The sequence below is a fragment of the Lysobacter rhizosphaerae genome (assembly GCF_054779795.1).
Genome location: NZ_BAAGXO010000007.1, coordinates 852,343 through 908,692, shown reverse-complemented (window position 1 = coordinate 908,692; position 56,350 = coordinate 852,343). Strand labels below are relative to the sequence as shown.

Sequence of the window (56,350 nt, the reverse complement as noted above, 5' to 3'; positions counted from 1 at the left end):
ACTGCACCGGCGCGGCATACTGCGCCGATGCCGCCCCACTCTTCCGAACCGCAACTCTTCCTCGGCCTGATCTCGGGCACCAGCGCCGACGGCATCGATGCCGCGCTGGTGCGCCTGAGCTCCGACGACACCGACACCCGCTGCGAACTGGTCCATGGCCGCACCTATGCATGGCCGGACGATCTCCGCTCACGCCTGATTGCACTCGGCCAGGGCGCCGCGATCCATTCGCTCGACGAGGTCGGGACGCTCGACGTCCGCCTGGGAGAGCATTTTGCGAGCGCGGCCCTGAGCCTCGCGCGTGAGGCCGGGGTCGCGACAGGTGACATCCGCGCGATCGGCTCGCACGGGCAGACCGTGCGACATCGGCCGGCAGGCGCGGCCTTCGATGGCGTCCATCCCTTCACCCTGCAGCTGGGCGACGGCCACGTGATTGCCGAACGCACGGGCATCGCCACGGTCGCCGATTTTCGCCGTCGCGATGTCGCTGCCGGTGGCCACGGCGCGCCACTGTTGCCGGCACTGCACAACGCCCTGCTGCATTCGGCGGACGAAGACCGCGCCGTGTTGAATCTCGGCGGCATTGCCAATTTCACGCTGTTGCCACGGACGGGCGAGGTGCGCGGCTTCGACACGGGCCCGGCGAACGCCCTGATGGACGCGTGGTGCGCGCGGCATACCGGACAGGCATTCGATGCCGACGGCGCGTTTGCCGCGCAGGGAGCGAGCAATGCCCCGTTGCTGCAGCGGCTGCTGGACGAACCATGGTTCGCGTTGCCGCCGCCCAAGAGTACCGGGCGCGAAGTGTTCCATCTCGACTGGGTGCAGGCGCGGCTAAGCGGCGGCGAATCACCGGCCGACGTGCAGGCGACCCTGTTGGAACTCACGGCGGTGAGCGTTGCCGACGCATTGCGTGCGCAGCAACCGGAGACCCGGCGCGTGCTGGTGTGCGGTGGTGGCGTACACAACGCCCGCCTGCTGCAACGCCTTGCCGCCAACCTGCCGGAAGTGAGCGTGGAATCCAGCGCCGTGTACGGCGTGGACCCGGACTTCGTCGAAGCGATGGGGTTTGCCTGGCTGGCAAGGCAGGCCCTGGCCCAACGCCCAGGCAACCTGCCCAGCGTCACCGGCTCGCGCGGTCCGCGCGTGTTGGGCGTGGTCTACCCGGTGACGTCAGCCTAGGACAGGGCCGTCGAGGGCCGCGCTCCGGCTCAGACCGGATCCTTGCGCGCCGGTAATTCGGACCCCAGGAATTCGGACATGACGAAGTTCGAGTCGACGCTTGGGGACTCCGGATCTGGCGCCCGCTCCACCCGGCCGATCAGGGAAAACCCGGGGTCGTTTGGAACGCCTTCCAAGGCCGCGATGGCAGCGCGCAGGGCGTCGCTGTCGGTATCACTGAAACGCACGTTCATGTCGGCTTCGACCGCGTAAAGCCCCTGCTCCAGCACGTACAGCAGGGTCTGTGGCAGATCCCAGCGGCGCGCGTCGGCCACGCGGCGGAGACGATCCGCCAGCACGGGGTCGATGTCGCGGAGGACGATCTCGGTCATTGAGGGCGATGCTGGCACGCTTCTACGCCCAATGCTAACTCGCCGCCTCCGCTTGTCACACCTCCGGCACCTAACCCGCAGATGACGGTGCGGGTGCCGGCCGGTCCCGACGGATCAGCCACAGCACCAGAACCAGCGCGGGCAAGCCGATCACCGCGGTGTACACGAAGAACGGCGGATACCCCCAGGCGTCGACGATCTTGCCCCACTGACTGGCGATGCTTTTTGCCGGCAGGCTCCACAGCGTGCCGAACAGCGCGTACTGCGTCGCGGTGTAGGCGGTATTGGTCAATGACGACATGTACGCGATGAAGGCGGTGCCGGCGATGCCGTTGGCGATGTTGTCTGCGCTCACTACCGTGGCCAGCCAGCCCAGGCCCGGGTGGATGGTCGCGATATGCGCATACAGCAGGTTAGCCACCGTCAGCAGCACCCAACCGACCATCAGCGTTTTGGCAATGCCGACCCGTCGGATCAGCACGCCAGCCAGCAAGGCACCCGCCATCGTCATCAGTACGCCGTAGACCTTGGACACCAGTGCGATCTGGTCGAGGGTGAAGCCCATGTCCAGGTAGAAGGTGTTGGCCGCGACGCCCATCGTGGTGTAGTTGAGCCGATAAGTGATGATCAGCAGCAGGATCGGCACGCCGGTGCGCAGACCGTTGCGCGAGAAGAAGTCGACGAACGGACAGACCACCGCACCGATCAGCCAGGCGACCGCAGTCTGCAGCGGCGCTGGCCAGTGCGCGGAACGCTCCAGGAATGCCACCACCCGCGCCTCCTGGGCCAGCGTCGAGCGATCGATGGACGCGTCGGGCTCCGCGATGATCAGGGTGGTGGCCACGCCGACGAGTCCGCAGGCAGCCATCAGGAAGTAGGACATGGTCCAGCCATAACCGGCTGCCGCCACGAGCGCGCCGGCGCCGGCGCAGATCAGCGCCACCTGGTAACCCATCTGGTAGGCCGCCGCCATTGCGCCCTGCGACTCTTTGCCGGCCGCCTCGATGCGATAAGCGTCGACCGAGATGTCCTGTGTCGCTGATGCGAAAGCGGTGAACACCGCCAGCAGGGCGACATGCTCGGCATCCACCGCCGGATCCGCCAACGCCAACAGCACCAGGCCGACGATGACGCCGCACTGCGCCAGCAGCATCCAGCTGCGGCGACGCCCGAGTCGATGCAAGCCGGGGAGCGGCAGGCGATCGACGATCGGCGACCAGAAATACTTCAACGAGTAAGCGAGGCCGACCAGGCTGAAATAGCCGATCGTGGTCCGGTCGATGCCGGCCATGCGCAGGCGCGCCGACAGCGTCGTCAACACCAGCGGGAGCGGCAGCCCTGACGCGAAACCGAGGAACAGCATCGCGCGCACGCGCGGATTGGCATACACATCGAAGGATTTCCACCAATTGCGCAATGCTTGGGTCATAGGGCGTAATCCACGGCAAATGGAGCGTGATCGGAGAAGCGCGGCGACGCCTGGATGGCGCAGGCCGTCAGCTTGTCCCGCAGCGACGGAGTGACGAACTGGTAATCGATGCGCCATCCCACGTTGTTGGCGCGCGCCGCACCGCGATTGCTCCACCACGTGTAGTCCTGGCCTTCGGCGTGCAGTTGGCGATAGGTGTCGACCCAGCCACTGCCGTTGGCCGCCGCCGGGTCCATGCACAGCCCATTGAGCCAGTCGCGTTCCTGCGGCAGGCAGCCGGAGTTCTTCTGGTTACTGGTCCAGTTCTTGATGTCGAGCCGGCTACGGACGATGTTCCAGTCGCCGCACAACACATAGTCGCGGCCGGAGGCGAGCCACTGTTGCAGGATCGGCGCCAGCCACCGCATTACTTCGAACTTGAACTCCTGGCGCAGTTCACCCGATGAACCCGATGGAATGTAGAAGGACACGACGCTGAGGTTGCCGAAGCGCGCCTCGATGTAGCGGCCCTCGTCATCGAACGCGGGCCAGCCCAATGCGGTGAGCACCTCGTCCGGCTCGCGCCTGGTGTAGATCGCGACGCCGCTATAGCCCTTCTTGGTGCTCGCATCCTTGAAAAAGCTGCGATAGCCGGGCGGACGGAAGACGTTATCGACGGGCGCGTCCGGATCGCCGAGCTGGTGTTCCTGCGCCTTGGTTTCCTGCAGGCACAGCACATCGGCATCCTGGGTGCGGAACCAGTCGAAGAAACCCTTGTTTGCCGCGGATCGGATGCCGTTGGCGTTGAAGCTGATGATTCTCATGGCGTGCAGAGTGGGGTTCGCGAGGGCGCGCTGAGACTAACCGATGCGGTTGTTCCGGCGCTTGCGAGGCGCCTGCTGCCGGACGACAGGAGCACGTGTCCCGGGGCCAATCGCCAGCCGGACGATCCTGCCGCGACGGCAATGCGACAATCCGGATCCCGAACCCATCTCCAGACCCCGTGCCGCACGATCACCGCTCCCGCTTCCTCCAACTCGCCCTGCGCGCCGACGCGCTGCGTTTTGGTGACTTCACGCTCAAGTCCGGCCGCCACAGCCCCTATTTCTTCAACGCCGGTCTCTTCAACTCCGGCGCCTTGCTGGCTGAGCTCGCCGGCTGCTATGCCGATGCGATCGCGGCGCACGGCGTGGACTTCGACCTGCTGTTCGGACCCGCCTACAAGGGCATCCCGCTCGCCACCGCCGTGGCCTGCGAATACGCGCGCCGCGGCCGCGACCTGCCGCTGGCCTTCAACCGCAAGGAAGCCAAGGCACATGGGGAAGGCGGCACCCTGATCGGCGCGACGATGGCAGGAAAGCGCGTGCTGATCGTCGACGACGTGATCACCGCCGGTACCGCGATCCGCGAGGCCCTGACGATCATCCGTGACGCCGGCGGCATCGCCGCGGGCATCGTCATCGCCCTGGACCGGCAGGAAGCCGTCGCCCCCGACGTCTCGCGACGCTCTGCGGCACAAACTGTCGCGGACGAACACGGTTTGCCGGTGGTGTCCGTCGCCAGCCTCACCGACCTGCTGGAATTCGCCGGAGGCAATGCCGACCTGGTCGCACAACGCGAGCGGCTGCTGGCTTACCGTGCCGCTTACGGCAGCGAAACCACAAGCTGAGAAGCGGCCCTCGATGCAGGCAGTTGGCGTGATACTTGCGTGCCCGTTCAGCATCGGGCGAACCCTCAACAGGACTCCATGAACAAGCTGTATGCCCCCATCGCGCTGGCTCTGACGGCCGCCCTGCTGTCCGCTCCCGCAGGCGCGCAGGAAGCGGTCAAGAAAAAGCTGTATTGCTGGAACGAAGCTGGGCGCAAAGTCTGTGGCGATGCCTTGCCGGCCTCCGCAACCGACAGTGCGCGCACCGAATTCAGCGCCAAGAGCGGCATGACGACCAGCCAGGTCGGGCGTGCGCTGACGCCGGAAGAGCGCGCCGCCGCCGCCGCGCAGGCAACGATCGAGCAACAGACACAATTCCAGCTGGCGGCCCAGCGCATGCGCGAACACGCCATGGCCGAGTCCTATGCGACCGAAGCCGACCTGCGCCGCGCCTTCAACGGCCGCATCGCCCTGCTCGACGACACCATCAAGGCTACCCAGCTCAGCATCGGTAGCCTGCGCCAGAGTCTGATCAGCCTGCTGCGCCAGGCCGGCGAAGCCGAACTGGCAGGCAAGCGGGTACCGGCCAACCTCGCGGGCACCATCACCACCCAGCACAACGAGCTCATTCGCCAGCAGGCGATGCTCGTGACGCATCGCCAGGACCGCGGCGAGATCGACGCCGAGTTGGCGCACGCGCTGCAGACTTATCGCGCGCTCAAGGGGCCGAAGGCCGCTGCCGGCCCGGGTGACGGCAGCGCCTGACTTCCTGCCCAGCAACCATGAAAAAGCCGGTCGATTGACCGGCTTTTTTGTGCCGTAGCGAGCGACTACGGGCCGCTCGCCGGGATCAGAACGGCAACACCAGGTCCGGCTTCAGCGCCAGCAGTTGCTCGCGGAACGCCGTTTGGATTCGCTGGAGCGCATCCGCACTGTCGGCATCGAAACGCATCACCAGGATAGGTGTAGTGTTCGACGCGCGGACCAGGCCCCAGCCATCGGGGAAATCCACCCGCAGCCCGTCGATGGTCGACAGGCGTGCGCCCTCGAACCTGGCGGCGTTGCGGAAGCGCTCGACGAAGCTGTGCGGGTCGCCGTCGGGCGCATCGACCTTGATCTCGGCCGTGGACACGCCATCGGGCAATGCAGCCAGCGTCGCCGACGGCGTGTCGGGTTGTACCGACAGGATCTCGAGCAGGCGCGCGGCGGCATAGATGCCGTCATCGAAGCCGTACCAGCGTTCCTTGAAGAAGAAGTGGCCGCTCATCTCGCCGGCCAACTCCGCGCCGGTCTCGCGCATCTTGGCCTTGATCAGGGAGTGGCCGGTCTTCCACATCAGCGGGCTGCCGCCGTGGCGCAGGATGTGGCCCGGCAGGCGGCCGGTGCACTTCACGTCGTAGATGATCATCGCGCCAGGGTTGCGCTCGAGCACGTCCTGCGCGAACAGCATCAGCAGGCGGTCGGGGAAGATGTTCTGACCATCCCGCGTGACCACGCCGAGGCGGTCGCCATCGCCGTCGAAGGCGATGCCGAGATCCGCGTCGAGACGCTCGACCATGCGGATCAGGTCCGCGAGGTTGTGCGGCTCGCTCGGATCCGGGTGGTGGTTCGGGAAGGTGCCGTCGATCTCGCAATACAGCGGGGTGACCTCGGCGCCGATCGCGGCCAGCACGCGCGGGCCGAGGTCGCCGGCCACGCCGTTGCCGGCGTCGACCACTACCTTGAGCGGGCGGTCGATCTGCACGTCGTTGGCGATGCGCTGGACGTACTCGTCGCCGATATCCAGCGAGCGGACCTCGCCGGGGTTGTCCGCACTGAACAAGCGGCCATCGGCGATGCGGTCGTAGAGGTCGGTGATCGCGTCGCCGGACAGCGTCTCACCACCGACCACGATCTTGAAGCCGTTGTAGTCCGGCGGATTGTGGCTGCCGGTAACCGACACACAGGAACCGGCGCGCAAGTGATAGGCGCCGAAATACACCACCGGCGTCGGCGCCATGCCGATGTCGATGACATTGCGGCCAGCCTTGCGCAGGCCATTGATCAGGCCCTCGGTCAGTTCCGGCCCGGACAGGCGGCCGTCACGGCCGACGACGATGTCGAGCAGGCCCTGCTGTTGCATCAGCGAGCCGATCGACTGGCCCAGCAGGTCGGCGATGCTGGCATCGAGCGTCTTGCCGACCACGCCGCGCACGTCATAGGCGCGGAAGATGCCGCGATCGATGGCAACGCTGGCCTTGGGCGCCGCGTCCTGCGCCGCCGGCTTCGCCGCCGCGACGGGTTGCGGCGCGAGCAGGTCCGGCGCCAGCTGACCCAGCGTCTGTTCGCTCGCATCGTCAGCGGCGCCGGCGGCGGCGCCACGGCCATGGGTCAGGCGCGGATAGAGCCACGCCACCACGGCGCCCAGCGCCAGCAGCGCCGTAGCGATTGCACAGGCCAGCCAGCCCAGGCCGAAGGGACCGCCCGCGACATCCGGCACCGCGGCGGCGACGCGCAGGTCGCTGCCCGGCACCTTGGCCGCCATCGCCTCCGCCCCATTGGCCAGCGTCTTGTCGCCGCGTTCGACCAGACTGGACGCGCCCTGGCGCAGGGCCAGATAAGTTTCCTCGGGAACGTTCGCGACCTCGACGCCGGTGCCCAGCTTGTCCATACGCAGGCTCGCGCTCGCGACGCCGATGGTTTCCTTGCCACGCATCACCGGTGCGGCCAGCGCCAGCTTCTGCTTGCCCAGGCCGTCGGTGACGATCCAGGCCACCGGCTTGTGGTCGGCGAGCGCCTGCTCCATCGCCGCGAGACGGCCATAGCCGGTCTTGGGCAGGCCCGCATACGCGGGGTCGAGGTCGGTCGACAGGACCTCTCCGTCGGTCGCCGAACCCCAGCCCTGGGTCAATGCCTCGCCGGCCAGGCGCAGGTCGTTCGCCGCCAGCGCCGCCTGCACCGGCGCACTCTGCAGCTGCTTCGCGAACTGTTTCTGCTCGGCCGCCAGCACGCCCTGCACGGCCTGCACCGCGGCGTCGCGCGCCTGCTCCACCGACTCTCGGCGATTGCTGTCGCGCAACTGCTGCCATGCGCTCCAGCCGAACCACGCCGCCAGCAGTACCAGCGTCAGGGCGCCGAGCTGGCGCAGCAGCTGCGCCTGCGCGGGAGCAAGGGTCTTCTTCTCGGTCATCATCATTTCCTGTTGTAGCCAGCGCGGTCAGCGCACGCCGGTGTGGCCGAAGCCACCGGCTCCACGCGTACTCGCTTCGAATTCGTCCACCACCTGCAGCGTCGCCCGCACGATCGGCAGCACGACGAGCTGGGCGATGCGGTCCCCGGGTTGAATCGTAAAAGCCTCGCGACCGCGATTCCACACGCTGATCATCAACGGCCCCTGGTAGTCCGCGTCGATCAGACCTGTGCCGTTGCCCAGCACGATGCCATGTTTGTGGCCCAGGCCGGAGCGCGGCAGGATCACCGCGCACATGGTCGGATCGCCGACGTGGATGGCGAGGCCCGACGGCACCAGGGCCGCATCGCCCGGCTGCAGGGTGAGGGCATCGTCCAGCGCGGCGCGCAGGTCGAGCCCGGCACTGGCCGGCGTGGCGTATGCCGGCAATGGCCATTCGCCGCCGAAGCGAGCGTCAAGGATCTTCAGTTCGAGCGTGTGGTGCATGCGGTTCCTTACTGCAGTCAAATTGCTGTGCAAGCGGGTTGCCATCGCCGGCCGCCGGCGCGGCAGCAACCATGGCACGCCATGAAACCGTCGCGGGCCGCTTCAACCCAGCCGGGTGGAAATCAATTCAAGCAAGTTGTCTGCCAACTGGATTTTCGGCGCTGGCCCCAGCGCGCGCTCGAAGCCGTCGCGCCCGTACACCACCAGCGCATTCTCGTCGCTTTCGAAGCCACTGCCGGCGACGCCGACGCGGTTGGCGGCGATCAGGTCGAGCTGTTTCTTTTCCAGCTTGCCGCGCGCGTATTGCTCGACATGGTCGGTTTCTGCCGCGAATCCGACCACCAGCCGCGGCCGCCGCGGATGCACCGCGACTTCGGCCAGGATGTCGGGCGTGCGCACCAGTTCCAGCACCAGCGTGTCCATGCCGGCCTGCTTCTTGATCTTGCCCGGGGCAATGGCTCGCGGGGTGAAGTCGGCGACGGCGGCGGCGCCGATGTAGACATCCGCGGGCAACGCGGCCAGGACGGCCGCATGCATCTGCGCGGCGCTGCGCACGTCGATGCGGGTGACGTCGGCGGGCGTGGGCAGCGCGACCGGACCGGCCACCAGCACCACCTCCGCGCCCTGGCGCGCCGCCGCATCGGCGACGGCGAAACCCATCTTGCCGCTGCTGCGGTTGCCGATGAAGCGGACCGGATCGAGGTCTTCGAAGGTCGGGCCCGCACTGACGATGACGCGGCGTCCGCGCAGGCTCATCGCCTCGCCTCGGCGAGCGCGGCGACGATCGCCTCCGGCTCGCTGAGGCGACCCGGTCCGGACTCGCCCTCGGCCAGCGGACCGTCTTCGGGCCCGACCACCTGCACGCCGCGTTCGCGCAGTGTGGCGATGTTGGCCTGGGTTGCCGGGTGCAACCACATGCGGTGGTTCATCGCCGGCGCCACCATGATCGGCGCGGTCGTGGCGAGGCACAGCGTGGTGACGAGGTCGTCGGCGAAGCCATGGGTGAGCTTTGCCAGGGTGTTCGCGGTGGCGGGCGCGACGACGACATGGTCGGCCCAGCGCGCCAGTTCGATGTGCCCCATCGCGGCCTCGGCCGCCTCGTCCCACAGCGAGGTCCGCACCGGCATCCCCGACAGCGCCTGGAATGTCGGCGTGCCGACGAAGCGCGTGGCTTCCTGCGTCATCGCCACCTGCACCTGCGCACCGGCGTCGCGCAACCGGCGCACCAGTTCGGCGGCCTTGTACGCGGCGATGCCGCCGCACACGCACAACAGGATGCGCCGGTCTTGCAGGCGGGCGCGGGCGTCGGCCATCGGCTCGGAATTCCTACCGCGAAACGGGCGGTTAGCTTACCCGAACGCGTGGAGCTGCCTGATCCAAGGGACCGCGCGTTGCGGCGAAGCTGCATTCCTCCCGGATGCGGCGAGATTGCACCCGCCTGCCGTCCCGGCTCGTCCAGGCCTGCGGGCAGGCGCTTGCTGGCCGCATCCGGGAACCTCTTCTTCCAACCCTGAGCCGCATGCATATCCGCGACTGGCCCGCCGCCGAACGTCCCCGCGAGAAGCTGCTCGCCCGCGGTGCCGGCGTCCTGTCCGATGCGGAACTGCTGGCAATCTTCCTCGGCTCCGGCCTGCGCGGCCGCGATGCGGTCGCCACCGCGCGCGAGCTGCTGGCCGAACACGGTCCACTGCGCACGCTGCTCCAGCGCCCGCCGAAGGAACTGCAGCGCCTGCGCGGGCTCGGCCCGGCCCGCGCCTGCGCGCTGACGGCGGCGCTCGAGCTCGGCCAGCGCCTGCTGCAGGCGGAACTCGAACGTGGCGCCGCCCTGAGCGATCCGCAATCGGCCGGCCGCTACTTCGCCCAGCGCCTGCGCGGCTTGCCGCAGGAAGTATTCGCGGCGTTGTTCCTCGATACCCGCCATCGCGTCATCGCCTTCGAGGAGTTGTTCCAGGGCTCGCTGGACGGTGCCGAGGTGCACCCGCGCGAAGTCGTGCGCCGCGCGCTGGGCCACAACGCCGCTGCCGTGATCGTGGCCCACAACCACCCCAGCGGGAACCCGGAACCATCCGCCGCCGACCGGGCGGTGACGGCGCGCCTGAAGCAGGCCCTGGCGCTGGTCGACCTGCGCCTGCTGGACCACTTCGTGATCGGCGACGGCGAGCCGGTGTCGCTGGCCGCGCGCGGCTGGATCTGAAGGCAGGGGCGGGGCGGCTCGCGAGCCCGAAGCGCAGAACCTCGGCCGGCCCGCGTGGCCGGCCGCTGGCGCGGCTCCGGCTTCTGGTCTGTGGAAGTGGATCGGGGGCCCGTACAATGCCCGGCCCGCTACATCAGCCGAAAATTCCCGTGAAATCGACTCTCCGCGGCCTCGTCGCGGCCGCCATCGACTCCCTGCGCGCCGCCGGCACGATCCCCGCCGACCTGGCCACGCCCGACTTCGTGATCGAGCGCCCCAAGACCCGCGCCCAGGGCGACTTCTCCAGCAATGCCGCGATGCTGCTGGCCAAGCCGGCCAAGTCGAACCCGCGCGCGATCGCGCAGGCCCTGGTCGATGCGCTGCCGGCCAACGACGCGATCGCCAAGGTCGAGATCGCCGGACCGGGCTTCATCAATTTCTTCGTCCACGAAGCGGCGTGGCGCGCCCAGGTCGGCGACGTGCTGGCGCAGGGCGCGCGCTACGGTCGCAACGAATCCGGCAAGGGCCACCGCGCCGGCGTCGAATACGTGTCGGCCAATCCCACCGGACCGCTGCATGTCGGCCACGGCCGCGCCGCGGTGATCGGCGACTGCATCGCGCGCGTGCTCGACGCCAATGGCTGGTCGGTGATGCGCGAGTTCTATTACAACGACGCCGGCGCGCAGATCAACAACCTCGCCATCTCGGTGCAGGCGCGCGCGCAGGGCAAGGGTCCCGACGACGCGGGCTGGCCGGAAGACGGCTACCGTGGCGACTACATCAACGACGTCGCGCAGGCCTACCTGCGCGGGGACACGGTCGAGGTCGAGGGCCATACGGTGGTCGGCGCGAAGGATGCGAACGACCTCGACGCGATCCGCCAGTTCGCCGTGGCGTACCTGCGCCGCGAACAGAACCTCGATCTCGCCGCCTACGGCGTCGGCTTCGATGTCTACTTCCTCGAGAGCTCGCTGTACCGCGACGACAAAGTCGAGGAGACCGTGCGCGAGCTGGTCAAGCACGGCCACACCTACGAGGAAGGCGGCGCGCTGTGGCTGCGCACCACCGATTTCGGTGACGACAAGGACCGCGTGATGCGCAAGTCCGACGGCACCTACACCTATTTCGTCCCGGACGTGGCCTACCACCTGTCGAAGTGGCAGCGCGGCTACGAGCGCGCGATCACCGAGCTGGGCGCCGACCACCACGGCTCGCTGGCGCGCGTGCTCGCCGGCCTGCAGGCGCTCGATTGCGGTATTCCGCAGCGCTGGCCGGAATACGTGCTGCACCAGATGGTCACGGTGATGCGCGGCGGCGAGGAAGTGAAGCTGTCCAAGCGCGCCGGCAGCTACCTGACCCTGCGCGACCTGATCGAGGAAGCCGGGCGCGATGCCGTGCGCTGGTTCCTGATCGCCCGCAAGCCCGATTCGCAGCTCACCTTCGATATCGACCTCGCGCGCTCGCAGTCGCTCGACAACCCGGTGTACTACGTGCAGGTCTCGCACGCGCGCATGTACGGCCTGACCCGCCAGCTCAAGGAGCGCGGCCTGTCGTTCGACCAGGCCAATGGCCTGGCCCAACCGCTCGACCTCGACGACGACAGCGCGCGCGAACTGGTGACGACGCTGCTGCGCTATCCCGACGTGATCGAGGTGGCCGGGCGCGACCTGGAGCCGCACCAGATCGCCGCCTACCTGCTGGAACTCGCGCAGACGTTCCAGACGTATTACAACGATCACCAGTTCCTGGTCGACGACGCCAACCTGCGCGATGCTCGCCTCGTGCTCGCGCTGGCGACGCGGCAGGTGCTGGCCAACGGCCTCGAGCTCTTGGGCGTGGGGGCACCGGAAGTGATGTGACCGCGCCTTCGGGCGCGGCGGAATGAACGATTCATGGCAATCAGGCGGGCGACATCGCCCCAAGGCAGAACGAAGTGGCAGCAAAGCGTGGCAAGTCGCAGGCGCGACGCAGTGGCGGCAACGGCAACACCATTCCCGGCTGGGCCTGGCTCGTGCTCGGCGTCCTGCTGACGATGGTGGTGGTCATCGTCGCGCCGAAGTACCTGAAGTCCGATGGCGACGGCTTCTTCCGCCCGCGGCCCAATCCTGACGCGCATCCCGTGGCGGTTGCGGAGGACGAAGACGCGGTGGCACCCGAGGGCGATTTGCCGGCCCCGAAGTCCGCGAAGGACAAGGACGCGAAGAAGGACGGCGAGGACTACGACTTCTACACCCTGCTCCCCGGCAAGGAAGTGCCCCTGAGCGACGCCGAAATCGCCGCCACCGAACGCGCCGAGGCCCGGCGCGAAGCCGAACGCCAGAAACAGGCACAAGCCACCCCGGACACTGCCGCCCAGAACCCGCTGCCGCAGCCGGTCGACGATGGCGAGGCCCCGTCGGCTCCGGTGCAACCGCCGAAGCAGGTGGCTGCCGCCACGCCGGCGACGGGCGCGCAGGCCACGGCCGCGACGCCGGCAACGACGCCGGCGCGGGCTTCAGGGATCCCCGTCGATGACAACACCCGCTACCTGCTGCAGGCCGGCGCGTTCCAGGCATCGGGCCAGGCAGAGGAACTCAAAGCGAAGATTGCCCTGCTCGGCCTCGGCGCCCGCGTCGAATCCGCCGACATCAAGGGCAATACGGTCTTTCGCGTGCGCATGGGGCCGTACGGCACCGCCGGCGACCTCGCCGAGGCCAAGCGCAAGCTGACCGCGGGTGGATTGCAGGCGCTGGCGATCAAGGTCAAGTAATCACGGTGAAGTAATCACGCGCGCCGGATCTCACACACAAACATCGGCGCGCACGACGACTGGGGAACAGCAATGACGCGGACCGCATTGATCACCGGCGCCACGTCGGGCTTCGGCGCCGCCGCCGCCCGCCGCTTTGTCGCCGCAGGCTGGCGCGTGATCGCCACCGGTCGCCGCGCCGACCGCCTGCAGGCACTGGTCGACGAACTGGGCGCCGGCCGGGTCCATGGCGCGGCCTTCGACATCTGCGATGCGAATGCGATGAATGCCGCGCTGGACGCGCTGCCCGAGGATTTCCGCGGCATCGACCTGCTGGTCAACAACGCGGGCCTCGCCCAAGGCACCTCGCCGGCGCAGGGCGCGCGCCTCGACGACTGGCAGCGCATGATCGACACCAACATCACCGCGCTGGTGACCCTGACCCGGCGCGTGCTGCCGACGCTGATCGAACGCCGCGGCGCGATCGTCAACATCAGCTCGACGGCGGCGACGTACCCCTACACCGGCGGCAACGTGTATGGCGGCACCAAGGCCTTCGTCAGCCAGTTCTCGCTCGGCCTGCGTTCCGACCTGCACGGCACCGGCGTGCGCGTGACCGCGCTGGAGCCGGGCATGGCAGAAACCGAATTCACCCTGGTGCGCACGCATGGCGACCAGTCCGCCTCGGATGCGCTGTACAAGGGAGCGCACCCGATGACTGCACAGGACATCGCCGACACGATCTTCTGGATCGCGACGCTGCCGCCGCACCTCAACATCAACCGGCTGGAGATGATGCCGGTGAGTCAGTCGTTCGCCGGCTTCCAGGTCGCCCGCGACGCCTGATCGGCCGCAGGATCCAGGTCCTGCGCCACGTTCCATTCGTACACCATCACTCGCGACGATCCGGTCACATGCACCGGATCGCTGAAGGCGATCGCCTGCGCCTCGTCGAGGCTGGCGGCACGGACGAGGTACGCGCCGCCGCTGCGGTCAGCGAATGGCCCCGACAGTTCCAACTGTCCGCGCGCGCGCAACTGGTCCAGGTGCAGGCAGTGCGGCACCAGGACGGAGGGGTCGAACTGCGGCGTGCGCAGCGTCAGCACCAGATAGCGTTTCATGGCCACGCTTTCCGTCACGCGAGCGGTTCGTCGCTGAGGTAGGTGTAGGCGGTCAAACCCGCCTCCAGCGCGGCATTCATGCGCTCGGCCTCGTCCGCCGCCAGGTGCGCGTCGGCGACCTTGCCGCGATACGCCGCGCGCAGGTCGGCCAGCTTGTAACCGACGTAATCGAGCATCACGTCCGCGGTATCGCCGCGGCGCTGCTGGCTCATCGCATAGCCGTTGCCGTCGATGTGCACCTCGATCGCGTCGGTGTCGCCGAACAGGTTGTGGATGTCGCCGAGGATCTCCTGGTACGCGCCCACCAGGAAGAAGCCGAGCCGGTACGACTCGCCATGCCTCATCTCGTGCAGCGGCAGCGAGCTGTCGAGGCCCTCGGTCTCGACGTAGGTATCGATCATGCCGTCGGAGTCGCAGGTCATGTCGGCGATCACGCCGCGGCGCGTCGGCGCTTCGTCCAGGCGTTCGATCGGCGCGATCGGGAACACCTGGTCGATTGCCCACACGTCCGGCATCGACTCGAACACGCTGAAGTTGACGAAGTACTTGTCGACCAGGCGGTCGTTGAGTTCGTCGAGCAGGTCGCGGTGGCTCTTCTCGTCGTAGCTCAGGCGCGCGCGCACGGCATGCGCGATCGCGTAGAACAGGTCGTCGATGCGGGCGCGATGGGTGAGGTCGATCTGGCCCAGCGCGTACAGCGACTGGCCTTCGCTGTGGTGGTGCTGCGCCTCGTGGAACAGCTCGATCGCCGGGCGCTGGTCGATTTCGCCGTGGATCTCGCGCAGGTGGCGGATCACCGCCGGTTCGTCGTCGTGCTGGTCGGGCACGCGGCCTTCCGGCGCCTGCTCGACCTCGCTGACATTCGCCACCAGCACCGCGTGGTGCGCGGTCATCGCGCGGCCGCACTCGGTGATGATGCGCGGCGGCGGCAGCGCGTATTCCTCGCAGGCTTCCGCCAGCGGCTGGACGATGCTGGAGGCGTACTGGTTCACGCCGTAGTTGATCGAGCAGTAGCTGCGCGAACGCGTGCCTTCGTAATCGATGCCGAGGCCGCCGCCGACGTCCATGTAGCGCACCTTGGCGCCGAGCACGGACAGTTCGACGAAGTAGCGCGTCGCCTCGCGCATGCCGTTGGCGATGTCGCGCACGTTGGAGATCTGCGAGCCCATGTGGAAATGCAGCAGGCCCAGGCAATCCTCGAGGCCCGCGTCGCGGAGCTGCTTCCACAGGTCGAGCACCTGGCGCGGCGAGAGCCCGAACTTGGCCTTGTCGCCGCCGCTGTTCTGCCATTTGCCGGCGCCGAGCGAGGCCAGGCGCATGCGCACGCCCAGGCCCGGCTTGACCCCGAGCGCGCGCGCTTCCTCGATGATCAGCGGCAGCTCGGAGGGCTTCTCGACCACGATGAAGGTCTCGAGCCCGAGCTTGCGGCCGATCAGGGCGAGGCGAATGTATTCACGGTCCTTGTAACCATTGCACACGATCAGGCCGCCCGGCCGCGACAGCGCCAGCACCGCCATCAGCTCGGGCTTGCTGCCGGCCTCCAGGCCAAAGCCCTCGCCATGGTGCGAAGCCAGCGTGCCGGCCACGCCCGCGTGCTGGTTGACCTTGATCGGGTACACCGCGGTATAGCCGCCGGCGTAGTCCCAGTCGCCCATGGCCTGCGAGAACGCAGCCTGCAGCTTGCGCAGGCGGTCGCCGAGGATGTCGGGGAAACGCACCAGCAGCGGCAGCTTGGCGCCCTGCGCCTTGGCCTTGTCGATCACGTCCGGCAGCGGAATCGACGGCCCCTGCGGTCCACGCGGCGCCACCGTGATGCGGCCCTGCGCGTCGACATCGAAGTAACCCTCCGACCAGTGCGGAATCGAATAGGTCTTGCGGGCGTGGTCGAGCGACCAGGCGGTCATCGGCGTGCTTCCTTCGGCGAAAAGTGGGGGCGAACAGGTGTGGATCGGGGGCGAACAGGCGCGCATTCTAACGCGCGCCGCCACTGGCCCTCAGACGCCGCTTCGCAGTGCCGCCGCCGGCCCGCGACTCGCCCGAATGCCCCGACTTCGCCAGCGCCGCGCCCGCGGATGGGGAACGCCAAGCCGCAAGGCGGTTCGTCCAGGCTGGCGCGGCTTGGGCCGTAACCAGACCCTTGGTCGGCGTCCGTTACAATCCGCGCCCCCACTGATTTGCCCTGATCTGGAGCCGACGATGACCGACACCACCTGGCACTACGAGAACTTCGAGCGCGCCGGCTCGGCCATCGGTTACCGGATCACCAGGAAGCTGGACGAGGTGCAGTCGCCGTTCCAGTTCATCGAGATCTACGAGAGCACCGACTGGGGCAACCTGATGCTCATCGACGGCGCGATGATGCTGACCACGCGCGACAACTTCCTCTACCACGAGATGATGTCGCACCCGGCGCTGTTCACCCACGCCAGCCCGAAGCACGTCGTCATCATCGGTGGCGGCGACTGCGGCACGCTGCGCGAGGTGCTCAAGCACAAGGGCGTCGAGAAGGCCGTGCAATGCGACATCGACGAGCAGGTCACGCGCATGGCCGAGAAGTGGTTTCCCGAGCTGTGCGATTCCAACCACGATCCGCGCGCGGAACTGCTGTTCGACGACGGCATCGCCTACATGGCCAACTGCGCCCCCGGCAGCGTCGACATCGTCATCGTCGACTCCACCGATCCGGTCGGTCCGGCCGAGGGCCTGTTCAACAAGGCCTTCTATGAATCCTGCTTCCGCGCGCTCAAGGACGACGGCATCCTCGTGCAGCAGTCGGAATCCCCGCTTGTGCTGCTCGACCTGATCCAGGAGATGCGCGGCGAGATGGGCAAGGCCGGGTTCAAGACCTTCAAGACCCTTCCTTTCCCGCAGCCCTGCTATCCCACCGGCTGGTGGAGCGCGACGCTGGCGAGGAAGTCCGGCGGTTTCGAGTTCCGCGAGGCCGATGCCGCCGCCAAGGGCTTCGAAACGAAGTACTACAGCGCCGGCATCCACCACGGCGCCCTGGTCGCGCCGCCCTTCGTCGCCGCCGCGCTGGGCGAATAAGCCGCAGCATCGCGACGCACGGCAGCGGAATGGCGCCGTGCGTCTCGGGACCCCGCCCGGGGCTGTGTTACGTTGGCCCCAGGACGGGTGTCCACGTGCACGCTGTCTGCGCTCGATCCGGGGGGATGTCTTGCGCCAATTGGGATTCACCTTGCTGCTGGCCATGCTGGGCTGGTGCGTCGCTGCGGACGCGCCGGCCCAACCCGTTGCGCCCGGCCCATCGTCCGATCTCGCGGCGTTCGGTTCGTCGCCGGACGCCGGCCAGTTCGACCGCCTGATCGAGCAGGTCGAACGGGGCGACCTGATCGTGTCCGGCCCGCAACAAGTCCACGAGGTGGTACGGCGCCTCGATGCCCTGCTTCCCAGGGACGACGCCCGCCGCGAGCTGCGCCTGCGCGGCTTCCGCTGCGACTACGACGACCTCGGCCAACCCGCTGCGGGGCTCGCCTTTGCCCGTGCCGCCATGGCCGATGCGGTGCGTCTGCGGGATGTCGGTGGACAGATCCGCTTCGGTATGTGCGAAGCCAACTACATCGATGGCTCCGGGCAGACCTCGCAATCGATCACGGTGGTGGAAAGCGCCCTCGCGCTTGCCCGCAAACACAACGACCCGCGCCTGCTGGCGCAGACCCTGGCCCATCGCGGCAGTCTGCGCTCGCTGCTGGGGCAGCAGGCGGCAGCACTGACGGACTTCCTCGAAGCCCAGCACGTGTACGCCGGCGCCGGCCTGCGCAAGGAAGCCGAAGCTGGCCTGGGCGACATCGCCTCCGCCTATCGCCGCATGGGCGATCACGCCAAGGCACTGGAATACCTGCGCCAGAGCGTGGCTTTCGCCGAGCGCCAGGACGACCCCGGCCTGCTGTCGGTGGCGCTGCTGCAGACCGGGTTCCTGCACCAAGACCTCGGCCGGTACGACGAGGCCCTGGAGGTATTGCGTCGCGCGATCGACGTCGCGGCCGGGCACGGGCTGGAATACGAAGTGGCGGCCGCCCATCTGGCGATGGCCTCGGCGCTGGTGAAGAAAGGCGACTTCAGCGGCGCCGAGACCGCGCTCGCCACCGCGCGCATCGCCTTCGAACGCCTCGGCGACCGCTCCAACGAAGCGATGCTGCAGTTGCTCGAGGGCATGGTCCTCGCCGGTCGCGGCGACGACGCCCAGGCGCTCGATCACTACGACCGCGCCACGCGCGCGTTCGATGCCGATCCCAACCTGCGTTACCAGGTAGACCTCTACGCCGCGCGCGCGCTCAGCCACGAGGCGCTGGGCGATTACCGCGCCGCGATGGACGACCTCAAGCTCGAACGCACCGGGCGTCGCAAGCTCTACGACGACGCGCGCACGCAGCAGTCATTGTTGCTGCAGTACCAGTTCGATACCGCGCGCCGCGACCTGGAAAACGCGCGCCTGCAAGCGGAGCGGCGCAGCCAGCAGCAGCGCCTGAAGGTCGTCGAACGCGCCAACCGCTGGCAGCTCGTGGCCCTGACCAGCAGCGGCCTGCTGATGGTGTTGCTGCTCGCGCTGTTCCTGCGCCAGTGGCGCAACATGCGCCAGATCAATCGGCTGGCCCTCACCGATGCGCTCACCGGCGTGGCCAACCGTCGCCACATAGAAGTCGCCGCGGAAGAGGCGGTGACGCATGCCCGCAACAGCAGCGAACCGATGGCGGTGATCACCTTCGACCTCGACTGGTTCAAGCGCATCAACGACGGCCACGGCCACGCCGGCGGCGACCAGGTGCTGGTGCGCGTCGCGCGCGCCTGCGAAGCCGTACTGCGACAGAACGACCTGCTCGGTCGCATCGGCGGTGAGGAGTTCATCGTGCTGCTGCCCAACACGTCGCCCGATGCCGCGCTGCTCGTGGCCGAGCGCCTGCGCGACAGCGTGCATCGCCTCGACCTGTCGGACATCGCCGAGAACCTTGGCGTCACCATCAGCCTGGGCCTGGCCATGCTGCGCGCGCAGGACGACGGCGTGCACGACGTGATCGACCGCGCCGACGCGGCGCTGTACCGGGCGAAGGAAGCCGGGCGCAATCGCGTGGCGGTCGAGGCCTGAGCAGCCCCTGTCGCGGGCCCTTGGCAGCCCGCGCACCCGGATGGAGAATCGGTCGCGGCGGCATCGCCCACATCACGGCGCTCATCGTGCCGCCGTCCCCGACAAAGGAGGGAACCATGCTCAATCACTGGAAAGGCGGCGTGTTGCTGGCGGTTGCATTGGCATTCCCCGCCCATGCCACAGAGCCGAGCCCTCCGCCAGGAGAGGAATGCTGGAAGGCCACCTTCACGGAACAGCTGAGCGGTGCGGTGCGCGAACTGCGCACCTCCGGCGGCACCTCCGGCTACATCAACAGCTACGACGGCGATTTCAAATGGATCGGCAAGCCCACTGCCACGACGATCGCGTCGGAGTACGTGTTCTGTTTCAGTGATTCGCTCGACAGCGGCGGCAAGCTGCTCGTCAACGGCAAGTGGATCGCGCTCGACCGGATCGGTTCGATCCGCAGGCCACCGGTCGCCTTCGAGGGCGCCATGTCGAGCTACACCTCCACCCGCCACGTCCGCGACTACCCGGCGCTCTACGGAATCTTCAGCACCCCGGGCAAGCCCGACAGCAGTCTGGAAATCCAACTGGATCCGCTGCGCGGGACCGCCACCGTCGCAGCGGGCAGCAGGGCCAACGGGAAACGCACGGTCAGCTACATGAGCGGAACGGCCGTGCGTACTACTCCGCCCTAAAGCGCGTCGCCGTCCATCTCGCCGGTGCGGATGCGCACCACGCGGTCGAGGTCCCACAGGAAGATCTTGCCGTCGCCGATCTTGCCGGTGCCGGCGGCCTTCATGATGGCCTCGACCACGGCATCGGCCTGGTCGTCGGTCACCGCGACTTCGAGCTTGATCTTGGGCAGGAAGTCGACGACGTATTCGGCACCGCGGTACAGCTCGGTGTGGCCCTTCTGGCGGCCGAAACCCTTGACCTCGGTGGCGGTGATGCCCGCGACGCCGGCTTCGGCCAGCGCTTCGCGCACGTCGTCGAGCTTGAACGGCTTGATCACCGCCATGACCATCTTCATCGCATTGTCTCCGTGGCTGCGCGCGCAGGATAAGCCGCGTGGCGATGCGGAGCGAGCGCGACATGAGGCGTGCCGGCGCGACCCTGACCCGGCGGGCCGGGGCCGCCCTACAATGACGCGGATCGGATTTTCCCCACCCCACGACGCGGCATGTCCCGACTGCGCCGCTTCGGTCCGGGCTCCAAGCTGGGCCCATTCCCGGAGGAGCCACGCCCATGATCGACCTCAACCACCTCGACGACCTCGCCCGCCGCCTGAGCGCACTGGTACCGCCCGGCCTGCGTGAAGGCCGCGAAGAGCTGCAGCAGAGCTTCAAGGCGGTGCTGCAGTCGGGCCTGACCAGGCTCGATCTGGTCACCCGCGAGGAATTCGAAGTGCAGCGCGCGGTGCTGCTGCGCACGCGCGAGAAGCTCGAGGGACTGCAACGCACCCTGGCCGAGCTGGAAGCGCGGCTGGACGACGGTTCGAACACGTCCGCTCCCCGCCACTGAATCCGCGCCATGAACCTGGCACTCGTGCACAGCCGTGCGCGAACGGGCGTGCGTGCGCCCGCAGTCCGCGTCGAGGTGCACCTGTCCGGCGGACTACCGCGCTTCTCCCTGGTCGGCCTGCCCGAGGCGGCGGTGCGCGAAGCCAAGGATCGCGTGCGTGCCGCCATCAGCTGCGCGCAATACGAATTCCCAGCGCGCGTGATCACCGTCAACCTCGCCCCCGCCGACCTGCCCAAGGACGGGGGCCGGTTCGACCTGTCCATCGCGCTCGGGGTCCTCGCCGCGAGCGGGCAGATTCCGTTGGAAGCCCTGGACGAATATGAATTCCTCGGCGAGCTCGGCCTCACCGGGGAGTTGCGCGCGGTCGATGGCGTGCTGCCCGCCGCGCTCGCCGCCGGGCAGGCCGGACGCCGGCTGATCGTGCCCGAGGGCAACGGCCCCGAAGCCGCATTGGCTTCGCGGGTGGAGGTCCGGACCGCGCGCACCCTGCTCGAGGTCTGCGCAATGCTCGCTGGCCACAAGCAGCTGCCGCTGGCGCAGGCGCTTCCGGTACAGCGCATCCCGGCGGTCGACCTCGCCGATGTGCGTGGGCAGGCGCATGCGCGCCGCGCCCTGGAAGTCGCCGCGGCCGGCGGTCACCATCTCCTGCTGATCGGGCCGCCCGGCTGCGGCAAGACACTGCTGGCTTCGCGCCTGCCCGGCCTGCTGCCCGAAGCGAGCGAAGACGAAGCACTCGAAACCGCAGCGATCGCCTCCGTCAGTGGCCGTGGCCTCGATCCATCGCGCTGGCGCGAGCGTCCCTTCCGCGCGCCGCACCACACCGCCAGTGCGGTCGCCCTGGTCGGCGGTGGTAGCGAGCCGCGTCCCGGAGAAATTTCTCTCGCCCACCATGGGGTGCTGTTCCTGGACGAACTGCCCGAATGGGACCGACGCGCGCTCGAAGTGCTGCGGGAACCGCTGGAGTCCGGCGTCGTCACCATTTCGCGGGCCGCGCGGCAGAGTGAGTTCCCCGCCCGTTTCCAGCTCGTCGCCGCGATGAACCCCTGCCCCTGCGGCTGGGCCGGTGATGCCAGTGGCCGCTGCCGGTGCAATCCCGACGCCGTGCGCCGCTACCGCGGGCGTATTTCCGGTCCGTTGCTGGATCGCATCGACATGCACGTCGAGGTGCCGCGACTGCCGCCGACGGAGCTGCGCCCGGACGCCCCCGCCGGGGAATCCAGCGCCGAGGTCCGTGCCCGCGTGCTGGGTGCGCGCGCCCTGCAGCACTCGCGCGCCGGCAAGACCAACGCGCTGCTGGGCCAGTCCGAGATCATGGCGACCTGCCGCCTGTCAGCCCAGGATCAGTCGCTGCTTGAGCGCGCCGTCGATGCGCTGCAGCTGTCCGCACGTTCCATCCACCGCATCCTGCGCGTGGCGCGGACGATCGCGGACCTTGATGAAAACCCACAGATACTCACCGCGCATCTGACCGAAGCGCTGGCTTACCGGCGCGCGGATCGCGGATCGGACACGCGCGCGGCGTAGCGGACGCGCGGACCCGGCAGTGCATGCCGCGGGTATCAGCCGCCGCCGCAACCGGGCGGAACACAGACCCTGCCCTTCTCCAGGAAATCACGCGCGCCTTCCCGTGCTTCGCGCATTTCGGCCTGGGTGCCGCAGCGGGTCTTCTTCATCGTCGTTCCGCTGACCCGCTCCCGCCAGCACACGTTCTGGTTGTTGCTGGCCGCGCGCGTGTTGACGATCTCGGCGTTGATGCGCTCAAGCGCGTTCTCGAGACGGATTTTTTCTTCCATGGACAGATCGTCCAGCCGGCTCTTGCCTTCGGACACCGCGAAGACTTCGATCTGGGCCTTGCGCACAATGGTGTTCTGGCGCGGCGTGAGGCCTTCGATGCCGCCGTCGTCCAGATCGGCCTTCAGTGCCTGCTGTTGCTTGAGGATCATCTGCAGTCCGTCGTCCTCCGCGGCCGGCGCGGCCTGGGCCAGGGCGACACCGGTGGCAACGAACAGGGCCAGTGCAAGAAGAGTTCTGCGCATTGCGGATCTCCGGCAGGGCGGTGGGCGGGCCATGGGAATGGGCTCGCCGTGCCGGCCGACACTACTCCCGCCCTGCGGCCGCGGGCAACTGCGCGCCCCAGCAAAAAGGGCGGCCCGGAGGCCGCCCTTGGATGCCAAGCTGCAATCATCGCTGACCTGTCGGCTCAGCGTCGGTCGGAGCCCTGGGTCATGCGCTGCAAGCTCATCGACGCGTCTGGTTTTGCTGCGCTTCGAAGTTCTCCTTCGAACGTTCGTGATCCTCGCGAACCTGGGCGGCCGTCCTGCACGTTTTCGTCCTTCGGTTGCTGCCGATCGTCTTCGAATACTCGCAGATCAAACGCTCGTCTGCCGTGCGGTTGATGGCGGCTTCGATCCACTCCAGGTCATTGAAGAGCTTGATGCGCTGATCTGGGTTCAACTCATCCGGAACCTGCTTGCCTTCGATGAGGCTGAGCACTTCGGTTTGGCGTTGGAGCAGTTCCGAACGGGTCCTGGGTTCCATGTCCTTGTAAAGCCCGGACTTCGCTTCGACGCCAGCGCGGATTTCGGCTTGCTGGGTGCGGACGGCTTCGAACTGCACGGTCTTTGAGTCGATGGCGAACGCCGCAGGGGCCGACACGGTGATGATCAATGCAAGGGCCATCATGGCGAAGGACTTGGAAATACGCATTGCTTACGGCTCGTGGGTGGCCTGAGGGAAGGCGGACCATACCGTGCGGTTTGTCCCGGTGTCGACTGCCAAAAGACACGGCAAAAGCGATCTGTCTGTCCCGTCGCATTCAGGCAGTCGGCGAGGGCTCCGCAGGCACCCACACCACTCCGGCAGGATCGAGTTCGGCGGTGGCCATTTGCTCCGCACGCCAGCCGAACCCGCAGATGGCCAGCGCCCCCTGGCTGATGGGGTCCAGGCCAAAAGCCTGCTCCAGCTCCTTCTCGTTGATCGCGCCGGTGATGAAGGCGCCCAAGCCGGCTTCGGTGGCCGCCAGGTACAGGGTCTGGGAGAGGTGGCCGGCCTCCAGGGCGACGACGCGGTAGCCCTTGGCATGCTGGCGGTATTTCCAGAAGGTGCGGTCGAAGCGCGGGGACAGCAGCACGACGACGTGGGCATCGGCAAACCAGTGCTGCTGCGCGACCATGTCCTGCACGAACTGGCGCAGGCCGCCGTTGTCCCATGTGCGACCTTCGGGCACCGGCAACGGCTCCAGTGCGTGCTCGACCGACTGGTAGTGGTACAGCCCCGGGGCGACGCCTTCGACGTGCTGCACGATCAGGTAGCACTCCATCGGATGCAGGCCGCCACCGGACGGCACGCTCTTCTTCAGGAATACGGTGTCCTCATTCACCCGCACTTCCGCCTGCGCGGCGAACACGCGCTGCAGCACCTGTGCGAACAGGTCGAACGGCAGCGGCCGCGACGGATCGAAGTTGCGGCAGGTGGCACGACGGGCCAGCAGGCGGTCGAAGTCGGTGGGCGCGCTGCGCGGCAGGTCGAGGCGGTTGGCAGGGTCGGCGCGGGTGGCGGCTTCCACCGGTGGCGCGCCGAGCACCGCGCGCATCTGCACGGCCGTCTCGGTGCCGCTATCGCGCGTGTTCGCCACGGCGTCAACGCCGGTCCAGCGCGTGAACGCATGCAGCGTCGCCGCCAGCGGATGCCAATGCACATTGCGTAGCGCGTCGTCGCGCTCGCGCCAATGCGTATGCTCGGCCGCATCGCTGACGAGCAGCCCCTCGGCCAGCAGTCGCTGTAGCGCCACGGCCGGGTACGTCGCCAGCGTCGCGGCCTCCACCCATTGGCTGGAGCCCAGTGCACCAAGCACTTCGCGTTCGTCCGCATCGATGTCCAGCTCCTCGCCACGATGCGGTGCGAGTGCCAGCCAACGCAGGGTCCGGTGCAAGCCATCGCCGCCCGAGAGCAGCACGCCGAGATCAAAGCGGGCCTCTTCGCGTGCTTCGAGGAAGACGATGGCGCAGCGGCGGATTTGCATTTCCGACTCCGGTTGGCAGGCCTGGCATTGTGCGGCGTACGCGCTCTTCGGGGCAGCACAGGGCGGAAAAGTCGCCTCCCGGAATGCGAAGCGGTAACGGTGCGCAGCCGAGCGTGCTTGGTTGTTCCGCAATCGCGTCAGGGATAGATTCGCTGCGGACTGGTCCCCTCTCGGACCGGATAGGGGAATGCCAATGACCGGGAAAATCACCACCGCTCCGCTCGACGCCGAGCTTGCCGATCGCCTGCTCGACCTGCTCAGCACGGATGATCTGTTCCGCGAGCGCTTCCAGCGCGACCACCTGGCCGCCCTGCAATCCATCGGCTATGAATCACCCAGCCCGGGACTGATGACCGCGTGCGGTGCGGTGCCGATGGCGCAACCCGAGGCATTCCGCGACTGCAAGGTGACCGAACTGGCGCCCAAGGACGCCATCGCCGCGGCCCGCGACGAGATTCGCACCATGCTGTTGCGGGGCCTGAACCAGACCACGCCGAAGCTCGACGTGGGCAACGCGGGCGGGCATTACCGGCTCAGGTAAGCGGACTGCTGCGGCGCCGGCCACAGGCGGTTGAATGCCGCCAGCCGGCGGGCCGCTGCTTCCGGGCTGCCGCTGGCTTGCAGCAGCTCCGCTTCGCGCCTGATCGCGAGGGTGGAGTCGGCAACGTTCAGCGCCTGCAGGCAATGGCCGCACTCCAGTTCGACATACGCCAGGCCACGCCGCTGCTGCAGCCAGCGTGCCTGGGCGACGGCTTCGGCATTACGGCCCTGGGCGGCAAGCGCCTCCATCAGCTCGACGTGCGTCTGGTAGCGCTCGCGCCCGGTCAGGAACGGCTTCAACAGTTCGACGGCCTCGTCCGCATGCCCGGCGCGGCGTGCATGCCCGGCGCGGACCACGGCGGCCAGTTCCGCCACCTGCGGCAAGGCCATCAGTTCCGGTCGCGCCTGCAGCGCCGCCAGGACCCGGTCCGACTCATCGGGCACGCCGAGCCGCTGCGACACCAGCACCGCGGCCAGCGCCAGCATCGCGTCGTCCTTGGCGTCTGCCGATAACGGCAGCTGCAATGCCGACAGTGCCTTGCCGATGGCAAGCCCGGCCTGCTTCCGCGCCGAGGCGGCGTCGCCCGCCATCCAGTCGGCAACCGCGACAGGCAGCACGAGGTAGCGGCTGTCCACCGCCCCCGCCTGCGCGAGGCCCAGCGCCCTGCGCGCCGCCGCCTGCGCGTCCGGCCAGCGCGCCTGGTCGATCGCGAGGCTGGTGCGCTCGATGTACGCGGAGGAATTGTCTACCTCGAGGCGCGCCTCATACCGGCGCGCCGCGGCGAAGTCCCGTCGCGCCGCCGCGGTGGACACCAGCCGGCGCATGCTGCCGCCGCCACTGCTCGCGAACGAACGCTTGAACGCAGCTTCCGCCTGCGCGTACTGCTCCATGCCCAGGTGGGCGCGGCCCACCGAATCGAATTCCTGTCCTTGCAGCGCGTTCTGCGGGATCGCCGCCGCCAGCGCATGTCCCAGCGCCTCCTGGAAGCGGTTGTCGATGTACAGCCAGGTCGACGCGTTGCCGCGCCCCGGCAGGTAGTCCGGGTAGAGGCGGGCGAGTTCCACCCACTTCGCCGTGGTCTGCGCCGGCGCATCGAACTCGGAGACCCAGGCGTCGAGGTACAGCTGTTCGCGCGGGGTCAGGTGCGCACGCAAGGCCTGCGCGCGGCGCAGGGCCGGCACGGCGCGCGTGGCGTTTTCCTGGCTGTAGTGGACGCGCACCTGGCCCACCCACGCCAGCGCGAACTGTGGATCGAGTTCGGTGGCGCGCTGGAACAGCTGCAGCGCTTCGGGATAGTTGAAGCGGGCCTGTTCCTTCTGCGCCAGCGCATACGCACGCAACGCGTCGAGGTTCTTCGAGGTGACGTCGGGCAGCGGCGCGGAATCGCGCTCGATCGACTGCACTGCTTCGCCGAGCTTGCCGCGCAGGGACGCGGTGACCTTGTCGATCGAGCCGAGCGTGGAATCGAAGCCGCGCCCGTCGGCCGATTCCGCGTACACCGTGGTCTGCGTATGCGGATCGATGACTTCGGCGCTCACCCGCACGCGTCCGCCGACTTCGGCCACGGTGGGAAGGATCACCGCGCGCGCACCATCGCGGATTGCGATTTCCGAGGCGATCGCACGGTCGAGCACCGTGCCGGGCGGGCGCTGCATGCGGCCCAGGGTGTCGCGCGCCTTGAGGTCGCTCAGTACGTTGACGTAGCGCGACTGCTCCAGGCTGATGCGGAAGGCCTGCTCGAGCGAATCATCGAACGTGCTCTGGCCGGTGAGGTTGCGCAGGTCACCGACAACGACCCAATCGCGCTGGTTGAAGGCGATGGCGGGTTCGGGCCTGGTGATGAACCACAGGCCGAGCGCGCCGCCGGCGAGCAGCAACACTTCGGCGGCCAACGCCGCCGGACGCCGCCACAGCGGAATGTCGCGCCAGGCTTTCGGCGTGTTGGCGGGTGCGCGCAGCGGCGCGATACCCGGCTCGCCCACTTCGAAGATCTGCTGGGCCTCGGGTACGCCCTTGAAACGCCAGCGGCCCCACGATTTCCACGCCAGGTGGTGGCCGCGTTCGCCGAGTTCGCGCGCGGCGCGGTGCGCCAGCGGTTCGGCAACGGCGGAGAGCAGGATCTGCCCGGGGCGTGCCATCGCCATCAGGCGCGCGGCCATCGGCTTGGCCAGTCCTTCCACTTCCAGCGGCTTGGCGCCGACGCTCACGGCTTCGGGGCTGTTTCGCCAGGTCAGCACTTCGCCGACATGCAGGCCGACGCGGGCGCGCAGGTCGATGTCGCGCTCGTTGCCCAGCTGGATCAGGCCGCGCGAGTAATCGAGGGCGAAGCCGAGGCCGTCGATGGGGCGTTCGAACAATAGCAACATGCCGTCGGAACGATCGATCAGGCGACCGCGCCACTGCTGCTGCAGTTGCAGGACGAGGCGGTCGTGGGCGCGGAACAGATCGCTGGCCGGCGTGTCACCGAGGCGTTCGACCAGGCCGGTGGAATCGACGAGGTCGGTCAGCAGCAGCGTGCGCAGTTGCGGCGCGTTGTCGGACGGGCGCGGTGTCGGCTCGGGAGTCGGATCGAACGTTTGCACCGCGGTTTCCATGCGCTTCAATCCTTTCAAGCTGCAGCGAAGGCGTCGTCCTGCCATTCCACGCGATTGCCGCCCAGGCGCTTGGCGCGGTACAGCGCCATGTCGGCCTGCGCGTACCAGTCGTTCCAGTCGCGTTCGCCGTCGAGCAGGCAGGCGCCGATGCTGACGGTGGAGATCAGCGGCACCTGGCCAGGCTCGGCGTGGCGCGGCACCTGCTGCAGTCCACGCGTCGTGGTGACGATGAAATCGGCGAAGCCGAGCACGGCGTCGCGGCTGTCGGCACTGACCAGCAAACAGAACTCGTCGCCGCCGAGGCGGCAGGCGATGTCGCCCTCGCCGACCACGGAACGCAGGATGTTGGCGACGCTCTGCAGCACGCGGTCGCCAACCAGATGGCCGTGTTCGTCGTTGACCTGCTTGAAGCGATCGCAGTCGACCAGCACCAGCCCCAAGCCCTTGAGCGAGCCGGTGCGGCGGCGTTCGGCCAGATGCTGGGCGAGACCGCGGCGGTTGTGCAGGCCAGTCAGCTCGTCGGTGCGTATCAATGCTTCGGTCTGGTTGAGCTGGTGCGCGGTCGCGCGCAGCGAATCGAGCGCGGACTGCAGGTCCTGGTTGCGGCGGCGCAGGCGCCGGATCAGGCCCTGTTCGTTGAGCACGACGCGCATGATCGCGCGGCGCAGGAAATGGGAGACCAGGCCCGGATCGCTGTCGACCAGGCGCTGGAATTCCTCATGGCGCAGTTCGATCAGTTCGCCATCGGTGCTGGCGACGGCATCGGCGCTGCGGGCGTGGTCGCCGATCAGCAGGCCGAGTTCGCCGAAGAATTCCAGCGGGCCCAGGCGCTTGGCGATCAGGTCGTCGCCGAAGTCGAGATCGATCGCGCCGGAAGCGATCACATACATGGTGGTGCCCAGGTCGCCGCGGCGGAACAGCGTTTCGCCGGCGTAGCAGCGGCGCGGGCGGCCGACCTGCGCAAACAGGGCGTTTTCGGCAGGCGTCAGCGCCGCGGTCACCGTATCGGGTGCCAAGGTCGGCGTACCGGTTTCCTGCGGCGTGTGAGCCGAGGTTCTGCGCTTCATCCACACAATCCGGGGCCTGCGGAGGGATCGAGAATATCACCCGCTCCCCCCTACTACGCGGGCTGGCGAAGCCCACGGCCAATGCGATCGCGACGCGCGGACCGCATGCAACCGTGCGGCAGGCACACGACGGTGCCTGCCACGGTGCCATCCTGGCCGCGACCCGGGTTCAGGCCGCCTTCTGCTCGTGGAACTGTTCTTCCTCGGTCGAGCCCTTCAACGCGGTGGTAGAGGACTGGCCGTTCTGTATCACCTGGGTGACGGCGTCGAAGTAGCCGGTGCCGACTTCACGCTGGTGCTTGACGGCGGTGAAGCCCTTTTCGGCGGCGGCGAATTCAGCTTCCTGCAGATCGACGAACGCGCTCATCTGCCGGCGCGCATAGCCGTGGGCGAGATTGAACATGCCGTAGTTGAGGCTGTGGAAGCCGGCCAGGGTGATGAACTGGAACTTGTAACCGTAGGTAGCCAGTTCCGTCTGGAACCGCGCGATCGTTGCGTCGTCGAGGTTCTTCTTCCAGTTGAAGCTGGGCGAGCAGTTATAGGCCAGCAGCTTGCCCGGGTACTTCGCATGGATCGCCTCGGCGAACTTGCGAGCGAATTCCAGATCCGGCTTGCCGGTCTCGCACCACACCAGGTCGGCGTAAGGCGCGTAGGCGAGGCCACGACTGACCGCCTGGTCGAGGCCGTTGCGCGTCTTGTAGAAGCCTTCCACGGTGCGCTCGCCGGTGACGAACGGCGCATCGTTGGGATCGATGTCGGAAGTAACCAGATCGGCGGCCTCGGCATCGGTGCGCGCGACGATCAGGGTCGGCACGCCCATTACGTCGGCGGCGAGGCGCGCCGCGACCAGCTTCTCCACCGCTTCGCGCGTGGGCACCAGCACCTTGCCGCCCATGTGGCCGCACTTCTTGACCGAGGCGAGCTGGTCCTCGAAGTGCACGCCGGACGCGCCGGCTTCGATCATGCCCTTCATCAGCTCGAACGCATTGAGCACGCCACCGAATCCGGCCTCGGCATCGGCCACGATCGGCTGCAGGAAGTCGATGTCGCCGCCGCCTTCAGCGCACTGGATCTGGTCGGCGCGCAGCAGCGTGTTGTTGATGCGGCGCACGACCTGCGGCACCGAGTTGGCCGGGTACAGCGACTGGTCCGGATACATCTCGCCGGCGATGTTGGCATCGGCCGCGACCTGCCAGCCGGACAGGTAGATCGCCTTGAGGCCGGCCTTGACCTGCTGCATCGCCTGGTTGCCGGTGAGCGCACCCAGCGCGTTGACGTAGTCCTGCGTGTGCAGCGAATGCCACAACTTTTCCGCACCGAGCCTGGCGAGCGAGTGCTCGACCGGCACGGTGCCGCGCAGGCGCACCACGTCGTCGGCGCAATAGGGACGGGTGACGCCCGCCCAGCGCGGGTTGGTCTGCCAGTCGTGACGAAGTTGGGCGGCGGTGGCGTGGGTGCTCATGGTCGTGTCCCTCGATGGTTCCTGTAGCGCGTGGTGGGTAGGAGTGGTGGTGGAGCGGGATCAGTCGAGCCGCGCGTACGCGGGCAGGGTCAGGAACTCTTCAAGCGTGTCGGCATGGGTGAGGCGGTCGAGCATGCCGATCGCTTCGTTGATGCGGCTGCCGCCGGGCACGGTGCTGCGGTCGCCGAGCTTGCCCGGCAGGTTGATCAGGGCGCGCTCGAACAGGGCGAAATCGAGTTCGCTGCCATCGTCGAGGTGGAGTGCGCGCTCATCGGCGCGATGCAGCCATTGCCATAGCTGGGTGCGCGCGATCTCGGCGGTCGCGGCGTCTTCCATCAGCCAGTGGATCGGCACGCAGCCGTTGCCGTCGAGCCAGGCGGCGAGGTAGCGCACGCAGACCTCGACGTTGTTCTCGAAGCCGGCACGCGTGATCGAACCGATGCTGGGCCGGATCAGGTCGTCGCGGGTCACGACCACGTCCTCGCGGCGCACGTGGTGCTGGTTCGCGGCGGGCATGCGCTCGTCGAAGATTTCGCGCGCCAGTGGAATCAAGGCGGGATGCGCGACCCATGTGCCATCGTGTCCCGCCGTGACTTCGCGCAGCTTGTCCGCGCGCACCTTGGCCAGTGCAGCTTCGTTCGCGGCGTCGTCGCCGCTGATCGGGATCTGCGCGGCCATGCCACCCATGGCGTGCGCGCCGCGCCGGTGGCAGGTCTGGACCAGCAACTCGGAGTACGCGCGCAGGAACGGCTGCGTCATCGTCACCTGGCCGCGCTCGGGGAGGACCCGGTCGCCATGCATGCGGAACGTCTTGATGTACGAGAACACGTAGTCCCAGCGTCCGCAGTTGAGGCCGGCGATGCGGCCGCGCAGCGCGTACAGGATCTCGTCCATCTCGAACACCGCCGGCAGCGTCTCGATCAGCACGGTGACCTTGAGCTGGCCGTCGGGCAGGCCGAGCGCGGCTTCGATATGGGCGAGCACGTCGTCCCACAGCTGCGCCTCCTCCATCGACTGCAGCTTGGGCAGGTAGAAGTACGGGCCGCGATCCTTGGCGGCGAGCGCGTGCGCGTTGTGGAAGGCGAACAGGCCGAGGTCGAACAGCGATGCCGACATGGGCTGGGCATCGACCCGGACGTGCTTTTCGTCGAGGTGCCAGCCGCGCGGACGGACCAGCAGCACGGCCTGCTGCGGGTACGGCTTCAATGCGTACCGCTTGCCGGGTACGCCGTCGGCGGCGGGGGCAATGAACTCGAGCGTGCCCGCGATCGCCTCGCGCAGCGCGCGCTGGCCGATGAGCAGGTTGGCCCAGGTCGGCGAGGTCGAGTCCTCGAAGTCGGCCATGTAGCAGCTCGCGCCGGAATTGAGCGCGTTGATGACCATCTTCGGATCGGTCGGGCCGGTGATCTCGACGCGGCGGTCGAGCAGTGCGCCCGGCAGCGGTGCCACGCGCCAGTCGGCGGAGCGGATCGCCGCGGTATCGGCGCGGAAGTCGGGCAGGCCGCCGGCGTCGAAAAACGCCTGGCGCTCCCGGCGGGCGGCCAGGCGGGCCTGGCGGGTGGCTTCGAAGCGCCGGTGCAGGCCGGCGAGGAAGGCGATGGCGGCGGGGGTCAGCAACTCGCCCTGCCCGGGCAGGTCCGCAATCAGTTCAACGCCGGACTGCAGGGCTGGGGAGGGGATTGCCGAAGCGGGTTGGGCCGACATCGCGGGGTCCAGTGATACGGGCCCTGACCATGCGGCAGCGTGTGGTATAAGGCAAACTAGATTTTTCAATACATCTCATTTGCCCAGCTAATAATTTCACCCTCAGTGGACATCAAGCCGCCCCCCGCTCCCCGCTTTGCCTACAAGGGCGATCGCCTCAAGCCGCTGCGGGCCTTCTGCCAGACCGCCCGGCTTGGTTCGATTTCACGCGCGGCCGAAGCCCTGTTTCTCAGCCAGCCCGCCGTGACCCTGCAGCTGCAGGCACTGGAGCGCGATCTCGGCACCCGCCTGCTCGAGCGCAGCGGCCGCCGCATCAGCCTGACCCGCGAGGGCCAGGAGCTGTACGAGCTGGCCCGCCCCCTGGTCGAAGGCCTGGACGGACTGGACGCCACCTTCCGCCAGCGCGTGCAGGGCCTGGACGCCGGCGAACTCAACGTCGCGGCGGGCAGCTCGACCATCCTCTACCTGCTGCCGAAGATCATCGAAGCCTTCAAGGCGCACCACCCCGACATCCGCCTGCGACTGCACAACGTCACTGGCGCGGGCGGGCTGGAGCTGCTGCGTTCGGACGCGGTCGACCTGGCGGTGGGTTCGATGCTCGACGTGCCGGCCGACCTCGACTACGCCCCGGTCTACCGCTTCGAGCCGATGCTGATCACGCCACGCAACCATCGCCTGGCGAGCAAACCCGAGCTGGAGTTGTCCGACCTCTCACCCTACGGCCTGATCCTGCCGCCGCAGCGCCTGACCACCTACCGCCTGGTCGACCTGGTATTCCAGCAGAACCGCGTGCCCTACACCGTGGCGCTGGAAGTCGGCGGCTGGGAAGTGATCAAGCAGTACGTGGCGATGGGCATGGGCATCAGCATCGTCACCGCGATCTGTCTTTCCGAGAGTGATCGCGAACGCCTTGCGGCGCGCTCGCTGGCGAAGTATTTCCCCTCGCGCAGCTACGGCGTGGTGGTGCGCAAGGGCCGGTTCCTGTCGCCGCAGGCGCGCGCCTTCACCGAACTGATCAAGCCGGCCCTGTTCGAACGAAGCGACTACTACGCGACCGGGCAATCCGAGCGCTAGCGGACGGTCGGCGCCGGGCGGGATGCCGCGACTCAGACGTCGTGCAACTTGCCCTTGGAGACGCCGCGGTACCACTCGCGGATGCGGGCGAGGTCGGCGGCCATGTCATCGCCCAGGGTGAAGGCCGGGCCGATGCCGATGACCTTGTGCCCGTAGTGGAAGTACGCCGGCAACACCGGCACTCCGGCGGCCTTGGCGATCTTCCAGAAACCGGTCTTCCAGCGTTCCACCGGCTTGCGCGTGCCCTCGGGGGCGAGGCCGTACCAGAACTTGTCGGCGCGCCGGATCATGGCGGCGGACTGTTCGACCACGCCGTGCGCGGCGCTGCGATCGACCGGGATGACGCCGAGGCGGCGCAGGAGCAACCCCATCACCGGCACCTTGAACAGCGAGTCCTTGCCGAGGATCTTGATGTCCAGCCCCAGCGCCAGCTTCGCCCCCAAGCCCCAGATCCCGTCCCAGTTCGACGAATGCGGCGCGCCGATCAGCACCAGCTTGGGCAGATCCGGGAACTCGCCGACCATGCGCCAGCCGCCCAGCCGCAGCAGGGTCAGGCCGAGCCAGCGGGTGAAGGCGTTGGGCCTCACCCGCGGCGCATTGGGCGGCAGCGGCAAAACGGTTTGTCGCTTGTCGTCGCTCATCTGCCCTGCCGGTTTCCCCATGTGCGCCGGACGCCGCGGGAACGTCAGTCCCAGTTCCGGCGGGTGCGGTCGCGCTTGATCGTACTGCGTTCGCGTTTGTCGTCGAGCCGTCGCTTCTTCGCTGCGCGGCTCGGCCTGGTGGCGATTCTAGGCACGGGTGCATGCAGGCCGGAAGCGATGAAGGCCGCCAGGCGGTCGCGCGCGTCCTCGCGGTTGCGGTCCTGGGTGCGGAAGCGTTGCGCGTTGAGCACCAGCACGCCCGCGTCGGTGACGCGGCGATCACGCTTGGCCAGCAGGCGTTCGCGCACGGCCTCGGGCAGCGACGGCGACTGCGCGATGTCGAAGCGCAACTCGACGGCGGTGGCGACCTTGTTGACGTTCTGGCCGCCGGGACCGGACGAGCGCACGAAACGTTCGACCAGTTCGTCGTCGGCAATGGCCACGGTGGCGGAGATCTGCAGCATGCGCGGATTGTATGGGCGCCGCGATAAAAACGAGCCGCGGCGCAGTCAAACGCGCCGCAGCGCGTGGTACGGGCCGGCGTGCGGCATCGAAATCACTCCTCGATATCGAACAAGGCAAGCGCCTTGGCGAACTCCGCATCCACCGGCGCATCCACCGTGATGCGCTCGCCGGTGCCAGGATGGGTGAATCCAAGCCGGCAGGCGTGCAGCAGCATGCGGTGCACGCCGAGCATGCGGAAGTTGCGGTTGTGGCGGCCATCGCCGTGGCTGGTGTCGCCGATCAGATGGTGGAACACGTGCTTGAGGTGGCGGCGGATCTGGCGAAAGCGCCCGGTTTCCGGCTGCGCCTGCAGCAGGGCGTAACGCGAGGTCGCGAAGTCCTGCGATGGCAGCGCAAGCTCGCACGTCGCCAGGCGGGTGAAGCGGGTGATGGCGGGCTTCTTCTGCGGCTTGCCGGGGCCACCATCGAGCGGGTGGTCGACGACGAAGTCTTCTTCCGGCCAGCCGCGGCATACCGCCCAGTAATGCTTTTCAACGGCGGGCTTATCCACCCCGCGCGACATCAACACCTGCCCCAGTTGCGAGGCCGTTTCGCGATCGAACGCGAGCAGCAGGCAACCGCTGGTCGCGCGATCGAGGCGGTGGACGAGGAAGATCGGGCGGCCCAGTTGTTCGCGCAGGCGGTCGGCGAGGAAGTCGGATTCGCCGCCGGCGAGCTTGCTGTCGTGGACCATCAGCCCCGCGGGCTTGTTGACCACCGCGAGCGCATCGTCGATGTGGAGCAGCTGCAGCGTGGCGGCCGGCTCCGGCGATGGCGGCATCGGCTCCATGGCAGGACGCGCGTGGTCAGCCGCGGCGCGGCCACGCCGCGCGCAGCGCCCACAGTCCGCCGACGGCGGCGATCCATGCGGATGCGGGCACGCCGAGCAGGCGCGGACCGCCGGCTTCCAGCGCATACAGCAGGGCCGCGACGATCAACAGCCCGGTGCCGAAGATCGCCGCGATCGTGCGCCGCTGCGCACTCTGCAGCGCGCGGGTCAGCGCGCGCAGGTCGTGCGACTGCATGTTGAGTGCATGCTTGCCCTCGACCTGCTGCTGCAGCCACAGGTGCAGCAGGCGCGGCATCTCCGGCGCGTGCGTCACGAACTCGGGCAGGCGCTTGCGGAATTCGCCGGCCAGGCGTTGCGGGCTGTAGCGTTCGACCAGGATCTTCTGCAGTACTGGCTGCGCCACCGCCCAGATGTCGATCTTCGGATCGAGCTGGCGGCCGAGGCCCTCGATGTTGAGCAGGGTCTTCTGCAGCAGGATCAGCTGCGGCTGCAGGGTGAGCTCGTAGCGCTGCGCGGTGCGGAACAGCTTGACCAGCACCTCGGCCAGCGAGATCTCCGACAGCGGCCGGGTGAAGTAAGGCTCGCACACGGCGCGCGCGGCGGCTTCGAGCTCGTCGATGCGGATGTGCGAGGGCATCCAGCCGGCCTGCACGTGCAGCTCGGCGATGCGGCGGTAGTCGCGGTTGAAGATCGCCATGAAGTTCTCCGCGAGGTAGTACTGATCCTCGTCGGAGAGCTGGCCCATGATGCCGAAGTCGAGCGCGATGAAGCGCGGATTCGCCTTGCGCGCCGGGTCGCTGTCGACCCAGATGTTGCCGGCGTGCGCGTCGGCGTGGAAGAAGTTGTCGCGGAACACCTGCGTGTAGAACACCCGCACGCCCTTGGCGGCGAGTGCGTGGCGATCGATGCCGGCCGCGTCGAGCGCGACGATGTCGTCGGACGGGATGCCGCGCACGCGCTCCAGGGTGAGCACGCGCTCGACGGTGTGCGACCAGATCACCTCCGGCACGTACAGGTCGTCGCTGCTCGCCCAGAAGCGGCGCAGCACGCTGGCGTTGCCGCCCTCGCGCTGCAGGTCGAGCTCGGCGGCGAGCGTGTTCTCGATCTCCGCGACGATCTCTTTCGGACGGATCTTGTCGGCGGCCGGATGGGTACGCTCGACCACGCTGGCGACCGCGTTGAGCAGGGCGATGTCGGCGGCTATCTTCCTCTCGATGTCGGGACGCAGCACCTTGACCACGACCTCGCGCGGCGCCGCGTCGCCCTGTGCGTGCAGGGTGGCGGCGTGCACCTGCGCGATGGAGGCGGACGCCAGCGGCGTGGTGTCGAACGAGGCGAAGGACTCGTCGATGCGCCGCGCCAATGCGGTTTCGACGATGGTGCGCGCGACCTCGCCGTCGAACGGCGCGACGCGATCCTGCAGCAGCGCCAGTTCCTCGGCGATGTCGGTCGGCACCAGGTCGCGGCGCGTCGACAGGATCTGCCCGAACTTGACGAAGATCGGGCCGAGCTCCTGCAGCGCCATGCGCAGTCGCGCGCCGCGCGACTGCGCCGCGACTTCCGCCGACGCGCCCGGTACGAACGGACGCGCGAGTTTCAGCCAGCGTTCGGCCGGAGTGTCGTCGAGCAGGTCGTCGAGCCGGTAGCGCAGCAGCACGCGGCCGATGCGCCAGGCCCGGAACACCGGCGTCATGCGCGCGGGCTCCTCGGGCCGGTGCCGCTCAGGCGTGCAACGCGCGCGGCGATGCGCTCGACATCGTCGCGCAGGGTGTCGACGTCGTCGTGGAAGGCGTTGAGCTCGTCGCGGCCGACCACGTCGCGTGATTCCTCGGTGACGTATTCGGCGGCGCTGGTGGCGAAGCTGCCGCCGGCCTCGCGCATCTGGCCGAGGCCGGCGCGCAGGGCGTTGGCGATCTGCACGCCGACGATGTCGCCGAACACCGCGGTGAACGGCTGCTGCCAGTCGGGATCGAAGCGTTCGGCCAGGCGCTGCAGGCGGCGCGCGAGGTCGGCATCGCCCTCGATGCGCAGCTTGCCCACCGGCGGTGCGTTGTCGTTGCGGAAGAACGGCAGCTGCGCGATCAGGCCGCCCAGCGTGCTGCGCACCGACAGGTCGGCGTCGGCGCCATCGGCGACCGGGCCCACCTGCAGGCGCTCACCGGCCACCGTTACCTGCAGGGCGAGCCGGGGTGCGGCGACATGCAGGGCGACGCTGCGGCCATCGAGCGCGCGCAGGCCATCACGGGTATCCGGGTCGAGCGCCAGCGCACGATTCAGCGTGGCCTCCAGCGTGCGGCCGGCGAGGGGCTTGAGCGAATCGAAGGGGCTGGCGCGTTCGGTCATGCCCGCATTGTAGCTCCGCGCCACCGCAGCACTCAGGTGCCGATTCGTATAACGCGCCGCCGCGCGTGGGGAGACTTGGATACGGGCTTTTGCTTCAACCCCTGCAGGCCGCCGCCGCGTGGCGTGCGGGGGTCAGACGCGGCGGCCGCGCAGCAGGGAAATGACGCCGAGCACCAGGAAGACCAGGAACAGAATCCACGCGATGTTGCTCGCCGCACCGGCGATGCCGCTGAAGCCGAGCACCGCGGCGACGAGCGCGATTACAAAGAAGACAACGGCGTAGTGCAGCATGGGAATCTCCGATCAGTACGCCAGTTCGGCGTGACTTGCATGCTGGTCGTGGCGCGGTCGTCGTGCGGTGATGGCGGCGGCGTCCGTCAAGGCGGCCTTCAGCCGCGTGAGGCCCTCGTCAAATCACACCGCGCCGCCGCGCGCGGGGGAACTTGGATACACGGGCTTTTTGCCTCAACCCCGATATGCCGCCGCCAACCGCGCCAAGCCCTCGTCGATCGTCACCGTCGGCGCATAACCGAAATCACTGCGCGCCGGGGCCATGTCGTACCAGTGCGTGGTGCTGAGCTGCTCGGCGAGGAAGCGCGTCATCGGCGGCTCGCCCTTGAGCGGCAACGCGTGCCACAGCGCTTCGCAGACCATGCCGGCGGCGTAGGCGACGGTGAAGGGTATGGTCTTGTCCACGGCCGGCGCGCCGGCGGCTTGCAGCAGGCCATTGACGATTTCGCGCACGCTGCGCGGCTCGCCGTTGCTTATGAAGTAGGCGCGTCCGGCGCACCGCGCGCCCGGCGCGAGGTGATCGAAGGCGGCGAAATGCGCCTGCGCGGCGTTGTCGATGTAGGTGGTGTCGATGCGGTTGTGGCCGTCGCCGACGAAGCGCAGGCGCCCCGCGCGGGCGCGTTCGACCAGGCGCGGCAACAGCTGGTTGTCGCCGACGCCCCAGATCAGGCGCGGACGCAGGGCGACGGTGGCGAGCACGGCATCGTTGGCCGCGAGCACGAGCTTTTCCGCGATCAGCTTGGTCGCCGCATAGGGCGCCTTGAGATGTTCGCCATAGGGCACGGTGTCGGCACTGCCGCCTTCGACCGGGTGCGTGGCGCGATGGGTGACGCTGGGTGTCGAGGTGTAGACGAGCTTGCCGATGCCCTGCTCGCGGCAGGCGTCGATGACGTTGCGCGTGCCGACGACGTTGGCCCGGTGGTAACTGTCGTAGCTGCCCCAGGCGCCGGCCTTCGCCGCGTTGTGGAAGATCGCGGCGCAGCCCTGCGCCGCGGCGACCACCGCATCGCGCGAAGCGAGATCGCCCTGCACCTGCGCCACGCCGATCGCATCGAGCGCGTCGTAGTGGCCGCGGTTGAAGCTGACCACGTCGTGCCCGCGCGCGCGCAGGCCACGGCACAGGGCCTGGCCGAGGAAGCCACCGCCGCCGGTGACGAGGATCTTCATGCCGAGACTCCTTGCTGCTGCACCCAAACCGCGAGTTTCTCGCGACCGATCTTGGCGTTGTGGCGGATGTCGACGGGGAACTTCGGGTGGCGCAGGAAGCGGGTGACGCGCGCGGTGTGCGGTTGCGTCTGCGCGAGCACATGCAATTCGCGCTCGATGCGCGGCCATTCGCCCGCGGCCACGCCGGCCACCAGCTCGACGCACAGCACCGGCACCTGCGCGCCCTGCGCACCGATGCCGACCAGGGCGGTACGGCGCACGTCGGGATGGGTGTTGAACACGGGCTCGACCTGTTCGGTGTACAGCGGGCCCTCGGTCGCCTCGACCCGATGCGACTTGCGACCGCAGAACCACAGCCGGCCTTCGCCGTCGAAATAGCCGACATCGCCCATGCGGTGCACGATGCGCTCGCTGCCATCGGCACTGCGCTCGCGGATCTTCGCCAGCCGCGTCTGCGCGTCGCGGTTGAAGTAACTGTCGGTGGCGGTGGGGCCGGCGACGGTGATCTCGCCGACGACGCCGTCGCGCAGCAGCAATCCGTCCGACCACGTTGCGATCGCGCCGTCGTCGATGTGGATGATGCGGACCTCGTTCGGCGCGACCGCGCGACCGACGCAGGTGCCGGCACCGGTTTCGGTGGCCTGGCGCGTGGCCTGCAGCTCACGTCCTTCGATCACCGCCACCGGCAGGCATTCGGTGGCGCCGTACGGCGTCCACAACTGTGCGTCGGCGGGCAGCAGTTCGCGCATGCGGGCAACGACTTCGGCCGGCACCGGCGCGCCGGCCGAAGTGACGCGGCGCAACGTCGGCAGCGGCTGGCCGTGGCGGGCCAGCACGCCCATCAGGGCGGGCGAACCGAACAGCTGGTCGATGCCGAAGCGCGCGATCGCGTCGTGCAGCTTGCGCGGATCGGCGAGCGCGGGCTTGGTCGGATCCATGTCGGGGATCACCGAGGTCAGCCCCAGCGCGGGATCGAACAACGCGAACGGCGGGAACGTCGGCAGGTCGGCGCCCTCGGCCTCGATGCCGAAGGCCTCGCGCAGCAGGGCGACCTGGGCGACGAAATGACGGTGGCGGTACACCACGCCCTTGGGCACGCCGGTGGAGCCGCTGGTGAACAGGATCGCGGCGACGTCATCCGGTTGCGTGTCGGACATCCTGAAACCATCGAGCTGCGGGCCCACCTGCGCACCCTCGCGTTCGACCTGCGCCAGCGTCGCGTCCGCGAGCAGCGCGCGACGGCCGGTGGTGATGCGCACGCGGGCCGACTTCGCCCAGCCCAGCAGCACGCGCGCGGCCTGCGCCAGCGGAATGCCGACGAACGCCTGCGGCTGCGCCTCGTCGAGGCACTGTTTCAGCGCGCGCCGGTCGATGCCGGGATCGACCAGCACCGGCACCGCGCCGGCCTTGAACAGCGCGAACATCAGCAGGAAGAACTCCGGCGTCGGCCGCACCATCACCACGGTGCGCACGCCACGGCCGATGCCATGCTGGGCGAGGCCCGCGGCAATGGCGTCGCTGCGCGTGTCGAGCTCGCGGTAGGTCAGCGTGGTGTCGTAACGGGCGAACCCGTCGCGGCCGCGCGTGCCAGGGCAGCGCATCGCGATGCGCTCGGGAAACTGCGCGGCCAGGCGCGGCAGCGAGGCGGCGATGTTGCAGATGTCGTCGCGGAAGGGAGCCGTCATCCGCATATTGTCGCCGATGCCACGGAACCGCCGAGGGCCAGCGCCTAAAATGCGCGGCCTGGTTCCATCGCCACTGCTTCCGTGCCCCACCCCTGCCTCAGCTGCGGCGCCTGCTGCGCCACCTACCGCGTCAGCCTGCACTGGTCGGAGTCCGACCCGGCCCTGGGCGGCCTTGTCCCGCCGGACCTGACCGAGCGCATCGACGCCCACCAGGTGGCCATGCAAGGCACCTGCTGGAGCAAGCAGCCACGTTGCGTCGCCCTGGACGCTGACATCGGCGTGCGCAGCGCGTGCCGCATCCACCCGCGGCGGCCGCAGGCGTGCCGCGATGTGGCGGCGTCGTGGGAATTCGGCGCCGCCAGCCCGCAATGCGACAAGGCGCGGCGCACGCATGGCCTGCCGGCGCTCACGCCGGCGGACTGGCCACTGCGCGACGACTAGTACGCGACGACTAGATCGGGTTCGCGTCCAGGAAGCGGCGGATCGCCGGCACCAGGACCTCGGCCTTGTCTTCGAGCACGTAGTGGTTGGCGTCCGCGAACGCATGCACCTCCGCCTGCGGCAGCGCCTGGCGGAAGCCTTCGAGGAAGTGCTTGTCGAAGACGAAATCGCGCAGGCCCCAGCCGATGAAGGCGGGACGGTCGGCGAATTCCGGCAGCTGCCGTCCGGCTTGCTCCAGCAACGGCCACGCACTGTCGCCGGGGCCGAGCGGAATGTCCTGCATGAAGCGCACCGTACTGATCCGGTTGGCCCACGAGTCATACGGTGCGACGTAGGCGCGGCGCACGGCACGCGGCATCTTCTTCGACACGCCCACGTACGAGGCGCCCGCGGAGAAAGCGTTGAATGCGCGGATCACCAGGGCGCCGACCTTCCAGTCGCGGCCGAAGGCGATCTGCCACGGCATCGGCTTGACCGCCGGCAACGGGAAGGCGGCGGTGTTGGTGATCACCAGGCGCTTCACCTGCGCGGCGTGCGACAGCGCCCAGCCGAAGCCGATCATGCCGCCCCAGTCGTGCACCGCCAGCGTCACCGGGCCGGTGATGCCCAGCCGCGTCAGCAACGTGGCGACGTCGTCGACGCGCGACTGCAGCGTGTAGGCGTAGTGCGCGTCGCCGGGCTTGTCCGACAGGCCCATGCCGACATGGTCGGGCACGATGCAGCGATAGCGGTCGCGCAATCCCAGCACCAGTTTGCGCCAGTAGTAACTCCACGACGGATTGCCGTGCAGCATGACGACGACTTCGCCATCGCGCGGACCTTCGTCGAGATACGACATCGCGATGCCGGGGCGGATTTCGGTCCGCTGCGGAGTGAAGGGATAGTCGGGATACATCGGCGTGGTCATGTCGGACTGCATGGCAGGAAGCGCACCGCTGTGGAACTCACCGCAATGAAAAGGGCCGGACGAACCGGCCCTTGGTGTTAGTGCCGCTGGCGGCTTACCAGACCACTTCCGCCATCGAGCAATTCAGCCCCGAGCCGATGCCGAGCAGGGCAACGCGCGTGCCCTTCTTCAGGCGGCCCATCTCGCGCAGCTTGCTCAGCACGATCGGCACCGAGGCCGGGCCGATGTTGCCGTGCTCGCCGAAGATGGTCATGACCTTCTTCGGATTGATGCCGAAGGCCTTGAGGAAGGCCTGGGTGTGCGCCTTGCTGACCTGGTGGATGACGAATTCGTCGAGCTCGTCGACCACCCAGCCCAGCGCCTGGCGCGCAGCGGCGAAGGTCTTCTGGCCGAGCTTCACGCCTTCGATCATCAGCATGCGTCCGTCGGCGACCATGCGGTCGTGGGCGACGTCGCCGCGGCACAGGTGGTTCCACTCGGTGGCCGAACGGGTGACGCTGCCGCGGTAACGCGGCGCACCCGGCACCAGTTCGGCGCGCGCCAGCACCATCGCGGCGGCGCCGGAGCCGAGCGTGAGCGTCGCCATCTCGTCGCGGAACTGCTCGGCGGTGACGGCGTCCTTGCTGAGCCGCTCCATGGTCTTCTCGTAGGCGAGGTTGGCGGTTTCGCCGTCGACCACGAGGGCGTAGTCGATCTCGCCGCGCTCGATCATGCGTCCGGCGATGTCCATGCCATTGAGGAACGCAAGGCAGGCGTTGGCGATGTCGAAGTTCTGGCAGTTCTCGCCCAGGCGCAGGTTGCCCGACACGATCGAGGCGGTGGACGGCTCGAGGTAGTCGCGGCTGACCGAGGTGTTGACCAGCAGGCCGATGCGATCGGCATCGATGCCGGCATCGGCCAGTGCCTTGACGCCGGCCAGGGTGGCTGCGTCGGACGGCAGCATGTCGCCATCCCACAACCGGCGCTCGTTCACGCCGGCCACGTCCTGCAGCACGTTGGTCTTGATGCCCAGACGATCCATCGTCGGCTTGAGTCGGGCGTGGATCTCGTCGGAGGTCAATCGACGCGGAGCGTCGATGTGGGCCAGACCGGCGATGGCAACGTGTTGGAACAACATGGGAGGCAACCGTTTGCGAGACAAAGCACGTCAGATTAACGCTTTATCGACGTGGATGCACCGGCCGCCGGTCTCAAGGTCCCGGCGCAGGCGGCCCCAAATGCACCATTCAGGCAGGTATGGCGCCTTCGGGCCCCGGCCACGCCACATGAACAGGCGACAGGGTGCCTTCCGGGCCAGTGGCTATGCGCCGCAGCGATAGGCCGCGAAGCGCTGCTCGCCGTCGTGCGGCTCGTCCAGCGGTTGCAGGGTGTTGGCCTGCAGGCCCGGACCTTCGTTGCGCGCCAGGGTCTCCAGTTCCTCGCGCACGCGCAGCGGGTTGCGTTCGTAGAAACCGACCTTGCCCTTGACCGAGACGGCCACTTCGCCGCGCTCCACGCAGCCCGTCGGGGCGGCGCCGGCAGGAATCACGCGCACCGCCGAGGCGCCGGGCGCCATGTGCACCCAGGTGCAACCCGAGGCGGTGAGGACAACGGCAAGGCCAAGGACCACGGCAGGACGCATGCGAAATCTCCGGAAGGCAAACAGCCGGCATTGTTGCCGAGTGCGGTGAACGGGGCAGGAATACCTTTCTCAGAACGCGCTTTTCGATGCGCGCTTGCACGCTGCGCAAAACACGTGGCCGCGAAAACAGCAGGCCCGCCGTGGGGCGGGCCTGCCAGGACCATTAAGCGGAAACCTACTCTCTCCCACGCTCGCGCTTCGCGCTCGCCCCTCACCCCTGCCCTCTCCCCGCAAGCGGGGAGAGGGAGATTGGGGCTTACTTCGCCGGCTTGGTCGAACCCACTGGCTTGCCGTCGGCATCGACAATCGTGACCGGGCCGAGGTTCAGCGCGCGCACCTTGGCTTCCATCTGCTTGAGGTCGCCGACCACGACCCAGGTCAGTGCCTTCGGGTCGATCGCCTTGGCGGCGGTGTTCACCTGCGCCGCATCCATGCCTTCGATCTCGGCCTTGCGCTTGAACACGTAATCGTCCGGGCGCTGGTAACGCACGATGCCGCCGATGGTGCCCATCACCGAACCCGCGGTCTCGTACGCACCCGGCAGGCTGCGGATCTTGATCGCCTGGATACGCGTCACTTCCGCCGGTGTGGCCGGCTTGCTGCCATCGACGTACTCGGTGATCTCGCGGCGCATCTCGGCGATCGACTCTGCAGCCTTGTCGATCTGCACCGGCGCCACCGCCAGCCACGGGCGCTGGCCCAGCGAATCACGCAACGAGGTGCGCGCGCCGTACGACCAGTGCTTGTCCTCGCGCAGGTTCATGTTGAGCCGCGCGGTGAAGTCGCCGCCGATCACGGTGTTGGCGATGTCGAGCTTGATCGCGCCCGGGTCCATCGTCGACGGCATCAGTTCGCCGGCGTAGATGTTGGCCTGCACCGAGCCGGGCTGGTCGACCAGGAACACGCGCGGCTGGGCCGGACGCGCCACCGTCGGGATCTGCAGGGCGGCCGGCTTGGCACCGTCCACCTTCCAGTTGCCGAAGTGCTTCTCCAGCAGCGGCACGATGTCCTTGAGCGTGGTGTCGCCGACCACGATCAGGGTGGCGCCGTCCGGACGCACCCAGGCGCGGTGGTAGGCAAGCAGGTCATCGCGGGTCAGCGCCTTGATCGAGGCCTCGGTGCCGGTGCCGCTGAGCGGCATGGCGTACGGATGGCCTTCGCCGTACAGCAGCGGCGGCAGCACGCGCGTGGCCGCGCCGCTGGGCTCGGCCTTTTCCTGCGCGATGCCGGCGAGCCAGGTGCCGCGCAGGCGCTCGATGTCCTTCTCCTCGTAGCGCGGGCGCTGCAGCATGTCGGCGAACAGCGACAGCGAGGGGTCGAGGTTTTCCTTCAGCGACGACAGGTAGGCGTTGCCGCCGTCGAGCGAGGCGCCGGCGCCGAGGCTCGCGCCGAGCGATTCGGCGCGATCGCCGAAGGCCAGGGCGTCGTACTTGCCGGCGCCTTCATCGAGCATGCCGAGGGCGAAGTTGGCGGTGCCCAGCTTCTTGCCGGCATCGGTGGCGTAGCCGCCATCGAACAGATAGCTGAACTGCACGACCGGAACGTCATGGCGCTCGGCCAGGATCACCTGCGTGCCGTTGCTCAGCTTGGTGCGCTGCAGCGCCGGGAACTTCAGCTCCGGGAACTCCTTCGGCACCTGTACGCCGGCCTTGCGGTCGAGGTCGGTCTTCTCCGTCTTGTACTTCGCATCGGGCTTCGGCAGCGTCAGCGGCGCCGGGGTCACGGCCGCCGCTTCCGGCAGCGCGGTGCGCGCACCGGGCTCGACCACCAGGGTGTGGTCGCCCTTGCCCAGCCACTTCTGCCCGGTGGCCTGCACGTCGGCGACGCTGGCGGTTTCGATGGTCTTGAGGCTGTCGCGGTAGCAATCGGGCTTGCCGGTGTAGACGGTGCACTCGGCCAGGGTATCGGCCTTGCCGCCGAAGCCGCCGATGCGCTCGATGCCGCGGATGAAGCCGGCCTTGAACACCGTGCGTGCCTGGTCGAGTTCGGTCGCGCTCGGGCCTTGCGCGAGCAGCTTCTTCAGCTCCTCGTCGATCACCGCCTCGACCTTTTTCTCGTCCACGCCCTGCTTCACGTCGGCGGTGATGACGAAGTTGGAGCCGAGCTGCGAGGCGTACGCGCCCGCGGACACGCTGTCTACCAGCTTGTCCTGGTGCAGCAGGCGCTTGTCCAGGCGCGAGCTGCGGCTGCCGCCGAGCACCTGCGCCAGCAGCTGCAGGCGATCGAGATCGGCCGCGCCGTACTCGGCGACATTCCACACGCGGTAGATGCGCGTCTGCGGGACCTGGTCTTCCATCGTCGAGCGCGTCGACTCGGCGCGCGGCGACGGATCGACCTTGGGCTGCGCCATGCTCGGCGTCGCCGGGATATCACCGAAATAGCGCGCGACCTTTTCCTTCGCCGTCTTCGCATCGATGTCGCCGGCCAGCACCAGCACCGCGTTGTTCGGGCCGTACCAGGTGCGGAACCAGTTCTTCACGTCCTCCAGCGAGGCCGCGTTGAGGTCGTTCATCGAACCGATGACGGTGTGGTGGTACGGGTGGCCGGCGGGATACATGACCTCGGTCAGCACGTCGAACGCCTGGCCGTAGGGCTCGTTCTCGCCCTGGCGCTTCTCGTTCTGGACCACGCCGCGCTGTTCGTCGAGCGTCTTCTGGTCGATCGCGCCGACCAGGTGGCCCATGCGGTCCGACTCCATCCACAACGCCATGTCGAGCGCGGTGGTGGGTACGTTCTCGAAGTAGTTGGTGCGGTCGGTGTTGGTGGTGCCGTTCTGGTCGGTCACGCCGACCTGCTTGAAGGGCACGAAATATTCGCCCGGGTGGTTCTCCGAGCCGTTGAACATCAGGTGCTCGAACAAGTGGGCGAAGCCGCTGCGGCCGAGAGGTTCGTCCTTGCTGCCCACGTGGTACCAGATGTTCACCGCCACGATCGGCGCCTTGCGGTCGGTGTGCACGACCACGCGCAGCCCATTGGGCAGGGTGAACTCTTCGTAGGGGATGGCGACCTCGGCGGCGGGCGCCTTGGCAAAGGCGGCCTGGGGCGCGAAGGCCACGCCGCCGATGGCGGTGGCCAGGGCAACGGCGAGTACGGCAGCGCGCGGGCCGTTATGGGCGCGCTTGAGCGAAGCGAATGACATGCGAACTCCTGTTCAATGGGTAGCGAAGCTACGGGGCAAAAGGTGGGCGGCCCACCACCTGGTCCGGGCATCGTACTGTTTGGGGCCCAGCGCAGGCATGGGTCACAAGTCCCGCCGCGCCGCGGTCGCCAGGCCGCGAGCCTCTTGAGAGCCCCCGCCGCAACCACGGCCTTTCGCCGATACTTCCGGCTTCCCCGGGAGACCGCCCATGCCCCAGCACCCCCGCCGCAGCCTCGTCACCGGCGCCAACCGCGGCCTTGGCCTGGAGTTCGTCCGCCAGTTGCTGGCGCACGGCGACCACGTGATCGCCGCCTGCCGCCATCCCGGCAAGGCCACCGACCTGAACCGCCTCGCCGGCGACCATCCGGCCCGCCTGCACGTGTTGCCGCTCGACGTGGCCGACGAGAAGTCGCGCATCGCCTTCGCCCATGAGCTGCCGCTGGTCACCGACGGCGTCGACCTGCTGGTCAACAACGCGGGCGTGCTGCACTCGGGCGAGCGCTGGGGCAGCGTGAGCGCGGCCAACCTGGAAGACAGCCTGCGCATCAACGCGATGGGCCCGTTCCTGCTCACCCAGGCGCTGGCGACACAGCTCGTCGACGGCGCGACCGTTGCGAATATCTCGTCGGGCATGTCGTCGCTAAGCGACGATCCCGACTTCCATTCGCCCAGCTACCGCATCAGCAAGACCGCTCTGAACATGGCGACGAGGATGCTGGCCAAGGCGCTGGAACCGCGCGGCATTACCGTGATCGCCCTGTGCCCCGGTTGGGTGCTGACCGACATGGGCGGCAGCGGGGCGGAGATCAGCGCGAGCGAATCGGTGGCGAAGCTGCTGCAGGTCACCGCCGCCGCGAGCCCGGAAAACAGTGGCCGCTTCCTCGATCGCTTCGGCGCCGCGATGCCGTGGTGAGTGCGCGTACCGGCATGTTCCACGTCATCCTGTTCCAGCCCGAGATCCCGCCGAACACCGGCAACGTCATCCGCCTGTGTGCCAACACCGGTGCGCGCCTGCACCTGGTGAAGCCGCTGGGCTTCTCGCTGGAGGACGCACAGCTGCGCCGGGCCGGCCTCGACTACCACGAATACGCAACGCTGCAGGTTCACGACTCGCTCGATGCGGCGCTCGCCTCCATCGCGAATGCGGACGGTTCACCGCCACGCGTGTTCGCGCTGAGCACGCGCGCCAGTACCCGCTTCGACACGCCGCACTACCAGGCCGGTGATGTCTTCCTTTTCGGCCCGGAGACGCGCGGCCTACCCGCCGACGTGCTGGAAAGCGTGCCGCCGGCGCAGCGCCTGCGCCTGCCGATGCGGCCGGACAACCGCAGCCTCAATCTCTCCAACACCGTCGCGGTGGTGGTGTTCGAGGCGTGGCGGCAACAGGGATTCGAAGGCGGCGCCTGAACCTGGGCGGTGCGGCGTTGCCGCCATCGACCGCCACTGCCGGGTAATGCGCACGGGCGTAGGCTTGCCACATGCCGACGCCTGCTCCCACAGGTACCGTTCCCTCCGGTACCGCCATGCACGTCGAGCCGCTGCATCGCGGCGCCCTGTCGGTGCTCGACTTCCGCTGCCAGGCGGGCCCGCACACGCCGGTGCAGGTCGAGCGCCACGACCTCACCTCGGTGTCGTACGTGCGTCGAGGCAGCTTCGGCTACCGCGCGCGCGGCGAGGAGTTCGAGCTGGTCGCCGGTTCGGTCCTGGTCGGCCATTGCGGCGACGAGTTCGAGTGCACGCATGCGCACCACCACGGCGGCGACGAATGCCTGTCGTTCAAGCTGGCGCCGGAACTGGTCGACGAGTTCGACGCGCGCGTGCAGCGCTGGCGCGCCGGCGGCCTGCCGCCGCTGCCGGAACTGATGGTGCTGGGCGAACTGGCGCAGGCCGCCGTCGACGGCGACACCGATTTCGGCGTGGACGAAGCCGGCCTGCTGCTGGTGGGCCGTTACCTGTCGCTCGCCGACGGGCGCCGCCGCCCGCCGTTGCAGGCCACGGCGCGCGACCGCCGCCGCGCGGTGGAGAGCGCCCTGTGGCTCGATGACCACGCCCACGAGGACATCGACCTGCAAGCGACAGCGGAACAGGCCGGCCTGAGTGCATGGCACTTCCTGCGCCTGTTCGCGCGCGTGGTCGGGGTGACGCCGCACCAGTACCTGCTGCGCGCGCGACTGCGCCATGCCGCGCGCATGCTCGCCGAGGACGGACGTGCGATCACCGACGTCGCGCTCGACGCCGGCTTCGCCGACCTGTCGAATTTCACGCGCAGCTTCCATCGCGTGGCGGGAGTGCCGCCGCGCCACTTCCGCAACGCCGCGCGCGGCGACCGCGAACGCATCGCCCTGCTCGGCCGGCGGCTGGGCCGCCGGCGCCACTAGCCACCGCAATTTTTTCCAAGAACCGCGCGCGCCGCGGCGCGATGCTGATCGTCCCAACCACGGAGGCTGCCATGTACGACCACCTCGGACTGCAAGTGAAGAACCTCGACGCCAGCGTGCGTTTCTACGAGGCCGCACTCGGCTCGCTCGGGCATGTGCTCGATTCGCGCGACGACGGCGGCGCCGGCCTCGGGCCCAAGGGCGCACCCGGACTATGGCTGTATGCGAACGCGAAGGCGCAGGGTGGCTCGCACGTCGCCTTCCAGGCCGGCGACCGCAAGGCCGTCGATGCCTTCCATGCCGCCGGCCTCGCCAATGGCGGCCGCGACAATGGCGCGCCCGGCCTGCGCCTGGACTACGCGCCGACGTATTACGCCGCGTTCCTGATGGATCCGGATGGCAACAACGTCGAAGCCGTGTGCATGGCCTAGGCGCCGCGGGTCACCGCGAGGTTCACCGCGGCACCGCCAGCCGCCGGTGTACGCTGCGCGCGCCTGACAAGGGGTGCGCATGCGTCTTTCGGATCCTCGCCAATGGACGGGTTGCGTCGCGCTGGTGGTCGGCGGCGTGGCGCTGGCCGCGCCGCCACGGGACGTCACCACGCTCGATCGCGTACAGGTCACGGCGACGCGTACGCCACACGACCCCAACGACGTGCCGGCGGCGATCAGCGTGGTCGACACGCGCGCCCGGCGCCACGACGGGCTCGGCGCAAGCGTGGCCGAACAGCTCCCGGGCGTGCCCGGCGTGCTCGCACGCACGCGGCAGAACTTCGCCCAGGACGAACAGTTGTCGATCCGCGGTTTCGGCACGCGTGCGGCCTTCGGCATCCGCGGAGTGCGCCTGTATGTCGATGGCATCCCGGCGACGATGCCGGACGGGCAAGGCCAGCTGTCGCATTTTCCGCTACTGGATGCCGCGCGCATCGAAGTGCTGCGCGGACCGTTCTCAGCGCTCTACGGCAATGCCGCTGGCGGCGTGCTGCAGTTGTTCACCGTCGACGGAGTGGCGCCACGCGAGATCGGCGTGGCGGCGGGCGTGGGCAGCGATGGCAGCGGCCGCATCGGTGGGGAACTGCGCGATGCCCACGGTGATGTCGATTACGTGCTCGGCCTCAATCATTTCGCCACCGACGGCTACCGTGAGCACAGTAGCGCCGAGCGCACGCTGTTCAATGGCAAGGTGAACATCGCGCGTGGCGACACCCGATTGACCGTGGTGGCCAACGCGTTGTCGGCGCCGGATGCACTGGACCCGCTCGGCCTCGACCGAGCGCAGTTCGAATCCGACCCACGCCAGGCCATCGACGCCGCGCTTCGCTTCAACACGCGCAAGTCGGTGTCGCAGGGCCAGATCGGCGCGACGCTGGCGCATGCCATCGGCGAGCGTGTGCAGTTGCGCCTGCTCGCCTATGCCGGCCAGCGCGAGACCACGCAGTTCCTCGCGATCCCGGTGGCCACGCAGGCCAATCCGCTCAGCGGCGGTGGCGTGGTCGACCTGTCCGCGCCGTACGCCGGCGTGGACGCGCGCTGGACGTGGGCGGGGACGCTCGCGCAGCGTCCGTTCGAGATCGTCGCCGGCATCGGCTTCGATCGCCAGCAGCAGGATAGACATGGCTACGAGAACTTCCTCGGCACGCAGCTGGGCGTGCGCGGTGCGTTGCGACTGTCGCAGGACGACGACGTACGCGCGTTCGACCAGTACGTACAGGCGACCTGGCATCCGGCCCTTGACTGGTCGCTGATGGCCGGCGTGCGCCACAGCGACATCCGTTTCCATTCGCGCGACCGCTACATCACCGTCGACAACCCCGATGACAGCGGCGATGTGCGTTACCACGCGACCTCGCCGGTGCTGGGCATCGGCTGGAAGCCTTCGCCGCAATGGCAATGGTTCGCGGCCTGGGGCCGCGGTTTCGAGACACCCACGTTCAACGAACTGGCCTACCGCAGCGATGGCGGCAGCGGACCCAACTTCGCCCTGCGCGCGGCGCGCACTCGCAGTGCCGAGGCGGGCGTGAAGTTCCGCCGCGGCGAGACCGCTTCGGAATTCGTGCTGTTCCGCGCCGACACGCGCGACGAACTCACCGTCGCTACCAGCAGCGGTGGCCGCACCACGTTCCAGAACGCCGGCGCGGCACGGCGGCAGGGCGCGGAATGGTCGGCGCGCGCACCGCTTGGCGCGCGGGTACGCGGCGAGCTCGCGCTCACCTGGCTCGACGCGACGTTCCGCGACGATTTCCTCACTTGCACCGGCACGCCGTGCGCGGTGGCCAGCACGCCAGTCGCGGCGGGCACGCGCCTTCCCGGCGTGCCGCGCACGGCGGCCTACGCCGCACTGCAGTGGGGCGATGACACAGGCTGGTACCTGCGCCTGGACGCCCAGCATGTCGGCGCGGTGCCGGTGAACAATGTCGACGACGAGCGCGCGCCGGCGTACACCGTCGTCGGCACGAGCGCTGGCTACGGCTATCGCGGTCGCGCGGGCGAGGGACGGTTTTTCCTGGCGATCGACAACCTGCTCGATCGCGCCTACGCCGGTTCGGTGATCGTCAACGAAGGCAGTCGCCGCTATTACGAACCCGCGGCGGATCGCACTTTCGCTGCCGGCGTCGAATGGCGTTGGCACGCTGCGCGATGACACGGCGTTCACGCGGCGACGCCAGGTCACGCCGACTTCATAGCACCTGGCCCACGCTGCGGCCGCAGGCGGAGCCTGCCGTGCTTCGCCGTCCTTCGCCTGGAGGCCGTTCCATGCTTCGTGTCCATCGACTCGCACGCGCATCCGCGTTCGCATTGTCCGTGCTGGCGCTCAGCGCCTGCGGCCAGTCCGCGCACCTCGCCGCCCGGGCCGACACCGGCCCGCATCCGATGTTGCCTGCACCCGAGCCCTCGCTCATTCCCACGGTAAAGGTTGCCAAGGCGATCGGTTGGTCCGAAGGGACGACGCCGACGCCGCGCGCGGGCTTCGCGGTGAATGCGTTCGCCACCGGCCTGGAACATCCGCGCTGGCTGTATGTGCTGCCCAACGGCGACGTGCTCGTCGCCGAAACCAATCGTCCGCCCACGGAGGATCCGCCGACCAATCCGATCCGCGGCGCCTTCATGAAGTCGGCCTTCGAGAAGGCGGGCGCCGCGATCCCCAGCCCGAATCGCATCACGCTGTTGCGTGATGGCGACGGCGATGGCGTGGCGGAAACGCGCACTGTTTTCCTGCAGGACCTCATGTCGCCGTTCGGCATGGCCCTGGTGGGCGACGATTTCTACGTCGCCAATGCGGACGCGGTGGTGCGCTTTCCGTATCGCCGCGGCGACACCCACATCGACGCTGCGCCGGTGAAGCTCGCCAACCTGCCCGGTGCGCCGCGCAACCACCACTGGACCAAGAGCCTGCTCGCCAGCCGGGATGGCACCAGGCTCTACGTCGGCGTCGGCTCCAACAGCAATGTCGCCGAGCACGGCATGGCGATCGAAGCCGGTCGCGCTGCGATCCAGGAGATCGACGTGAAGACCGGCGCCAGCCGCATCTTCGCCAGCGGCCTGCGCAATCCCGTCGGCCTCGCCTGGCAGCCGCAGGGCGGTGCGTTGTGGACGGTGGTGAACGAGCGCGACGAACTCGGCAGCGACCTCGTACCCGACTACCTCACTTCGGTGCGCGATGGCGCGTTCTACGGCTGGCCCTACAGCTATTACGGCGCCCATGTCGACGTGCGCGTGGAGCCGCAGGATCCGGCGCTGGTGGCGCGCGCGATCAAGCCCGACTATGCGTTGGGCGCGCATGTAGCGGCGCTCGGGCTCGCGTTCTACGACGGCAGGTTGTTACCGGGGCGCTACGCGAACGGCGCCTTCATCGGCCTGCACGGTTCATGGAATCGCGATCCACCCAGCGGCTACAAGGTCGTGTTCGTGCCGTTCGCCAAGGGCCAGCCGTCCGGTCCGGTCGAGGACGTGCTGACCGGCTTCCTCGATGAGCAGGGACAGGCGCATGGGCGCCCCGTGGGCGTGGCGGTGGATAGCCATGGCGCGGTGCTGGTGGCCGACGATGTCGGCAACGTGATCTGGCGGATCGTGCCGGCGCGCTGATCGCTTCTCCAGCGGCTTCTTGTCAGTCCAGCCCCTTGCGAGGGGCAATCTTGTTGTCGAAGGCGTTGCAGCCCACGACCGGGCTATCAAAGCCCACGATGATGTTGGCAAAGACCGGGCCTGGCGCCTCACCGCACCGGAGGCCGATCGTGCTGAATCCTCCGGGGGAGTGACCCGGGTTGGCATTCAAGTGGTTCCCGGTGACCACCACGGATTCGCCATTTTCAGTGAGCGCTATGCCCACGCGAGCCACATCGCGAACGCGGTTGCCGCGGACACTGCCAGCGGTGTTGAGATAGGCAAAAATGCCGGTTCCGACTGAGCCGATGACCGTGTTGTCGATGATGTCGATGGAACCGATCATGATCATGGTTGCGGCGAATAAGCTTGACGGGCCGGTGTCGCGCACGACGTTGCGTCGCACTACGGACTTCTCGCCGCCGATCACCTGTAGGCCATACTCGATGTTCAGATCGAGCTGGTTGTCCTCGACCAGATGGCCGCCTCCGGTACTCAGGAAGTTGGCGTCCAGGTCCACGCCAGCCCCGAAGCCGCGAATCTTGCACTGGCGTACCGTGATGTGCCGGCGGTCTTCGGAGAAGATCGCTCCCGCGAGAGAGTCGGGGCCCGCCGCCAATCCGTCGATCGTGAAATGGTTGCAATCGATCGTGACGTTATTACTGTTGATGGTAATCGCACGGCCGCTGGTGATGGCAGTGGCGAGGTCGTGCCGAAGGCACCAGGTGCCTGGTGTAGAGATGGTCACCGGCAACGAATCGATGAAGCCGGTGCAGTGGTCGAATTTGCGGGCGGCAGGCGTCGGGCTCTGGGCGCCAGGCGCCGATGCAGGGATGGTGCTGGCCGCCACCATCAAGCCAATGGCGATGTAGTGAACTGCTTTCATGATCCCGCTCCCGGCAGGCCAGCTGCTGTTAAGGACGCCGCGTTATTGAACTGGTCCGTAGCGTCGCTCGAAAACAGGACATCATCGTTCCTGCGTGGTGATCGACGCGAGAAGTCGGCGTGGCGCCGATGTATGTCCAAGCTGCGGCTCCCCGGCGGCGAATAGGCGCTTGGCCGCTATTTCTCCGCTTCGGGTAGCGCCTACGCTGATCAGGAAAGCCTTCAGCAGTGCGTCAAGGTCAGGCTCGTTTGCCCGCGGGCCCTGTCACGCGAGGTCAATCCCATTGGCGGGAAAAAGAGTTCCTGAATTGCGCAATTGTTCCATGGGTGATGGCCCATACAACGGTTCCGCTGCGATGGCAGTCCGGGATGGGCCCGGACCCACGCGCCGGCCGATGGCATCCGCCACGGTCGGATCCCCCACGGAACCCAAGAACCATGCGCAAGACCAAGCTGCTTTCCACCCTTCTGCTATCCGCCACCCTCGGCGCCGCCGCATTCGGCGCCCAGGCGCAGGACAAGGGCTTCTACGCCGGTGCCGGCGTCGGCCAGTCGTTCGTCGACGAAGGCTCCTACGACGACGAGGACACCGCGTTCTCCGTCTTCGGCGGCTACCAGTTCAACAAGTACTTCGGCCTCGAAGCCGGTTACGTCGACTTCGGCAAGATCGAGTCCGACACCGTCGGTCCCGACCTGGAAGGCGACAGCGCCTACCTGACCGCCGTCGGCACGCTGCCGATCACCGACAAGTTCTCGGCCTACGCCAAGGCTGGTCTGCATCGCTGGAACCTCGACACCGCGCTGCCGGGCCTGACCGGCAACAACGACGACAGCGGCAGCGATCCCACCTACGGCGTCGGCGCGCAGTACCGCTTCACCGATCGCGTCGCCCTGCGCGGCGAATACAGCCGCTTCGAGGTCGAGGATCTCGACGTCGATCTCGCCCAGGTGCAGGTCCGCTTCGACTTCTGACCGGTTCCACGGAAGTCGTGAAGCAGAGCCGCCGGATACGTCCGGCGGCTTTCTTTTTACTCAACGCGCCCACGTCGCATGAGGGGCAGGCGGTGCCGCGTGAAAAGCCGTTGCGACCGCACAGAACGCGCCGCAGCGCGTGTCCGCGGTGAACGATGAGACGGATTCACGGCATGTCACGACTGCCCGTGCACTACGGTTTGCCGCGCTCTTGTGTTGCTTCGCTCAGGCGGCCATTTGCTCGGAGATCGGGAGATTCACCTGCCGCCCCGATTCCTTCCACGCCGCGAAGCCGCCGGCCAGCGGCCGCACGCGGCGGAAGCCGCGTTGCTGCAGTTCGCGTGCGAGCACCGCCGCGGAGATCTCGTTAGGACAATCGCAGTAGACGACCACTTCGTCCTGCACCGGGATGTCGACGTCGCCCGGCGCGAACGCGAAGATCGCACCAGGAATCCAACCGCTGGCCGCACGCTGGTCGGGCGAACGCACGTCCAGCACCAGCGGCGGCTGTTCGCCTTCCAGCAATTGGTGCAACTCGTCGACGGAAATGCGCGCCATCCGCAGCTGATACAGAAAGTGACGCCGGCGCAGCCACTTCCACATGACGAACGCGACCGCCAGCGCGAGCAATACCGGAATCGCGTAATGGCCGAGCTCCTCCAGTTGCAGCAGCACGCGATCGACCGCGTGATGGAAGACCACGCCCAGCGCGACCGCGACGCCCGACCACAGCAAGGCACCGATGCCGTCGAACAACAGGAAGCGGCGCGTGCTGGTACCGGTTTCGCCGGCGAGCGTGGTCGCCACCGCGGCGAAGCCCGGAATGAATTTCGCAACCGCGAGCGAACTGATGCCCCAGCGCGCGTATGCGCCGCGCGTCGTGCGCACGCACGAATCCGGCGACAGCGACAACTTGCACATCAGCCGCACCAGCTTCGCCCCGAGGCGACGGCCGCCGAGGAACCACAGCCAGTCGGCGAGCACCGCGGCGATGGTCGCCACCAACAGCACCGGCCACACGCTGTGACCCGCATCGACGGTGATCGCCGTCGTCACGATGATCGGCGGATAGGCCGGGATCGGAATGCCGCCCTGGTCGAGGAACACGCTGACGAACACCACCAGCAATC

Annotated in this window: 51 protein-coding genes and 1 pseudogene (1 of these 52 cut by a window edge); 22 read left to right on the top strand and 30 right to left on the bottom strand. The window is 68.3% G+C overall.

Going from position 1 to position 56,350, the window contains the following annotated elements; genetic code table 11:
* The first annotated feature begins 27 nt into the window (after positions 1-27).
* Entirely contained in the window at positions 28-1,182 is a 1,155-nt protein-coding gene (locus ACYVGE_RS13125; protein ID WP_460730545.1) for an anhydro-N-acetylmuramic acid kinase, read from the top strand.
* 29 nt (positions 1,183-1,211) lie between these two features.
* On the opposite strand, the gene ACYVGE_RS13120 is transcribed toward ACYVGE_RS13125, so the two are convergent.
* The 3 genes from ACYVGE_RS13120 to ACYVGE_RS13110 all read right to left on the bottom strand — a co-directional run bounded on the left by ACYVGE_RS13120 (position 1,212) and on the right by ACYVGE_RS13110 (position 3,785).
* Positions 1,212-1,553: a hypothetical protein gene (locus ACYVGE_RS13120; RefSeq protein WP_460730544.1), complete on the bottom strand. Its 342-nt coding sequence runs from the start codon at positions 1,551-1,553 to the stop codon at positions 1,212-1,214.
* Between the two features lie 70 nt (positions 1,554-1,623).
* On the bottom strand, positions 1,624-2,982 hold the full coding sequence (locus ACYVGE_RS13115) for an AmpG family muropeptide MFS transporter (RefSeq protein ID WP_460730542.1): 1,359 nt from the start codon (positions 2,980-2,982) through the stop codon (positions 1,624-1,626).
* On the bottom strand, positions 2,979-3,785 hold the full coding sequence (locus ACYVGE_RS13110) for an exodeoxyribonuclease III (protein WP_460730540.1): 807 nt from the start codon (positions 3,783-3,785) through the stop codon (positions 2,979-2,981). Before ACYVGE_RS13110 ends, ACYVGE_RS13115 begins: the two co-directional genes overlap by 4 nt.
* Before the next feature lie 179 nt (positions 3,786-3,964).
* On the opposite strand from ACYVGE_RS13110, the gene pyrE reads away from it, so the two are divergent.
* Both pyrE and ACYVGE_RS13100 read left to right on the top strand, forming a co-directional pair.
* Positions 3,965-4,630, top strand: a complete 666-nt coding sequence (pyrE, locus tag ACYVGE_RS13105; RefSeq protein ID WP_460730538.1) for an orotate phosphoribosyltransferase — start codon at positions 3,965-3,967, stop codon at positions 4,628-4,630.
* 78 nt (positions 4,631-4,708) lie between these two features.
* On the top strand, positions 4,709-5,374 hold the full coding sequence (locus ACYVGE_RS13100; protein WP_460730537.1) for a hypothetical protein: 666 nt from the start codon (positions 4,709-4,711) through the stop codon (positions 5,372-5,374).
* 85 nt (positions 5,375-5,459) lie between these two features.
* Here the strand turns inward: ACYVGE_RS13100 and ACYVGE_RS13095 are convergent, their stop codons facing one another.
* The 3 genes and pseudogenes from ACYVGE_RS13095 to coaBC all read right to left on the bottom strand — a co-directional run bounded on the left by ACYVGE_RS13095 (position 5,460) and on the right by coaBC (position 9,577).
* Positions 5,460-7,778 carry a phosphomannomutase/phosphoglucomutase gene (locus ACYVGE_RS13095; protein ID WP_460730535.1) on the bottom strand — a complete coding sequence of 773 codons (2,319 nt, stop codon included), beginning with the start codon at positions 7,776-7,778 and terminating at the stop codon, positions 5,460-5,462.
* Between the two features lie 27 nt (positions 7,779-7,805).
* Positions 7,806-8,264 (bottom strand): dUTP diphosphatase, encoded by a 459-nt coding sequence (gene dut / locus ACYVGE_RS13090; protein ID WP_457097196.1) that lies wholly within the window; start codon positions 8,262-8,264, stop codon positions 7,806-7,808.
* 102 nt (positions 8,265-8,366) lie between these two features.
* Positions 8,367-9,577: pseudogene (coaBC, locus tag ACYVGE_RS13085) on the bottom strand (bifunctional phosphopantothenoylcysteine decarboxylase/phosphopantothenate--cysteine ligase CoaBC).
* A 206-nt stretch (positions 9,578-9,783) separates the two neighbouring features.
* Here coaBC and radC point away from each other — a divergent pair.
* From radC to ACYVGE_RS13065, 4 genes are all read left to right on the top strand, one after another.
* Entirely contained in the window at positions 9,784-10,458 is a 675-nt protein-coding gene (radC, locus tag ACYVGE_RS13080) for a RadC family protein (protein ID WP_460730533.1), read from the top strand.
* Positions 10,459-10,607: 149 nt separating this feature from the next.
* Positions 10,608-12,296 carry an arginine--tRNA ligase gene (gene argS / locus ACYVGE_RS13075; protein ID WP_460730531.1) on the top strand — a complete coding sequence of 563 codons (1,689 nt, stop codon included), beginning with the start codon at positions 10,608-10,610 and terminating at the stop codon, positions 12,294-12,296.
* Positions 12,297-12,370: 74 nt separating this feature from the next.
* Positions 12,371-13,186, top strand: a complete 816-nt coding sequence (locus tag ACYVGE_RS13070) for an SPOR domain-containing protein (RefSeq protein ID WP_460730529.1) — start codon at positions 12,371-12,373, stop codon at positions 13,184-13,186.
* 72 nt (positions 13,187-13,258) lie between these two features.
* Entirely contained in the window at positions 13,259-14,011 is a 753-nt protein-coding gene (locus ACYVGE_RS13065; protein WP_460730527.1) for an SDR family NAD(P)-dependent oxidoreductase, read from the top strand.
* On the opposite strand, the gene ACYVGE_RS13060 is transcribed toward ACYVGE_RS13065, so the two are convergent.
* The gene (locus ACYVGE_RS13060; RefSeq protein ID WP_460730526.1) at positions 13,972-14,286 is read right to left on the bottom strand and encodes a YciI family protein; all 315 of its coding nucleotides are present in this window, start codon (positions 14,284-14,286) and stop codon (positions 13,972-13,974) included. The two genes, ACYVGE_RS13065 and ACYVGE_RS13060, sit on opposite strands and share 40 nt — an antisense overlap.
* A 14-nt stretch (positions 14,287-14,300) precedes the next feature.
* On the bottom strand, positions 14,301-16,190 hold the full coding sequence (speA, locus tag ACYVGE_RS13055; protein WP_460730524.1) for an arginine decarboxylase: 1,890 nt from the start codon (positions 16,188-16,190) through the stop codon (positions 14,301-14,303).
* Positions 16,191-16,482: 292 nt separating this feature from the next.
* On the opposite strand from speA, the gene speE reads away from it, so the two are divergent.
* The 3 genes from speE to ACYVGE_RS13040 all read left to right on the top strand — a co-directional run bounded on the left by speE (position 16,483) and on the right by ACYVGE_RS13040 (position 20,067).
* Positions 16,483-17,331 carry a polyamine aminopropyltransferase gene (gene speE, locus ACYVGE_RS13050; RefSeq protein ID WP_460730522.1) on the top strand — a complete coding sequence of 283 codons (849 nt, stop codon included), beginning with the start codon at positions 16,483-16,485 and terminating at the stop codon, positions 17,329-17,331.
* Between the two features lie 130 nt (positions 17,332-17,461).
* Positions 17,462-19,387 carry a diguanylate cyclase gene (locus ACYVGE_RS13045; RefSeq protein ID WP_460730520.1) on the top strand — a complete coding sequence of 642 codons (1,926 nt, stop codon included), beginning with the start codon at positions 17,462-17,464 and terminating at the stop codon, positions 19,385-19,387.
* 20 nt (positions 19,388-19,407) lie between these two features.
* Entirely contained in the window at positions 19,408-20,067 is a 660-nt protein-coding gene (locus ACYVGE_RS13040) for a hypothetical protein (RefSeq protein WP_460730518.1), read from the top strand.
* On the opposite strand, the gene ACYVGE_RS13035 is transcribed toward ACYVGE_RS13040, so the two are convergent.
* A complete protein-coding gene (locus tag ACYVGE_RS13035; protein ID WP_310055055.1) occupies positions 20,064-20,402 on the bottom strand; it encodes a P-II family nitrogen regulator in 339 nt (112 codons plus the stop codon). The genes ACYVGE_RS13040 and ACYVGE_RS13035 overlap by 4 nt on opposite strands.
* 215 nt (positions 20,403-20,617) lie before the next feature.
* On the opposite strand from ACYVGE_RS13035, the gene ubiK reads away from it, so the two are divergent.
* Both ubiK and ACYVGE_RS13025 read left to right on the top strand, forming a co-directional pair.
* Positions 20,618-20,893: a ubiquinone biosynthesis accessory factor UbiK gene (gene ubiK / locus ACYVGE_RS13030; protein ID WP_460730516.1), complete on the top strand. Its 276-nt coding sequence runs from the start codon at positions 20,618-20,620 to the stop codon at positions 20,891-20,893.
* A 9-nt stretch (positions 20,894-20,902) separates the two neighbouring features.
* Positions 20,903-22,417 carry a YifB family Mg chelatase-like AAA ATPase gene (locus ACYVGE_RS13025; protein ID WP_460730514.1) on the top strand — a complete coding sequence of 505 codons (1,515 nt, stop codon included), beginning with the start codon at positions 20,903-20,905 and terminating at the stop codon, positions 22,415-22,417.
* 35 nt (positions 22,418-22,452) lie between these two features.
* Here ACYVGE_RS13025 and ACYVGE_RS13020 read toward each other — a convergent pair whose 3' ends face one another.
* From ACYVGE_RS13020 to ACYVGE_RS13010, 3 genes are all read right to left on the bottom strand, one after another.
* The gene (locus ACYVGE_RS13020; protein WP_460730512.1) at positions 22,453-22,929 is read right to left on the bottom strand and encodes a hypothetical protein; all 477 of its coding nucleotides are present in this window, start codon (positions 22,927-22,929) and stop codon (positions 22,453-22,455) included.
* A 202-nt stretch (positions 22,930-23,131) separates the two neighbouring features.
* Entirely contained in the window at positions 23,132-23,599 is a 468-nt protein-coding gene (locus tag ACYVGE_RS13015) for a hypothetical protein (protein ID WP_460730511.1), read from the bottom strand.
* A gap of 109 nt (positions 23,600-23,708) precedes the next feature.
* Positions 23,709-24,914 carry a putative peptide maturation dehydrogenase gene (locus tag ACYVGE_RS13010; protein ID WP_460730509.1) on the bottom strand — a complete coding sequence of 402 codons (1,206 nt, stop codon included), beginning with the start codon at positions 24,912-24,914 and terminating at the stop codon, positions 23,709-23,711.
* Between the two features lie 193 nt (positions 24,915-25,107).
* On the opposite strand from ACYVGE_RS13010, the gene ACYVGE_RS13005 reads away from it, so the two are divergent.
* Positions 25,108-25,455: an NHLP-related RiPP peptide gene (locus ACYVGE_RS13005; RefSeq protein WP_460730507.1), complete on the top strand. Its 348-nt coding sequence runs from the start codon at positions 25,108-25,110 to the stop codon at positions 25,453-25,455.
* Here the strand turns inward: ACYVGE_RS13005 and ACYVGE_RS13000 are convergent.
* From ACYVGE_RS13000 to aceB, 4 genes are all read right to left on the bottom strand, one after another.
* Positions 25,440-28,049: a putative peptide modification system cyclase gene (locus ACYVGE_RS13000; protein WP_460730505.1), complete on the bottom strand. Its 2,610-nt coding sequence runs from the start codon at positions 28,047-28,049 to the stop codon at positions 25,440-25,442. The two genes, ACYVGE_RS13005 and ACYVGE_RS13000, sit on opposite strands and share 16 nt — an antisense overlap.
* Positions 28,050-28,063: 14 nt before the next feature.
* A complete protein-coding gene (locus tag ACYVGE_RS12995) occupies positions 28,064-29,116 on the bottom strand; it encodes a GGDEF domain-containing protein (RefSeq protein WP_460730503.1) in 1,053 nt (350 codons plus the stop codon).
* Positions 29,117-29,285: 169 nt separating this feature from the next.
* Complete coding sequence (gene aceA / locus ACYVGE_RS12990) at positions 29,286-30,578, bottom strand: isocitrate lyase (RefSeq protein WP_460730501.1); 1,293 nt, start codon at positions 30,576-30,578, stop codon at positions 29,286-29,288.
* Positions 30,579-30,638: 60 nt separating this feature from the next.
* On the bottom strand, positions 30,639-32,282 hold the full coding sequence (aceB, locus tag ACYVGE_RS12985; protein ID WP_460730499.1) for a malate synthase A: 1,644 nt from the start codon (positions 32,280-32,282) through the stop codon (positions 30,639-30,641).
* A gap of 105 nt (positions 32,283-32,387) precedes the next feature.
* Here aceB and ACYVGE_RS12980 point away from each other — a divergent pair, with 105 nt between their 5' ends.
* Positions 32,388-33,356, top strand: a complete 969-nt coding sequence (locus ACYVGE_RS12980) for a LysR family transcriptional regulator (protein ID WP_460730497.1) — start codon at positions 32,388-32,390, stop codon at positions 33,354-33,356.
* A gap of 32 nt (positions 33,357-33,388) precedes the next feature.
* Here ACYVGE_RS12980 and ACYVGE_RS12975 read toward each other — a convergent pair whose 3' ends face one another.
* The 8 genes from ACYVGE_RS12975 to oleC form a co-directional block, all read right to left on the bottom strand.
* Positions 33,389-33,997 carry a lysophospholipid acyltransferase family protein gene (locus ACYVGE_RS12975; protein ID WP_460730495.1) on the bottom strand — a complete coding sequence of 203 codons (609 nt, stop codon included), beginning with the start codon at positions 33,995-33,997 and terminating at the stop codon, positions 33,389-33,391.
* Positions 33,998-34,041: 44 nt separating this feature from the next.
* Positions 34,042-34,461, bottom strand: a complete 420-nt coding sequence (gene arfB / locus ACYVGE_RS12970) for an alternative ribosome rescue aminoacyl-tRNA hydrolase ArfB (RefSeq protein ID WP_310055033.1) — start codon at positions 34,459-34,461, stop codon at positions 34,042-34,044.
* Positions 34,462-34,553: 92 nt separating this feature from the next.
* A complete protein-coding gene (locus ACYVGE_RS12965; RefSeq protein WP_460730493.1) occupies positions 34,554-35,291 on the bottom strand; it encodes a pseudouridine synthase in 738 nt (245 codons plus the stop codon).
* Positions 35,292-35,307: 16 nt separating this feature from the next.
* Positions 35,308-36,984, bottom strand: a complete 1,677-nt coding sequence (ubiB, locus tag ACYVGE_RS12960; RefSeq protein WP_460730491.1) for a ubiquinone biosynthesis regulatory protein kinase UbiB — start codon at positions 36,982-36,984, stop codon at positions 35,308-35,310.
* Positions 36,981-37,634, bottom strand: a complete 654-nt coding sequence (locus ACYVGE_RS12955; RefSeq protein WP_460730489.1) for a ubiquinone biosynthesis accessory factor UbiJ — start codon at positions 37,632-37,634, stop codon at positions 36,981-36,983. Before ACYVGE_RS12955 ends, ubiB begins: the two co-directional genes overlap by 4 nt.
* A gap of 132 nt (positions 37,635-37,766) precedes the next feature.
* Positions 37,767-37,925 (bottom strand): DUF1328 domain-containing protein, encoded by a 159-nt coding sequence (locus ACYVGE_RS12950; protein ID WP_310055029.1) that lies wholly within the window; start codon positions 37,923-37,925, stop codon positions 37,767-37,769.
* 174 nt (positions 37,926-38,099) lie between these two features.
* Positions 38,100-39,092, bottom strand: coding sequence for a 2-alkyl-3-oxoalkanoate reductase (gene oleD, locus ACYVGE_RS12945; RefSeq protein WP_460730487.1), 993 nt, complete (start codon positions 39,090-39,092; stop codon positions 38,100-38,102).
* Positions 39,089-40,777 (bottom strand): olefin beta-lactone synthetase, encoded by a 1,689-nt coding sequence (gene oleC / locus ACYVGE_RS12940; RefSeq protein WP_460730485.1) that lies wholly within the window; start codon positions 40,775-40,777, stop codon positions 39,089-39,091. Before oleC ends, oleD begins: the two co-directional genes overlap by 4 nt.
* A gap of 81 nt (positions 40,778-40,858) precedes the next feature.
* Here oleC and ACYVGE_RS12935 point away from each other — a divergent pair, with 81 nt between their 5' ends.
* On the top strand, positions 40,859-41,218 hold the full coding sequence (locus ACYVGE_RS12935; protein WP_460730483.1) for a YkgJ family cysteine cluster protein: 360 nt from the start codon (positions 40,859-40,861) through the stop codon (positions 41,216-41,218).
* Positions 41,219-41,228: 10 nt separating this feature from the next.
* Here the strand turns inward: ACYVGE_RS12935 and ACYVGE_RS12930 are convergent, their stop codons facing one another.
* The 4 genes from ACYVGE_RS12930 to ACYVGE_RS12915 form a co-directional block, all read right to left on the bottom strand.
* Positions 41,229-42,125, bottom strand: a complete 897-nt coding sequence (locus ACYVGE_RS12930; protein ID WP_460730481.1) for an alpha/beta fold hydrolase — start codon at positions 42,123-42,125, stop codon at positions 41,229-41,231.
* Between the two features lie 94 nt (positions 42,126-42,219).
* Positions 42,220-43,242, bottom strand: coding sequence for a 3-oxoacyl-ACP synthase III (locus tag ACYVGE_RS12925; protein WP_310055020.1), 1,023 nt, complete (start codon positions 43,240-43,242; stop codon positions 42,220-42,222).
* 183 nt (positions 43,243-43,425) lie between these two features.
* Entirely contained in the window at positions 43,426-43,746 is a 321-nt protein-coding gene (locus tag ACYVGE_RS12920) for a DUF4156 domain-containing protein (RefSeq protein ID WP_310055019.1), read from the bottom strand.
* A gap of 256 nt (positions 43,747-44,002) precedes the next feature.
* On the bottom strand, positions 44,003-46,885 hold the full coding sequence (locus ACYVGE_RS12915) for a M16 family metallopeptidase (RefSeq protein WP_460730479.1): 2,883 nt from the start codon (positions 46,883-46,885) through the stop codon (positions 44,003-44,005).
* Between the two features lie 208 nt (positions 46,886-47,093).
* Here ACYVGE_RS12915 and ACYVGE_RS12910 point away from each other — a divergent pair, with 208 nt between their 5' ends.
* From ACYVGE_RS12910 to ACYVGE_RS12885, 6 genes are all read left to right on the top strand, one after another.
* On the top strand, positions 47,094-47,798 hold the full coding sequence (locus ACYVGE_RS12910) for an SDR family oxidoreductase (protein ID WP_460730477.1): 705 nt from the start codon (positions 47,094-47,096) through the stop codon (positions 47,796-47,798).
* Positions 47,799-47,812: 14 nt separating this feature from the next.
* Entirely contained in the window at positions 47,813-48,292 is a 480-nt protein-coding gene (locus tag ACYVGE_RS12905; RefSeq protein ID WP_460730585.1) for a tRNA (cytidine(34)-2'-O)-methyltransferase, read from the top strand.
* A gap of 71 nt (positions 48,293-48,363) precedes the next feature.
* On the top strand, positions 48,364-49,263 hold the full coding sequence (locus ACYVGE_RS12900; RefSeq protein ID WP_460730475.1) for a helix-turn-helix transcriptional regulator: 900 nt from the start codon (positions 48,364-48,366) through the stop codon (positions 49,261-49,263).
* Between the two features lie 71 nt (positions 49,264-49,334).
* Entirely contained in the window at positions 49,335-49,694 is a 360-nt protein-coding gene (locus tag ACYVGE_RS12895; RefSeq protein ID WP_460730473.1) for a VOC family protein, read from the top strand.
* A gap of 79 nt (positions 49,695-49,773) precedes the next feature.
* Entirely contained in the window at positions 49,774-51,903 is a 2,130-nt protein-coding gene (locus tag ACYVGE_RS12890; RefSeq protein ID WP_460730471.1) for a TonB-dependent receptor family protein, read from the top strand.
* Positions 51,904-52,016: 113 nt separating this feature from the next.
* Positions 52,017-53,345 (top strand): PQQ-dependent sugar dehydrogenase, encoded by a 1,329-nt coding sequence (locus ACYVGE_RS12885; RefSeq protein ID WP_460730469.1) that lies wholly within the window; start codon positions 52,017-52,019, stop codon positions 53,343-53,345.
* 22 nt (positions 53,346-53,367) lie between these two features.
* Here ACYVGE_RS12885 and ACYVGE_RS12880 read toward each other — a convergent pair whose 3' ends face one another.
* Positions 53,368-54,249, bottom strand: coding sequence for a right-handed parallel beta-helix repeat-containing protein (locus ACYVGE_RS12880; protein ID WP_460730467.1), 882 nt, complete (start codon positions 54,247-54,249; stop codon positions 53,368-53,370).
* Positions 54,250-54,686: 437 nt separating this feature from the next.
* On the opposite strand from ACYVGE_RS12880, the gene ACYVGE_RS12875 reads away from it, so the two are divergent.
* Positions 54,687-55,220, top strand: a complete 534-nt coding sequence (locus ACYVGE_RS12875; RefSeq protein ID WP_460730466.1) for an outer membrane beta-barrel protein — start codon at positions 54,687-54,689, stop codon at positions 55,218-55,220.
* Positions 55,221-55,445: 225 nt separating this feature from the next.
* Here ACYVGE_RS12875 and ACYVGE_RS12870 read toward each other — a convergent pair whose 3' ends face one another.
* Positions 55,446-56,350, bottom strand: the 3' portion of a protein-coding gene (locus ACYVGE_RS12870) for a rhodanese-like domain-containing protein (protein ID WP_460730464.1). The gene runs 34 nt beyond the window's last position; only the last 905 of its 939 coding nucleotides appear in the window; its start codon lies beyond the right edge, outside the window; it ends in the stop codon at positions 55,446-55,448.

Coding starts and splice junctions, on each gene's coding strand:
- ACYVGE_RS13125 (WP_460730545.1), top strand. CDS start 28: ATGCCGCCCCACTCTTCCGAACCGCAACTCTTCCTCGGCCTGATCTCG.
- ACYVGE_RS13120 (WP_460730544.1), bottom strand. CDS start 1,553: ATGACCGAGATCGTCCTCCGCGACATCGACCCCGTGCTGGCGGATCGT.
- ACYVGE_RS13115 (WP_460730542.1), bottom strand. CDS start 2,982: ATGACCCAAGCATTGCGCAATTGGTGGAAATCCTTCGATGTGTATGCC.
- ACYVGE_RS13110 (WP_460730540.1), bottom strand. CDS start 3,785: ATGAGAATCATCAGCTTCAACGCCAACGGCATCCGATCCGCGGCAAAC.
- ACYVGE_RS13100 (WP_460730537.1), top strand. CDS start 4,709: ATGAACAAGCTGTATGCCCCCATCGCGCTGGCTCTGACGGCCGCCCTG.
- ACYVGE_RS13095 (WP_460730535.1), bottom strand. CDS start 7,778: ATGACCGAGAAGAAGACCCTTGCTCCCGCGCAGGCGCAGCTGCTGCGC.
- dut (WP_457097196.1), bottom strand. CDS start 8,264: ATGCACCACACGCTCGAACTGAAGATCCTTGACGCTCGCTTCGGCGGC.
- radC (WP_460730533.1), top strand. CDS start 9,784: ATGCATATCCGCGACTGGCCCGCCGCCGAACGTCCCCGCGAGAAGCTG.
- ACYVGE_RS13065 (WP_460730527.1), top strand. CDS start 13,259: ATGACGCGGACCGCATTGATCACCGGCGCCACGTCGGGCTTCGGCGCC.
- ACYVGE_RS13060 (WP_460730526.1), bottom strand. CDS start 14,286: ATGAAACGCTATCTGGTGCTGACGCTGCGCACGCCGCAGTTCGACCCC.
- speA (WP_460730524.1), bottom strand. CDS start 16,190: ATGACCGCCTGGTCGCTCGACCACGCCCGCAAGACCTATTCGATTCCG.
- speE (WP_460730522.1), top strand. CDS start 16,483: ATGACCGACACCACCTGGCACTACGAGAACTTCGAGCGCGCCGGCTCG.
- ACYVGE_RS13035 (WP_310055055.1), bottom strand. CDS start 20,402: ATGAAGATGGTCATGGCGGTGATCAAGCCGTTCAAGCTCGACGACGTG.
- ubiK (WP_460730516.1), top strand. CDS start 20,618: ATGATCGACCTCAACCACCTCGACGACCTCGCCCGCCGCCTGAGCGCA.
- ACYVGE_RS13025 (WP_460730514.1), top strand. CDS start 20,903: ATGAACCTGGCACTCGTGCACAGCCGTGCGCGAACGGGCGTGCGTGCG.
- ACYVGE_RS13020 (WP_460730512.1), bottom strand. CDS start 22,929: ATGCGCAGAACTCTTCTTGCACTGGCCCTGTTCGTTGCCACCGGTGTC.
- ACYVGE_RS13015 (WP_460730511.1), bottom strand. CDS start 23,599: ATGCGTATTTCCAAGTCCTTCGCCATGATGGCCCTTGCATTGATCATC.
- ACYVGE_RS13010 (WP_460730509.1), bottom strand. CDS start 24,914: ATGCAAATCCGCCGCTGCGCCATCGTCTTCCTCGAAGCACGCGAAGAG.
- ACYVGE_RS13005 (WP_460730507.1), top strand. CDS start 25,108: ATGACCGGGAAAATCACCACCGCTCCGCTCGACGCCGAGCTTGCCGAT.
- ACYVGE_RS13000 (WP_460730505.1), bottom strand. CDS start 28,049: ATGGAAACCGCGGTGCAAACGTTCGATCCGACTCCCGAGCCGACACCG.
- ACYVGE_RS12995 (WP_460730503.1), bottom strand. CDS start 29,116: ATGAAGCGCAGAACCTCGGCTCACACGCCGCAGGAAACCGGTACGCCG.
- aceA (WP_460730501.1), bottom strand. CDS start 30,578: ATGAGCACCCACGCCACCGCCGCCCAACTTCGTCACGACTGGCAGACC.
- aceB (WP_460730499.1), bottom strand. CDS start 32,282: ATGTCGGCCCAACCCGCTTCGGCAATCCCCTCCCCAGCCCTGCAGTCC.
- ACYVGE_RS12975 (WP_460730495.1), bottom strand. CDS start 33,997: ATGAGCGACGACAAGCGACAAACCGTTTTGCCGCTGCCGCCCAATGCG.
- arfB (WP_310055033.1), bottom strand. CDS start 34,461: ATGCTGCAGATCTCCGCCACCGTGGCCATTGCCGACGACGAACTGGTC.
- ACYVGE_RS12965 (WP_460730493.1), bottom strand. CDS start 35,291: ATGGAGCCGATGCCGCCATCGCCGGAGCCGGCCGCCACGCTGCAGCTG.
- ubiB (WP_460730491.1), bottom strand. CDS start 36,984: ATGACGCCGGTGTTCCGGGCCTGGCGCATCGGCCGCGTGCTGCTGCGC.
- ACYVGE_RS12955 (WP_460730489.1), bottom strand. CDS start 37,634: ATGACCGAACGCGCCAGCCCCTTCGATTCGCTCAAGCCCCTCGCCGGC.
- ACYVGE_RS12950 (WP_310055029.1), bottom strand. CDS start 37,925: ATGCTGCACTACGCCGTTGTCTTCTTTGTAATCGCGCTCGTCGCCGCG.
- oleD (WP_460730487.1), bottom strand. CDS start 39,092: ATGAAGATCCTCGTCACCGGCGGCGGTGGCTTCCTCGGCCAGGCCCTG.
- oleC (WP_460730485.1), bottom strand. CDS start 40,777: ATGACGGCTCCCTTCCGCGACGACATCTGCAACATCGCCGCCTCGCTG.
- ACYVGE_RS12930 (WP_460730481.1), bottom strand. CDS start 42,125: ATGACCACGCCGATGTATCCCGACTATCCCTTCACTCCGCAGCGGACC.
- ACYVGE_RS12925 (WP_310055020.1), bottom strand. CDS start 43,242: ATGTTGTTCCAACACGTTGCCATCGCCGGTCTGGCCCACATCGACGCT.
- ACYVGE_RS12920 (WP_310055019.1), bottom strand. CDS start 43,746: ATGCGTCCTGCCGTGGTCCTTGGCCTTGCCGTTGTCCTCACCGCCTCG.
- ACYVGE_RS12915 (WP_460730479.1), bottom strand. CDS start 46,885: ATGTCATTCGCTTCGCTCAAGCGCGCCCATAACGGCCCGCGCGCTGCC.
- ACYVGE_RS12910 (WP_460730477.1), top strand. CDS start 47,094: ATGCCCCAGCACCCCCGCCGCAGCCTCGTCACCGGCGCCAACCGCGGC.
- ACYVGE_RS12905 (WP_460730585.1), top strand. CDS start 47,813: ATGTTCCACGTCATCCTGTTCCAGCCCGAGATCCCGCCGAACACCGGC.
- ACYVGE_RS12900 (WP_460730475.1), top strand. CDS start 48,364: ATGCCGACGCCTGCTCCCACAGGTACCGTTCCCTCCGGTACCGCCATG.
- ACYVGE_RS12895 (WP_460730473.1), top strand. CDS start 49,335: ATGTACGACCACCTCGGACTGCAAGTGAAGAACCTCGACGCCAGCGTG.
- ACYVGE_RS12890 (WP_460730471.1), top strand. CDS start 49,774: ATGCGTCTTTCGGATCCTCGCCAATGGACGGGTTGCGTCGCGCTGGTG.
- ACYVGE_RS12885 (WP_460730469.1), top strand. CDS start 52,017: ATGCTTCGTGTCCATCGACTCGCACGCGCATCCGCGTTCGCATTGTCC.
- ACYVGE_RS12880 (WP_460730467.1), bottom strand. CDS start 54,249: ATGAAAGCAGTTCACTACATCGCCATTGGCTTGATGGTGGCGGCCAGC.
- ACYVGE_RS12875 (WP_460730466.1), top strand. CDS start 54,687: ATGCGCAAGACCAAGCTGCTTTCCACCCTTCTGCTATCCGCCACCCTC.